General features: G+C 46.5%; 47 protein-coding genes, 3 tRNA genes and 2 other annotated features. Of the genes, 33 read left to right on the top strand and 17 right to left on the bottom strand.

The features are described from left to right. From BLV66_RS12270 to BLV66_RS12260, 3 genes are all read left to right on the top strand, one after another. Nucleotides 1-72 (top strand) — tRNA-Gln (locus BLV66_RS12270). 22 nt (nt 73-94) lie between these two features. Further along, nucleotides 95-165: transfer RNA gene (locus BLV66_RS12265), tRNA-Cys, on the top strand. A gap of 45 nt (nt 166-210) precedes the next feature. Further along, nucleotides 211-294, top strand: a tRNA-Leu gene (locus BLV66_RS12260). Between the two features lie 104 nt (nt 295-398). On the opposite strand, the gene BLV66_RS12255 is transcribed toward BLV66_RS12260, so the two are convergent. Continuing rightward, nucleotides 399-1,376 carry an aldo/keto reductase gene (locus BLV66_RS12255; RefSeq protein WP_086986973.1) on the bottom strand — a complete coding sequence of 326 codons (978 nt, stop codon included), beginning with the start codon at nt 1,374-1,376 and terminating at the stop codon, nt 399-401. 184 nt (nt 1,377-1,560) lie between these two features. Here BLV66_RS12255 and BLV66_RS12250 point away from each other — a divergent pair, with 184 nt between their 5' ends. From BLV66_RS12250 to paiA, 4 genes are all read left to right on the top strand, one after another. Continuing rightward, the gene (locus BLV66_RS12250; RefSeq protein WP_086987642.1) at nt 1,561-2,319 is read left to right on the top strand and encodes a carboxymuconolactone decarboxylase family protein; all 759 of its coding nucleotides are present in this window, start codon (nt 1,561-1,563) and stop codon (nt 2,317-2,319) included. A gap of 14 nt (nt 2,320-2,333) precedes the next feature. Further along, entirely contained in the window at nt 2,334-2,693 is a 360-nt protein-coding gene (locus BLV66_RS12245; RefSeq protein WP_245826726.1) for a MerR family transcriptional regulator, read from the top strand. Between the two features lie 108 nt (nt 2,694-2,801). Further along, the gene (locus BLV66_RS12240; RefSeq protein WP_086986975.1) at nt 2,802-3,254 is read left to right on the top strand and encodes a MarR family winged helix-turn-helix transcriptional regulator; all 453 of its coding nucleotides are present in this window, start codon (nt 2,802-2,804) and stop codon (nt 3,252-3,254) included. A 25-nt stretch (nt 3,255-3,279) separates the two neighbouring features. Next, nucleotides 3,280-3,798 carry a spermidine/spermine N(1)-acetyltransferase gene (gene paiA, locus BLV66_RS12235; RefSeq protein WP_086986976.1) on the top strand — a complete coding sequence of 173 codons (519 nt, stop codon included), beginning with the start codon at nt 3,280-3,282 and terminating at the stop codon, nt 3,796-3,798. Nucleotides 3,799-3,992: 194 nt separating this feature from the next. On the opposite strand, the gene BLV66_RS12230 is transcribed toward paiA, so the two are convergent. Then, on the bottom strand, nt 3,993-4,889 hold the full coding sequence (locus tag BLV66_RS12230) for a MurR/RpiR family transcriptional regulator (protein WP_086986977.1): 897 nt from the start codon (nt 4,887-4,889) through the stop codon (nt 3,993-3,995). A 229-nt stretch (nt 4,890-5,118) separates the two neighbouring features. Here BLV66_RS12230 and BLV66_RS12225 point away from each other — a divergent pair, with 229 nt between their 5' ends. The 4 genes from BLV66_RS12225 (at nt 5,119) to BLV66_RS12210 (ending at nt 8,456) form a co-directional block, all read left to right on the top strand. Further along, nucleotides 5,119-5,358, top strand: coding sequence for a SemiSWEET transporter (locus BLV66_RS12225; protein WP_086986978.1), 240 nt, complete (start codon nt 5,119-5,121; stop codon nt 5,356-5,358). Between the two features lie 14 nt (nt 5,359-5,372). Continuing rightward, a complete protein-coding gene (locus BLV66_RS12220) occupies nt 5,373-6,809 on the top strand; it encodes a 6-phospho-beta-glucosidase (protein ID WP_086986979.1) in 1,437 nt (478 codons plus the stop codon). Between the two features lie 519 nt (nt 6,810-7,328). After that, on the top strand, nt 7,329-7,748 hold the full coding sequence (gene mgsA, locus BLV66_RS12215) for a methylglyoxal synthase (protein WP_086986980.1): 420 nt from the start codon (nt 7,329-7,331) through the stop codon (nt 7,746-7,748). Nucleotides 7,749-8,213: 465 nt separating this feature from the next. Beyond that, nucleotides 8,214-8,456, top strand: a complete 243-nt coding sequence (locus BLV66_RS12210; protein WP_086986981.1) for a hypothetical protein — start codon at nt 8,214-8,216, stop codon at nt 8,454-8,456. A gap of 580 nt (nt 8,457-9,036) precedes the next feature. Here the strand turns inward: BLV66_RS12210 and BLV66_RS12200 are convergent. Further along, a complete protein-coding gene (locus BLV66_RS12200; protein WP_093114568.1) occupies nt 9,037-9,171 on the bottom strand; it encodes an integrase in 135 nt (44 codons plus the stop codon). A gap of 20 nt (nt 9,172-9,191) precedes the next feature. Next, nucleotides 9,192-9,338: a hypothetical protein gene (locus tag BLV66_RS15610; RefSeq protein WP_176974260.1), complete on the bottom strand. Its 147-nt coding sequence runs from the start codon at nt 9,336-9,338 to the stop codon at nt 9,192-9,194. Between the two features lie 576 nt (nt 9,339-9,914). Between BLV66_RS15610 and BLV66_RS12185 the strand changes: the two genes are divergently transcribed. Next, on the top strand, nt 9,915-10,355 hold the full coding sequence (locus tag BLV66_RS12185) for an RNase H family protein (RefSeq protein WP_176974259.1): 441 nt from the start codon (nt 9,915-9,917) through the stop codon (nt 10,353-10,355). A 487-nt stretch (nt 10,356-10,842) separates the two neighbouring features. Here BLV66_RS12185 and BLV66_RS12180 read toward each other — a convergent pair whose 3' ends face one another. The 6 genes from BLV66_RS12180 to BLV66_RS12155 form a co-directional block, all read right to left on the bottom strand. Then, nucleotides 10,843-12,030 carry an amidohydrolase gene (locus BLV66_RS12180; protein WP_086986985.1) on the bottom strand — a complete coding sequence of 396 codons (1,188 nt, stop codon included), beginning with the start codon at nt 12,028-12,030 and terminating at the stop codon, nt 10,843-10,845. 210 nt (nt 12,031-12,240) lie between these two features. Beyond that, a complete protein-coding gene (locus BLV66_RS12175) occupies nt 12,241-13,101 on the bottom strand; it encodes a MetQ/NlpA family ABC transporter substrate-binding protein (RefSeq protein WP_086986986.1) in 861 nt (286 codons plus the stop codon). 118 nt (nt 13,102-13,219) lie between these two features. After that, the gene (locus BLV66_RS12170; protein WP_086986987.1) at nt 13,220-14,083 is read right to left on the bottom strand and encodes a MetQ/NlpA family ABC transporter substrate-binding protein; all 864 of its coding nucleotides are present in this window, start codon (nt 14,081-14,083) and stop codon (nt 13,220-13,222) included. Nucleotides 14,084-14,164: 81 nt separating this feature from the next. Next, on the bottom strand, nt 14,165-15,019 hold the full coding sequence (locus tag BLV66_RS12165) for a MetQ/NlpA family ABC transporter substrate-binding protein (RefSeq protein ID WP_086986988.1): 855 nt from the start codon (nt 15,017-15,019) through the stop codon (nt 14,165-14,167). Between the two features lie 190 nt (nt 15,020-15,209). Then, complete coding sequence (locus BLV66_RS12160; protein ID WP_086986989.1) at nt 15,210-15,890, bottom strand: methionine ABC transporter permease; 681 nt, start codon at nt 15,888-15,890, stop codon at nt 15,210-15,212. Next, complete coding sequence (locus BLV66_RS12155; protein WP_086986990.1) at nt 15,890-16,963, bottom strand: methionine ABC transporter ATP-binding protein; 1,074 nt, start codon at nt 16,961-16,963, stop codon at nt 15,890-15,892. The genes BLV66_RS12160 and BLV66_RS12155 overlap by 1 nt, the downstream gene beginning before the upstream one ends. A 55-nt stretch (nt 16,964-17,018) precedes the next feature. Continuing rightward, nucleotides 17,019-17,269, bottom strand: a binding site (T-box leader). Nucleotides 17,270-17,326: 57 nt separating this feature from the next. Next, nucleotides 17,327-17,594, bottom strand: a binding site (T-box leader). A 261-nt stretch (nt 17,595-17,855) separates the two neighbouring features. On the opposite strand from BLV66_RS12155, the gene BLV66_RS12150 reads away from it, so the two are divergent. Further along, the gene (locus tag BLV66_RS12150) at nt 17,856-19,013 is read left to right on the top strand and encodes an aminotransferase class I/II-fold pyridoxal phosphate-dependent enzyme (RefSeq protein WP_176974258.1); all 1,158 of its coding nucleotides are present in this window, start codon (nt 17,856-17,858) and stop codon (nt 19,011-19,013) included. Nucleotides 19,014-19,080: 67 nt separating this feature from the next. Beyond that, nucleotides 19,081-19,275, top strand: coding sequence for a 2-hydroxymuconate tautomerase (gene thmT / locus BLV66_RS12145; RefSeq protein WP_256327908.1), 195 nt, complete (start codon nt 19,081-19,083; stop codon nt 19,273-19,275). Between the two features lie 178 nt (nt 19,276-19,453). On the opposite strand, the gene BLV66_RS12140 is transcribed toward thmT, so the two are convergent. The 5 genes from BLV66_RS12140 to BLV66_RS12120 all read right to left on the bottom strand — a co-directional run bounded on the left by BLV66_RS12140 (nt 19,454) and on the right by BLV66_RS12120 (nt 24,035). After that, the gene (locus BLV66_RS12140) at nt 19,454-19,768 is read right to left on the bottom strand and encodes a hypothetical protein (protein WP_086986992.1); all 315 of its coding nucleotides are present in this window, start codon (nt 19,766-19,768) and stop codon (nt 19,454-19,456) included. A 229-nt stretch (nt 19,769-19,997) separates the two neighbouring features. After that, entirely contained in the window at nt 19,998-20,876 is an 879-nt protein-coding gene (locus BLV66_RS12135; protein ID WP_086986993.1) for a helix-turn-helix domain-containing protein, read from the bottom strand. Nucleotides 20,877-20,969: 93 nt separating this feature from the next. Continuing rightward, a complete protein-coding gene (yidA, locus tag BLV66_RS12130) occupies nt 20,970-21,782 on the bottom strand; it encodes a sugar-phosphatase (RefSeq protein ID WP_086986994.1) in 813 nt (270 codons plus the stop codon). Next, nucleotides 21,779-23,164, bottom strand: coding sequence for an HD domain-containing protein (locus tag BLV66_RS12125; RefSeq protein WP_245826727.1), 1,386 nt, complete (start codon nt 23,162-23,164; stop codon nt 21,779-21,781). Before BLV66_RS12125 ends, yidA begins: the two co-directional genes overlap by 4 nt. Nucleotides 23,165-23,192: 28 nt before the next feature. After that, nucleotides 23,193-24,035 carry a lipoate--protein ligase family protein gene (locus tag BLV66_RS12120; RefSeq protein ID WP_086986996.1) on the bottom strand — a complete coding sequence of 281 codons (843 nt, stop codon included), beginning with the start codon at nt 24,033-24,035 and terminating at the stop codon, nt 23,193-23,195. A 213-nt stretch (nt 24,036-24,248) separates the two neighbouring features. Between BLV66_RS12120 and BLV66_RS12115 the strand changes: the two genes are divergently transcribed. From BLV66_RS12115 to BLV66_RS12075, 9 genes are all read left to right on the top strand, one after another. Then, nucleotides 24,249-24,674 (top strand): YwiB family protein, encoded by a 426-nt coding sequence (locus BLV66_RS12115; RefSeq protein WP_176974257.1) that lies wholly within the window; start codon nt 24,249-24,251, stop codon nt 24,672-24,674. A 44-nt stretch (nt 24,675-24,718) separates the two neighbouring features. Then, on the top strand, nt 24,719-25,327 hold the full coding sequence (gene rpoE / locus BLV66_RS12110; protein ID WP_086986998.1) for a DNA-directed RNA polymerase subunit delta: 609 nt from the start codon (nt 24,719-24,721) through the stop codon (nt 25,325-25,327). A gap of 215 nt (nt 25,328-25,542) precedes the next feature. Beyond that, nucleotides 25,543-27,153: a CTP synthase gene (gene pyrG, locus BLV66_RS12105; RefSeq protein WP_086986999.1), complete on the top strand. Its 1,611-nt coding sequence runs from the start codon at nt 25,543-25,545 to the stop codon at nt 27,151-27,153. Nucleotides 27,154-27,296: 143 nt separating this feature from the next. After that, on the top strand, nt 27,297-28,154 hold the full coding sequence (gene fba, locus BLV66_RS12100; protein ID WP_086987000.1) for a class II fructose-1,6-bisphosphate aldolase: 858 nt from the start codon (nt 27,297-27,299) through the stop codon (nt 28,152-28,154). A 602-nt stretch (nt 28,155-28,756) separates the two neighbouring features. Then, complete coding sequence (murA, locus tag BLV66_RS12095; RefSeq protein WP_086987001.1) at nt 28,757-30,028, top strand: UDP-N-acetylglucosamine 1-carboxyvinyltransferase; 1,272 nt, start codon at nt 28,757-28,759, stop codon at nt 30,026-30,028. Nucleotides 30,029-30,163: 135 nt separating this feature from the next. Beyond that, nucleotides 30,164-31,423 (top strand): transcription termination factor Rho, encoded by a 1,260-nt coding sequence (rho, locus tag BLV66_RS12090; RefSeq protein WP_086987002.1) that lies wholly within the window; start codon nt 30,164-30,166, stop codon nt 31,421-31,423. Nucleotides 31,424-31,516: 93 nt separating this feature from the next. Further along, nucleotides 31,517-31,882 (top strand): DUF6568 family protein, encoded by a 366-nt coding sequence (locus tag BLV66_RS12085; RefSeq protein ID WP_086987003.1) that lies wholly within the window; start codon nt 31,517-31,519, stop codon nt 31,880-31,882. 187 nt (nt 31,883-32,069) lie between these two features. Further along, on the top strand, nt 32,070-32,333 hold the full coding sequence (locus BLV66_RS12080) for a type B 50S ribosomal protein L31 (protein ID WP_086987004.1): 264 nt from the start codon (nt 32,070-32,072) through the stop codon (nt 32,331-32,333). A gap of 358 nt (nt 32,334-32,691) precedes the next feature. Beyond that, nucleotides 32,692-33,810, top strand: coding sequence for a DUF1801 domain-containing protein (locus BLV66_RS12075; RefSeq protein ID WP_093114566.1), 1,119 nt, complete (start codon nt 32,692-32,694; stop codon nt 33,808-33,810). Nucleotides 33,811-34,096: 286 nt separating this feature from the next. Here BLV66_RS12075 and BLV66_RS12070 read toward each other — a convergent pair whose 3' ends face one another. After that, the gene (locus BLV66_RS12070; protein ID WP_086987005.1) at nt 34,097-34,876 is read right to left on the bottom strand and encodes an SMI1/KNR4 family protein; all 780 of its coding nucleotides are present in this window, start codon (nt 34,874-34,876) and stop codon (nt 34,097-34,099) included. Between the two features lie 182 nt (nt 34,877-35,058). Between BLV66_RS12070 and BLV66_RS12065 the strand changes: the two genes are divergently transcribed. From BLV66_RS12065 to BLV66_RS12020, 10 genes are all read left to right on the top strand, one after another. Next, the gene (locus BLV66_RS12065) at nt 35,059-35,616 is read left to right on the top strand and encodes a LemA family protein (protein WP_086987006.1); all 558 of its coding nucleotides are present in this window, start codon (nt 35,059-35,061) and stop codon (nt 35,614-35,616) included. A 36-nt stretch (nt 35,617-35,652) separates the two neighbouring features. After that, nucleotides 35,653-36,561 carry a zinc metalloprotease HtpX gene (htpX, locus tag BLV66_RS12060; RefSeq protein ID WP_086987007.1) on the top strand — a complete coding sequence of 303 codons (909 nt, stop codon included), beginning with the start codon at nt 35,653-35,655 and terminating at the stop codon, nt 36,559-36,561. A gap of 227 nt (nt 36,562-36,788) precedes the next feature. Then, nucleotides 36,789-37,538, top strand: a complete 750-nt coding sequence (locus BLV66_RS12055; protein WP_086987008.1) for a hypothetical protein — start codon at nt 36,789-36,791, stop codon at nt 37,536-37,538. Between the two features lie 175 nt (nt 37,539-37,713). Next, nucleotides 37,714-38,799 carry a D-alanine--D-alanine ligase gene (locus BLV66_RS12050; RefSeq protein ID WP_086987009.1) on the top strand — a complete coding sequence of 362 codons (1,086 nt, stop codon included), beginning with the start codon at nt 37,714-37,716 and terminating at the stop codon, nt 38,797-38,799. Nucleotides 38,800-39,145: 346 nt separating this feature from the next. After that, nucleotides 39,146-40,522, top strand: coding sequence for a UDP-N-acetylmuramoyl-tripeptide--D-alanyl-D-alanine ligase (locus tag BLV66_RS12045; protein ID WP_086987010.1), 1,377 nt, complete (start codon nt 39,146-39,148; stop codon nt 40,520-40,522). 404 nt (nt 40,523-40,926) lie between these two features. Continuing rightward, entirely contained in the window at nt 40,927-42,501 is a 1,575-nt protein-coding gene (cshA, locus tag BLV66_RS12040) for a degradosome RNA helicase CshA (protein WP_086987011.1), read from the top strand. A 122-nt stretch (nt 42,502-42,623) separates the two neighbouring features. Beyond that, nucleotides 42,624-42,974 (top strand): holo-ACP synthase, encoded by a 351-nt coding sequence (gene acpS, locus BLV66_RS12035; protein ID WP_086987012.1) that lies wholly within the window; start codon nt 42,624-42,626, stop codon nt 42,972-42,974. A 13-nt stretch (nt 42,975-42,987) separates the two neighbouring features. Further along, nucleotides 42,988-44,109 (top strand): alanine racemase, encoded by a 1,122-nt coding sequence (gene alr, locus BLV66_RS12030; RefSeq protein ID WP_086987013.1) that lies wholly within the window; start codon nt 42,988-42,990, stop codon nt 44,107-44,109. A 189-nt stretch (nt 44,110-44,298) separates the two neighbouring features. Next, complete coding sequence (locus tag BLV66_RS12025; protein ID WP_245826728.1) at nt 44,299-44,787, top strand: QueT transporter family protein; 489 nt, start codon at nt 44,299-44,301, stop codon at nt 44,785-44,787. A 142-nt stretch (nt 44,788-44,929) separates the two neighbouring features. Continuing rightward, nucleotides 44,930-45,577 (top strand): MBL fold metallo-hydrolase, encoded by a 648-nt coding sequence (locus BLV66_RS12020; protein ID WP_086987014.1) that lies wholly within the window; start codon nt 44,930-44,932, stop codon nt 45,575-45,577. 74 nt (nt 45,578-45,651) lie between these two features. Here BLV66_RS12020 and cbpA read toward each other — a convergent pair whose 3' ends face one another. After that, nucleotides 45,652-46,293: a cyclic di-AMP binding protein CbpA gene (gene cbpA / locus BLV66_RS12015; RefSeq protein WP_086987015.1), complete on the bottom strand. Its 642-nt coding sequence runs from the start codon at nt 46,291-46,293 to the stop codon at nt 45,652-45,654. Nucleotides 46,294-46,670 lie beyond the last annotated feature (377 nt).

Genomic DNA, 46,670 nt, shown 5'->3' with positions numbered 1-46,670 from the left:
TGGGCTATCGCCAAGCGGTAAGGCAACAGACTTTGACTCTGTCATTCGTTGGTTCGAATCCAGCTAGCCCAGTTTTTTTAAATAGTAACACCTCGGCGGTATAGCCAAGTGGTAAGGCACAGGTCTGCAAAACCTCTATCACCGGTTCAAATCCGGTTACCGCCTTTCCATAAGTACAAGTAAGATGGAAAATTGCATTCTTCATATCATGCCGGCGTGGCGGAATTGGCAGACGCGCTGGACTCAAAATCCAGTGCCCGCAAGGGCGTGCCGGTTCGACCCCGGCCGCCGGTATCACATCTGAAACAAGCCCAGAGAGATGGTTTCCATCCTTCTCGGCTTGTTTTGTTGTATGGGCAATTAAGATAATACTTAACTTTATTTACTTGTCTTCGTTCCTATCTGTACCCCGTGATATTCCTTGGAACGTATGTTTCTTCCAAATACTTGATTTCTTCCGCGCTCAATGCGACTTCGAATGCACCTAAGGCATCATCCAGATATTTCACTTTCGTAGCTCCAATCAGCGAGGAAGTGACGTAATCTTTGCTCAGCATCCAGGCAGTCGCGACTTGCCCGCGGGATATGCCGCGCTCGTCGGCCAATTTATGGACCCTGGAGATGACTTCATTGTCGGAAGCCACAATGTATGCAGGCAGATTTGCCTCCGCAGCTTGGGTGGCGCGGGCAGTGACGGCACCGATATCCCTCGTTAATCTTCCTCCCGCCAACGGACTCCATGGCGTCATGGCAACTTTTTGGTCCTGCAGCAAAGGGATCATTTCGCGTTCTTCTTCCCGGTAGAGCAGATTGTAGAGGTTTTGCATGGAAACAAATTTTGCCCAACCGTTTTTCTCGGCGATGAATTGGGCTTTCGAAAATTGCCAAGCATGCATGGAGGATGCGCCGATGTAACGCACTTTCCCCATTTTAACCAAGTCGTGCAGTGCTTCCATCGTCTCTTCGATGGGCGTGCCGTAATCCCAGCGGTGGATAATGTAGAGATCGAGATAATCCGTCTGCAATCTTTTCAGAGAGTGGTCGATTTCGGCGAAGATGCTTTTGCGGGACAAGCCTTTCGCATTAGGCCCGTCGAACATCGGGAAATACAATTTGGAAGCCAGGACGATTTCATCGCGGTTGGCGAAATCCTTCAAAGCCTTTCCGACAATCTCTTCACTTGATCCTGCTGAGTACAGATTCGCAGTATCGAAGAAATTGATTCCGGAGTCCAAAGATTTTTTGATGATTTCGCGGCTTTCAGGTTCGCCTATCGACCATTTTTCCCGACCGCGTTCTTGTTCCCCGAATCCCATGCAACCCAGACACAGTTTTGAGACTTCCATGCCGGTATTGCCTAATTTCACATACTCCATGTTAGCGCCTCCATTAGTTTTGATTTTATTATAACCCTATTGTAACTGTTGGAGTTCACTCCAAGACAAGTGTTTTATGCCGATTTAAAAAATATTGTTGAATAGCTGCGGTTATGGTTGACTTGGAGTCCACTCCAGGATTTACACTGGGAGTAACAAAAAGATGAAGAAAGAGGAATATGAGATGAAAATGACTGAAACTGCAAAAAAGAACCACGATGAACTGTTTCCCGGGCACGTGTCGATACTGGCTGAGAAGGATCCGGAATTAATTGAGGTATTCGATAATTTTACGTTTGATGAAGTGCTGCAATACACTAGTTTGGATGTGAAGGAACGGCAAAAAGTGCTGTTGGCTGCTTTGATCGCCATGCAATGCGTGAACGAGTTCAAGGCGATGGCGAAGGGAGCTTTGAATGTAGGGGTCACACCGATCGAAGTGAAGGAGATCGTCTATCAGGCAGTCCCTTATGCGGGCTTAGGGAAAGTGTTCGATTTCCTGCATGCAACAAATGAAGTATTGGAAGAAAGAGGGATCACGCTGCCGTTGGAGGGTCAATCAACCACGACTGTCGAAAACCGTTTTGAAAAAGGCTTGGAAATCGTTCGCGAAGCTGCGGGAAACACTGTGGACAACATGCTGGACACGATGCCGCAGAACCAGAAGCATTTCGCCACTTTCCTGGCGGATAACTGTTTCGGCGATTTCTTTACCCGCAGCGGCTTGTCGATTCAGGAACGGGAATTGCTGATCTTCACTATGTTGGCCTCGATGGGCGGAGCTGAGCAGCAACTGAAGGGGCATATCCGCAACAACCTCCGCGTAGGCAATGACAAGCAAAAGCTGTTGGATACGATCACGGTCCTGTTGCCGTTCATCGGGTATCCGCGGACCTTGACAGCGTTGAATTGTCTGAATGAAGTCGCTCCGGAAGAAAGCTGAAAGCGTAGGGGATAATGATGAAAATCGCTCAAGTCAGCAAAGAGAAGCATGTATCGATCGATAGTTTGCGTTATTATGAACGGATTGGGCTGATTCCTCCCGTGAAACGGTTCAAAGGCGGCATCCGGGAGTATTCGGATGAGGATCTGAAGTGGCTGGATTTCGTGATGGAGGTGCGAGCGGCGGGGGTGTCGATCGAACCGTTGATCGATTATGTGCGCCTGTGTGGAGAAGGCCTCCATACCGTTCCGGCCAGGAGGGATCTGTGGGACGACGAGTGCGACCTGCTTGAAAAGAGGATTCGCGGACTGCAGGAGACCTTGGCGCAAATGAAAGGCAAAGTTGTCCATTATGACGGGATGCTGAAAGAATAGGGGTGGGACTTCTGTTCCGGCTCTTTTTTATTTCATACATTAATGTTGCAAATGCAATAAAAACCCATTATGCTTTATCTAAATTTACAGAAATGGCAGGTGAGTGGTATGGCGGAAATTCTCCGCGAAATCGGCATGATCGCCAGGGCTTTGGATTCGATCGCCAACATCGAGTTCAAGGAGTTCGACCTGACGAGGGGGCAGTACTTGTACCTCATCCGCATCTGCGAAAATCCCGGAATCATCCAGGAAAAACTGGCGGACATGATCAAAGTGGACCGCACGACGGCCTCGCGCGCCATCAAAAAGCTGGAAGCGAACGGCTTCATCGAAAAGCAAGCCGACTCCGCAAACCGAAAAATCAAACATATCTTCCCGACGGAAAAAGGAAAAGCGATCTCCCCGAACATCAGCAGAGAAAATGAGCACTCGGAAAGGGTCGCGCTGCAGGGATTATCGGAAGAGGAAACGACGGTTCTCAGCGGACTGCTCCAAAGGGTCAGGAAGAACGTCGAAGGCGACTGGGAATACGTGAAAAAAGGCAACAAAAGAAACTACTGAAGCAAGGATAAGGAGTGCACCATACATGGCAATCACACTGAAAAAATGCGGTATTGAAGACTTGGCGGATCTTCAGGCAATCGGCATCGAAACGTTCACGGACACGTTTGCGGCCCACAACACGCCGGAAGACATGCAGGCTTATCTGGACAAAGCTTATGATCCGGAAAAGCTGAAGGCAGAGCTTTCGGTTGAAGGTTCGACTTTCTATTTTCTGTACGACGGGGAGGAACTTGCGGGCTACATGAAGATCAATGTCGAGGCAGCCTTGACGGGAAAAATGGATGCTGATTCATTGGAAGTGGAGCGGATCTACATCCGGCCGGGCTTCAAGCGCAGAGGGCTCGGGAAATACCTGATCGACAAAGCGATTGAAAGCGCGCGCGCTCAAGCCAAGGAACTGATCTGGCTGGGGGTCTGGGAACACAATGTGAATGCCATCGCTTTTTATGAAAAGATGGGCTTTGTCCATACCGGCTCGCATTCGTTTTTCATGGGCGAAGATGAACAGACCGATTTCATCATGACTAAGAAGCTGGGCTGACCACCATAAAAAAACCATCGCCGGGTTGAGGACGATGGTTTTTTTATGCTCTTTACATTGGAGGAGTAAAGAAGAGAAAAAGAGTAAAAAGATTGTTTAATTGGCTTGAACATATAATAGTCCTCACCTGTGAAAAAAACATGAAGAAATTCTATCTTATTTTTGCTGTTTTCGTGGACACGACGGATATTTTATCATCTCGGACCTTGATCCTCTTCCTTGATGATAGCCAACGTGGAGAACCTGCCGGAGGACTCGATCATCTTGGAAGTGCTGATCCGCAACTGCAGGTTGGCATCGTAGTCGAGCGCGAAGATGCAGGAATAGAGCACGTCCAACAAGTAAACGATGGCGCTGTCGGTGGAGAAGGTAGCGATTTTTGAATAGAGTTTCTCCCTTGTGCAGATTTTGAGTACGCAATCAGCAAGCCGGGCTGTCGTGTTGTCTCCGATGTTGGTGATGGCGATGACAGGGATATTATTCCCCTTCAAAATCTTGATTGTCTGATTCAATATTCCCGTCTCTCCGGAATAGGAGACGATGATTGCGCAAGAAGAAGAATCCGCCAAGTGTGCCTTGAAGATCGTTTCGCCCTGCAGCAAGCAGATGTCCACGCGTTTTTTGATCCGCGACATATTGTGCTGGAATTCCTGCGTAATCAACAGGTTGTTGCTGACGGCAAAAAGACTGGTGTAGGAAGACTTCCGGATGATCTGGATGGCCTTCTGCAGGTCGTCATGGGTGATCAGCGACAAGGTATCATCGATGGATTCCTTTTCCAAGGCGGCAATTTTACTTGCAATTGACATGATGGTATCATTACGTTGAAAAGGCAGATTAGCATTTATTTCACTGAAATGCTTCTGCAAATATTCTTCTTCCTTCAAGAAGGCTTCCTTCAAATCGCTCCAGCCACTGAAGTTCATCTTATGGGCAATCCTTACCAATGTGGAAGGGGATGTGTACGTCGCCTCGGCAATCTCTTTGGTGGTCATTTCTTGGATGGCTGCTTTTTTCTCCAATATATAGGCTACTATCTTTTGTTCGCTGTTCGAGAAATCGAAATTCTCCAGCCGTTCTCTGATAAGCATCTGCACCCTCCGCTCGTGTTTCATCTGAACCTCAAGACTATCCTATCATATTTGCGAATGTTATTTGATAATCCAGAGCAAAAAAATAGGAAATTTGTAAACGTTGTTACGGAGTGTATGGAAGTTGTTGTTTCTGTTCTGTTATCCATTATAATCGAGTTGTAAAAGAATGTAGCCACCTCACTAATCATTTGAGACGCACATCCATATCGGTAGGGGGAGAATATTAATGATAGGGTTCATCGCAGCTGTTTTAACAACGTTATCCTTCGTTCCGCAGGCGTGGCAGATCATCAAAACAAAGGATACTTCTGGCATCTCTTTGGGTATGTATGCCATGTTTGTGGTCGGCGTGTTTTTGTGGTTGATCCACGGGTGGAACATCCAGGATTATGCCGTCATTTCAGCGAACGGCATCACCTTGGTACTGGCTTCAATTATCTTGGTTTATAAAATCAAATATAAATAAGAGGAGAGATCATTATGGCATTGGATAAAGATTTTTTGTGGGGAGGCGCATTGGCTGCCCATCAGTTTGAAGGAGGGGTTTTGAACACTTCCAAAGGCTTGAGTGTGGCGGATGTCATGACAGCCGGAGCACACGGTGTTCCCCGCGTCATCACAGACGGTGTGGTCGAAGGCAATTATTACCCGAACCACATCGGCATCGACTTCTACGGACGCTACAAAGAGGACATCGCTTTGTTCGCTGAGATGGGCTTCAAGTGTTTCCGCACATCGATTGCTTGGACGCGCATTTTTCCGAATGGCGATGAAGCGGAACCGAATGAAGAAGGGCTGCAGTTCTACGATGATGTCTTCGATGAATTGTTGAAATACGGGATTGAACCGGTCATCACGCTGTCCCACTTTGAGATGCCATACCACTTGGCCAAGGAATACGGTGGTTTCATGAACCGCAAGACGATCGATTTCTTCGTCAAGTTTGCGGAAGTCTGCTTCAAGCGCTACAAGGACAAAGTAAAATATTGGATGACCTTTAATGAAATAAACAACCAAATGAACTACAAAAACGATATCTTCGGCTGGACCAACTCCGGTGCGCATTTCGGCGATTACCCTAACCCGGAAGAAGCGATGTACCAATGCGGGCACTATGAGTTGGTCGCTAGCGCATTGGCCGTGAAAATCGGCAAAGAGATCAACCCGGATTTCCAGATAGGGAACATGATTGCCATGGTGCCAATCTATCCGTATTCTTCGCGTCCGGCGGACATGGTGCTGTCTAACCAAATGATGCACGACCGTTGGTTCTTCTGCGATGTGCAATGCCGCGGACACTATCCTGCTTACGCCCTGAAGATGTTCGAACGCAAAGGCTTCAACCTGGACATCACTGAAGCAGACAAAAAAGCTTTGGCTGAGGGCACAGTCGATTACATCGGCTTCTCTTACTACATGAGTAACTGCGTCGATTCGACCGTAAATAAAGATGTATCGAAAGCACTGGACGGTTCCAGTGCGCATTCCGTGAAGAACCCGTTCATCAAAGAGTCCGACTGGGGCTGGGCAATCGATCCAGAAGGCTTGCGTTACACCTTGAATCTGTTCTATGAACGCTATGAAAAACCGTTGTTCATCGTCGAAAACGGGTTCGGCGCAATCGACGTCAAGGAAGAGGACGGCAGCTGCCACGATCCTTACCGCATCGACTACCTCAAGACTCATATCGAAGAAATGAAGAAAGCTGTCGAAGAAGATGGCGTCGATCTGATGGGCTACACACCATGGGGCTGCATCGACTGCGTATCCTTCACGACAGGCGAAATGAAGAAACGTTACGGCTTCATCTATGTCGACAGGGATAATGAAGGCAACGGAACACTGGAAAGAAGCAAAAAAGATTCCTTCGATTGGTACAAGAAGGTCATTGCTTCCAACGGGGAAGAATTGTCTTAAATTGCATGTATGAAAAAGCTCAGCGGGGATCGCGATATCCCGCTGAGCTTTTTTTGTCGTTCGGTAACGTGGTTAGCTTGTGCGGACCTCGTCAAGGGGGCTCACCACCTCCGGTCAGGCGAGGCTCGCCGGAGGTGGTGGTAGATTATTCCGTCCAACTACGGCGAGGAGGGGCTCATCGGAGATCGAGTCTCAGAACGCTATGTCAGCTCCGGTGGACCAACCGCTCACCGGAGCTGGGGCGCCCTGGACAGCCCTTCATTTCCACAAAAAAACCACCGCTCATAAGAGCGGTGGCATAAAGGAGTTGTTCTTTACTTTGGAGGAGTAAAGAAGAGTAAAAAGATTGTTTGTGATTGGCCTATCTGTATAATAGTCCTCAATTGTGAAGATAATATGAAGAAATCCTACTTTATTTTGGTTATTTTAGCACTAAAAAGAAAAATATTACGACCGGTTCGACCATGAAACCCGCGAAATGATATACTGTTCTTATAAAAATTGCAGGGAGGAAATCGAATGAAAGTAGCATTAATTGCGCATGACCGTAAAAAAGATTTGATGATTCAATTATGTACCGCCTATAAAGCGATTTTGGAAGAACATGTATTGTTTGCAACTGGAACGACCGGCACCCGCATCATGGAAGCAACAGGGTTGAATGTACACCGTTTTAAGTCGGGACCGCTTGGAGGGGATCAACAGATCGGCGCTATGATTTCGGAAAATCAAATGGATTTGGTCATCTTCCTGCGGGACCCATTGGCCGCTATGCCCCATGAACCGGATGTAACCGCTTTGATCCGTTTGAGCGATGTCTATGAAATCCCGTTGGCCACCAATATCGGCACAGCCGAAGTGTTGCTCCGTGGGCTGGATGCCGGCTTCGTCGATTGGCGCGAATTCTACAATGCGGAAGGCAGTATCGATTTCGGGTAATCAATCAGCATGCTTACCCGAAATAAATGAGGTTTTTATTAAGCTGGATTATCTATTTTTTAGAGGGCCTTACTGTTAAAGTATCGATGATCCGTTGTAAGTGTTTCACTATTTGTACGTAATAACGGATAGAAGAAATAGAAAATGTTCACTGACAAAAAAATACTTGTTAAAGTAGAGATAAAAGGTTGATATGTCCCCACATACAGCGCATGTGGAGACGGTTGTATTGATGTCAAGGGTTTAGAGAAGGGTGTCTAAAAAGCCTTGAAATAAAGGCTTTTTTGGATTTGAGCGTAAAAATCGTGAAAATATCTGTTCGTGGAAACAAGTACAAAGGCATGATTTTGACTTGTAGAGAGCGATTTAGATGTTTATTGTTTTCAAAAGGTTGCGGGGTAAAATTATATTTTGGAGAAGTTTAATGGCAATAAATTTACATTATAAAAAGGGAGCGATACTAGGATGAATGTAGATAACAACAGAGGGACACCTTTTGATTATAGTGGCAGCAAAATAGCTGTATATTTTGAAGTAGCTGATATAAAAGGTGTAAAAGAAATTATTAACAATATAGGTTTTATAGATGAAATAGAATATCTAAAATATGGATTTGAAGTTAGAATTGCAATACAACAGATTCCTGAAATAATTAGGTATTTTACTCAAAGTAACATTGCTATACATGCTGCCATTCCAACAAGATAAAAAAGTAAGCAGCTTTTTTATTCGAGACCAAGTTAATCTACTCATATATACAAAAATATGATTTCATGTTAAAGCAAAGATATGTTTATTCAGAAGCATGTATAAAATTTTTTGGAAGTATACTTTAATGCCAAGTCCTTTAACACATGTTTTTGCAACTACTCCACTAATATTAGGCAAAAGAAGGCTCAATATTTTCACCTTATTTATTTCAAATTTATTTCCTGATATTTTAGGATATTTGGTAAGTCCAATCTTAATATATGTTTTTAAATTAAGAGGGCCTAATTTAAAATGGTTTTTTACTTTCTTTGATCAAACAATATTAGGCGGATTAGTTTCTTCAGTACTATTAATCTGTTTAATATTGCTTATAATAAGGTTTTTCCCCAAGATTGCCTTCCCGTTTAAATGGAAGCAGAACTTTTCAACAAAATCTATAATTGTTTCTGTTTTTTTAGGGATTGGTCTACATATTATTTTAGACAAATTCTCGTAATATATGCAGTACCGCAGTTAGAAAACAAATAAGGGGCACCCTACGTCACAATTTCGTAGGGTGTCTTGCTTGTTTTCGTTCTTATTCATAAGTATCTACCGTCACTCCGGACTTGAATTCCACCGCAAATTTGTCCTCATAGACAGTGACCTTTGCAATTAACCGCTCATGATAATCAGCAATGGCAGTGGGCTGCTCCTGCAGAAATGCGCTCATTTCGGCAATCCGTTTTTTTTTTAGTTCATCCCGATATTTTCGAGCTGAGCCTTTTGCTTTTCTTCCCATAGGCGATAGATTTCATCGTCAACTTTCTCGTAATCCGCATTGGCAGGCTTCTGGAGCTCTACATCCACATAGAAGTTATTTTCTTTGACATAGTCCATACCACCCATCAGTTTATTGAACTTCGAATCGTCAAAGCCAAGGTTTAAAATGGGAAAGTCTGCATCCTGCAAATCAGAGAGTTTACTGCCATCATTTCAGTATCCCAACCGGCATTCAGTGCGAGGTGGTTATCGGCAATTATGTATGCCATCTTCCCCAGTAGCCAGGATTCAGCCGTAGCCAGCAATGATGTTCAGATCTTTATCAACGATGATGAGGTTGGCGAAGCCAACCCCCCGCAGGGATGCCCGACTTGCTATGGGTGCAAGCATTTCTGGCGTAATGTATCATTTTTTGTATATCTACTCTTTCAAATTTTGCTGTGATTTCCACGGGAAACCCTTTTTCATATTTAATATATGAAAATTTCGTGTTATAATAATTGAAATTGAATAGGATGAATTTGTTAAGTTCATTCGGTGCGGAATGGGATAAGACTTAGTCCCCGTTCCTCAGGGTCTTAAGGGCTTAAGTTACTTTTGTCTAACCTTGGCATAATATGTGCAGCCATTAGTTGTTACGTGATTATATTAATCATGTGATAACTAATGGTTTTTTTGTTAGGAGGAGTTAGTATGGTAAAACAAAAAGCAAATATCTATGTTGATGGTAGCTACAACCCAACTACAAATATAATAGGTTGCGCGTTTGTGCTATCTGTCGATGCAAGTAAGAAACCTCATCGCGTTGCGTTTAGCAAGCAGCTAAAATCGCAACAGAAGTATGGTGCAAACATAGCTGAAATGACTGCTGTAAAAACAGCGATTAAAACTGCTCGTTCATTAGGAATTACACAAATCAACATCTACCATGATTGGAACGGCATAGAGTTGTTTTCTCATCGTGATAACGTTACACAACGCCACAACGCGTGTACAAGCTATGCTGTGTACGCAGACTATATTGAAAAAGTTAGAAATAATACGAGAATTTGTTTTATCAAAGTCAAGGCACATTCAGGTAACGAATTAAATAATCTTGTTGACAAAATGGCTAAGGCCGGAAGAACGATTTAGTTTATTTTCCTTTACAGACGGTCAGAAGCCGCTCTATTGTATAGTCCTTAACGAATTTCTCCAGTTAAGTATAGCTATCCAATGGGGAGATGTCATTCAGAACAGTACGGTGGCAGCAGCCATTCTCGACCGCTTTATCCATCATTACAGTGTATTCCAGATTTATCGGAAACTTTTTTCGTATGAAAGATTACAAACTGGAACGTGAATAGCGTTCCAAGAAAAAAACGGATGATTCACTTAGATTGAGTGGTGAAAAGACGTAATCCTGTTATTTATCGGCTGAAACAGGTGAAATCCAACAGCAGCTTACCGGTGAAAAACAACATTCTTTAATCGGTGTTGGTAGTTATGGGTTCCGTAACACAACTAAAGCGGAAAAAACGTAGTTGAATTTGAAACGCACTTGTAAAGCGGATGTACACGAAAAACTAAAAAACGCGTTGCTCAGATGGAATGACCCAGCTGGGCGACGCGTTTTTGTGCATTAAAATGGATTGTTCAAGTAGGACAGTGCGTAAGAAATATGCAGTTCTGTGGCGATGGCCAAGCCTTTCTCATCGATGTCGAATTTCTCATGATGATGGCCATAAGCTGTCTCTTCACTGCTTTGCGTGCCGATGAAGCAGTAGACTCCGGGCGCGACCGCCAGGTAATCCGCGAAGTCATCGGCGCCCATGCTTTTCGGGCTGTTGGTGATGACGTTCTCGATGCCGACGATGTCTGAAGCGACCCGGATGGCATGGTTGGCTGCCTGGATGTCGTTGATCAGCGGTGCTGCGGCATCGTAGTTGGAGAATTCGATGGTTGTGCGGTGCGCATCGGAAACATTCCGGGCGATCCTTTCAACAGCCTCCAGCACTTGCGCCCGGACTTCATGGCTGAAGGTGCGGACGGTGCCTTCGATCTCGGCTTCGTTGGCGATGATGTTGTAGTTGGTCCCGGCGCGCAGCACCCCGATGCCGACGACGACTTCATCTGTGGGTTTCACTTCCCTGGCAACGATGGTCTGGAGTTCCGTTACGATGGCGGCTGCGCTGACCAAGGCATCGCGCCCCAGATCTGGACGCGAGACGTGTCCGCTCTTTCCGAAAACTTTGATCTTGAAGATATCGCAGGACGCGTTGGAAGGACCCGGTGTCGCGACGATTTTGCCCACTTGCGTGCCGGATTGAAGATGGATGCCGAAGACATGGTCGATGCCGTCGATATAGCCGCCGCGCACGAATTGGCGCGCTCCGGCGCCGATTTCTTCCGCAGGCTGGAAGGCGAACTGGATCGTACCGGAGAATTCATCCTGATGCTCCTTCAGAATTTTCAGCGCGCCCAACAAGGAAGCGGTATGGCCGTCGTGCCCGCAGGCATGGTTGAAACCGGGATTGACGGATGCGTAGGGTTTTCCGGTCTCATCCGGTAGTGGTAATGCATCGATATCGGCACGCAGTAGGATGGTTTTGCCTGAACCTTTTCCGCCGACTAAGGTGGCCAGGATGCCGGTCTCACCGATATTTATGAAAGGCACGCCGATTTCTTCGACTTCTTCCTTGATGCGTTGGATCGTTTCGAATTCCTTCAGGCTCGGCTCCGGATGACGATGGAAATGGCGGCGCAGGGCGATGATGTAGTCGTAGATATCGCTAACTTCTTCGTGGATCTGTTGTTGGGTAATTGTCATGGATGGTTCCTCCTTGGATCTGTATAGGAAAGGGGCTATGGGCAAATGGCCCAAGCCCCTCGAAATGGTTCCGCTTTTCTGATAAAGTTGGTTAGCTTCACGGGTTAGCCCTTCGGAAATTAGATAAATCGTGCCTATTGCGCTCTACGATGCTCAGTCGGCTCGATTTCCTAAATTTCTTTCAGGGCTGAACGAACCCGTTCCGCTTTTCTATTCTGCTTCGTCCCAAACCGGGAATTGCGAGCCTTTTGAAGCTTCTTCGATGACTTTGGCCGTTCCTTCGGATTGGTAGTAGGCTACGATCGTTTGGAAGGTTTCGTTGTCGACGTCTTCGGAAAGTGCCGCGATGACGTTGTAATAGGGTTTGGAATCAGCGGTTACCGGCTCAAGGAAGACAGCATCTTGGCTCGGGGTGAAGCCAGCATCCACGGCCATGCCACTGTTGATGACGGAAGCTGTCACGTCCTGCAAAGCGCGGGCGGTCTGGTTGGATTCAAGCGTCTGGAACTGCAGGTTCAATTTGTTTTCGACGACATCTTCGGTTGTCGGAAACAAACCGGCTTCCGGATCAAGGGTGATCAATCCGGCTGTCTGCAACAGAATCAAAGCACGCCCCTCGTTGGAGACGTCGTTCGGGATGGCGATGGTGTCGCCGTCCTTCAGTTCGCTGATGTCCGTGATTTTTTCGGAATAAAGTCCTAAAGGAGCCATTACAGTATAGCCGATGGTCGTAAATTCGGTTCCATGATCTTTGTTGTAGTTGTCCATGAAGATCTCTGTCTGGAAAGAACTCAGATCGATTTCACCTTCGGCCAAAGCATTGTTAGGAGTCGTGTAGTCGGTGAATTTGACCAGTTCGACTTCGATATTCTCTTTTTCTTTCAGCTCTTCGATGACGTAATCCCAAGGCTCGTTAACTTCGCCGACGACACCCAATGTGACTTTGACGGGCTCAGTCGCTTCGGCAGAGGTCACGTCGCTGGACGAGGAATCGGAGGCTGCGCTGCCGCAAGCGGCAAGGAAAAGGCTGGCAGAAAGGGTCAAGGTTGCTAAAAATGTCTTGTTTTTCATTAGTAAAGGGCTCCTTCGTATATAAAGATAGCATCAAGAGCGGCGCGAAAGAAACGCGCCGGCTTGATGCTACTCGTAAATTTAGTATGTTTTCAGGCTGGGAAAGAAAGGGTTTCGCTTAGTCCCAAGCAGGGATATCTGTGTTTGCAGTTGTTTCTGCAATTAAAGCTTTTGTTTCTTCAGTTTGGTATGCCGCTACAACTTTTTTGTAGACTTCATTGTCAACGTCTTCTGCACGGGCAGCAACAACGTTTTTGTAGATGTCCAAGACATTTTGGATGTTGTCTGTATCCAGGTAAAGGGCATCTTCAGTCGGTACAAGTCCAGCATCGACGGCAAAGTTGGTGTTGATGACTGCAGCGCCTGCATCTTCAAGCGAACGCGGCAATTGAGCGGCATCCAATTCTTCGATGTTCAGGTTCTTAGGATTTTCGATGATGTCACTAACGGTTGGTGTTGTGCCGGTTGCGTTGTCCAAAGTGATCAAGTCGATGGCTTGCAACAGCAATAAAGCGCGTCCGCCGTTGGTTACGTCATTCGGGATAGCGATCGTGTCGCCGTCTTGAATTTCGCTGTACTCTGTATACTTGTTAGAATAGATCCCCAATGGAGAAACAAAAGTGAATCCGATCGGTGTCAAGTCTGCGTCGTTGTTTGCGTTGTAGTTCTCCAGGAAAGCTACGTGCTGGAAGGCGTTCAAGTCGAGCTCGCCGTTATCCAATGCGATGTTCGGTTGGTTGTAGTCAGTGAATTTGACGATTTCAAGATCGATGTTCTCGTCTTCCAGACGCACTGCAACGGCTTCCCAGATTTCGACAGCGGATTCGCTGACAAGGCCGATTTTGACTGTAGTTGGTTCTGCTGCAACTGAGCTGCTTGACTCCGCAGCGGATGAATCAGCGGTTGTGCCGCCGTTTCCGCATGCTGCCAGGAATAATGAAGCTGTAAGGACTAGGCCACCAAATAATTTACTCTTTTTCATAATGTATTTCCTCCGATTTTTGTTTTTTTTATTTTTACATCACGTCTGCAAACGTGATTTTTGTAAACAAGTTAATGGGTCTTACTGTTCCCAAGCGGGTACGTCGTTGCCTTCTGTGACATCATCCAGGATCGCTGCTGTTTCGGATGTTTGGTATTCCGCAACGACTTGTTTGTAGGTTTCGTTGTCTACATCTGCGGAACGTGCCGCTACAACGTTTTTGTAGACGTCCGCAACGCTTGCAATGTTGTCAGTATCAAGGAATAAGGCGTCTTCTTTAGGATTCAGGTCTGCATCAGTAGCGTAGTTCGTGTTGATAATCGCTGCGTCCACATCAGGAAGGGAGCGTGCGACTTGTGCAGCATCCAATTCTTCAAAGCTGATGTTCTTCGGGTTTTCTGTGATGTCGCTGACTGTCGGTGTTGTTCCTTTTGCTTCGTCGACTTTGATCAGGCCGATTGCTTGCAACAACAGGAGTGCGCGTCCGCCGTTTGTCACATCGTTAGGGATGGCGATTTTCGCTCCGTCGGCGATGTCTGCATAGTCGGTAACTTTTTCGGAATACAAACCAAGTGGAGAAACATAAGTGAAGCCGATAGGAGTCAGATCAGACTTGTTATTGGCGTTGAAATCTTCAAGATAAGCAACGTGCTGGAATGCGTTCAGGTCGATGTCGCCATTCTCCAACGCGACGTTAGGTTGTACATAGTCGGTGAATTGGACGATTTCCAATTCGATCCCTTTTGCGTCTAAACGGCTGGCTACATCTTCCCAGACTTCAACTTCGACTTCGCTGACTACACCGATTTTCACTGTTTCGTTATCTGAAGAAGCCGTGTCCGCTGCTGAGTCCGTGTTCGAATCGCTGCTTCCGCAAGCTGCTAAAAATAAGGTAAGTGCTGCAACACCTGAGAATAATACGTTTTTCTTTTTCATGATTTGTTTCCTCCGATTTTTTTATATTAGTTTTCAATAATAGTTTGTAACTCCAACAAAGTTGGCTAGCTTCACGGGTTAGCCCTTCGGAATTTAGATAAATCGTACCTATTGCGCTCTTCGATGCTCAGTCGGCACGATTTCCTAAAAATTCTTTCAGGGCTGAATGAACCCGTTCCGCTTTTCTTATTTAATGACTTACTTTTTTGACCAAGGCATTTCCGATGGCTTGGCTGATGAATACGATGATAAGGATGATGATGGTTGCGACTAAGGTCACGTCGTTCTGGAATCGGTTGTAGCCGCGGGTGATGGCCAGGTTACCCAAGCCGCCTCCGCCGATTGCTCCAGCCATTGCAGTCAAACCAATCAGGTTGATGATCGTTACGGATGACACGCGGATGATGCCGGCCAAGCCTTCCTTCAGGTAGACGCGGAAGATGATTTCGCCAGGGCTGGCACCCATTGATTGGGCCGCCTCGATGACGCCGGGATCGACTTCTACCAAGGCATTTTGGATCTGACGGGCATAGAAGGGAACGGTCGCTACCACTAGTGGCACGATGGATGCGGTCGTTCCGATCGAAGTTCCGACCACAAAACGCGTGAACGGTACGATCAGTGCCATCAGGATGATGAAAGGCAGCGACCGGAAGATGTTAACCAGCTTATCCAGAACGTTGTATAGGTGTTTGTTCTCCAGGATGCCGCCCTCTTGTGTGACCAGTAAGATGACACCCAGGATGACACCAAGCCCACCTGCAATTAGTCCGGCAATCAGTGTCATATATAAAGTCTCCCATGTGCTAAGGAGAACTTCATCCCAAATCTCAGAGACGTTAGGGAGAAAGGTTGTTATGAATGTGTCCATTATTCGTCTCCTCCTCTATTTTTCTTTTCGGCGATAATTTCATCGGTGATGATTTCTACCGTAACACCAGTATCCTGCAGATAGCGGACGGATTTCGCGATTGCTTCCGGTGTCCCGCTTAGGACAAGAAGCAGCGTGCCGACTGGCGTGTCCTGCAGTATCTCAACGTTCCCGAAGAGGATGTTGCCTTGGACATTGAATGTATTGGCCAGTTTGGCGATGAGCGGCTCGCCTGTGGAACCGCCGACGAATGAAAGCTTCGTCAGCACATCATGCTCGTTCAGGTTCAGGATCGTCGGGTGGGTGATGACCGTCTCTATGCCATGTTCGACATGTGTTGCAGTATCGATGAAGTCCTTCGTCAATTGATTCTGCGGCTTCGTGAAGATGTCCAGGATCGAGCCATATTCAATCACACCGCCGTCTTCCATTACAGCCACCTTGTTGCAGATTTCCTTCACGACCTGCATCTCATGAGTGATGATGACGATCGTCAAGTTCAATCTTTTGTTCAGCTCTTTCAATAGAGCAAGTATTGAAGAAGTCGTCTTCGGATCCAAAGCGCTGGTCGCTTCGTCGCAAAGCAACACTTCCGGGTCATTCGCCAAAGCGCGGGCGATGGCCACACGTTGTTTTTGCCCGCCGGATAATTGGGAAGGGTAAGCTTTGGCTTTTTCGGACAACCCTACTAATGAAAGAAGTTCTGTTACCTTGTCGTGGATTTCCTGCTTACTTAAGGAAGAATTCTTCAAGGGGAATGCGACGTTTTCGTGAATGGTGCGGGAGTGCATCAGATTGAAATGCTGGAAGATCATCCCGATTTTTTTGCGCGAGTCACGCAAGTCCTTGTCGTTCAATGCCATCATGTCTTTTCCGCTCACGATGACTTTTCCTTCGGTCGGACGCTGCAGAAGATTGATGGTCCTTACTAATGTACTTTTGCCTGCGCCGCTGTAGCCGACGATACCGTAGACGTCGCCTTTATCGACTTCCAGCGAAACATGCTGTACGGCATGGATGGCTTTGTTTTTGTCAGTTTTAAAAGTCACTGAGATATCCTGTAGACTGATCATGTATCTTTCCTCCTCTAATAAAAAAAGCATCCATCCTACATCAAAAAAATATGACGTTAAGGACGAATGCGGACGATTCGTGTTACCACCTTTGTTCGAATCCCCCTCGCGGCAGGATTCCTCCATGAGTGAAGGCTTGCTTCACTCGCGCACGATAAAGGGTGCTCCCTTGAGGAATTTGCTGACGTGTCAGCTCATTCCTCCCGCTCCGAGGCCATCTTCAAAACCGATCCGTATACCTGTTCTCATCCTACCAGGCTCGCTGTGATACGTTACGATTCTTACTTTCCTCTTCGTTGCGTTTAAATTATATCATAGAAACAAAAAAACTCCCGCCTTATCTGCTGCATATTCTATGCGCAAGATAAGGACGAGAGGTCAAAGTTCGATCTCGTGTTACCACCTTAGTTCACGAAAGCATCGCTGCATCCGCCTTAGCCAGTGCGCCTGCAAATTGCTGCAAGTCATACTGAGACACTGTAACGGGCGTTCCCGTCCTGTCTTAAGAAGTTATTCTTCGGACAAGCCACTCTGAGACCATCTTCAACCAACACTTCCTTGCTTGCTTTCACCTGACCAAGCTCTCTAATGAAGGAGTGGAATGATTTACTCTTCTCTTCGCTGTGTTTTTGATGTGATTAATATACCCAATCCCGCTTTCTTTGTCAACAGATAAGATTAAAAAGAAACGTAAAATTTTCCGATTTTCTCATTTCGAAAAAGAGAAAGCGCTCTCTTTAAACGGATGATGCTATGGTGCGCTTGACTTATGGACGGAATAGTCGTATTCTGATTAATATTAAAATTATGTGAGAAATAGAATATGGTCTATATAAAAGCATGCGCCGAGGGTTTCTGGCGGTGATGCACACTTGGATGGAGGATGTACCACATGGCTTTGACAACGAATGAACTATTTTCCCGCATCAAACCTTCGCAGATCCGCGAATTTGATGAATTATTCCGCAGTGTGGAAGACTGCATTCCGATGACGATCGGGGAACCGGATTTTGATATGCCCGAAAACGTCAAGCAAGCCGCAATCAAGGCGATCGAGGACAACGCGTCCCATTATGCGCACACTTCCGGCGAAATCGGCGTCCGGAAAGCAGTCAGTGAATTCCTGGAAAAGCAATATGATCTGCACTACAATCCCGAAACGGAGATCGTGATGACGGTTGGCGCCACTGAAGGGCTCTTCGCCGCGGCGTTCGGCTTGTTGAACCCGGGCGATCAGGTCATCATCCCGTCGCCGTTCTTTCCATTGTACAGCTATGCGGTGGAACTGAACCGCGGCGAATGCATCCTCGTCGACACTTCCGACACCAACTTTTTGATGACGCCGGAGCTGTTGCACAAGACGATGGCCGAAAACAAAAATGTCAAAGCGATCTTTTTGAACTACCCGAGCAATCCGACGGGCGCTACCTATACAAAAGAAGAACTGACGGCTTTGGCCGACGCGATCAAGCAGTACGACATTTTTGTGCTGAGTGATGAAATCTACAGCGAAATCACCTACGAGGAAAAGCATACATCGATCGCGACTTTGCTGCGCGACCGCACGATCTTGTTCCAAGGCGCTTCGAAAGCCTTTGCGATGACAGGCTGGCGCGTCGGTGTGCTTGCAGCGGATGCGAAATGGATGAAGACCTTGTTCTTGGCCCATCAGCAGTTGGTGACGACCGGCGTAACGGTTTCCAACCGTGCGGCTGAGGAGGCGTTCCGCAACAGCGCGCCTGATGTCGAAAAGATGCGTTCCGAATATGAAAAAAGAAGAAACATCCTCGTTCCCGCTTTGCAGGAAGCCGGCTTTGAGGTTCCCGCACTGAAAGGGGCTTTCTATGCTTTTGCGAAGATTCCGGCGAAGTTCGGTACGGACGATAAGGCCTTCTGCCGCGAAATCGGCATGAACGCCAAAGTGGGTATGCTGCCTGGATCCATCTTCGGACCCGGCGGAGAGGGCTATGTCCGCATGAGCTATGCGCTGAGCACCGACATGGTCGCTGAGGCAGCTGAACGCCTTAAGACTTACATCGCGTCCAAATAGGAGTGCAATCCAATCCAAACATTGATAAAATGGACCTGAGTTGAAACCATAAAGCGAAAAGAGGGAAATGAAGATGCCATATGTTCACATCGAATTGCTGGAAGGCAGAACCGACGAGCAGAAACAAGCGTTGATGCGCGATGTCGTGGATGCCGTCGTAAAAAATGCCAATGTATCGAAGGAAAGCGTGCACGTGATCCTGAATGAGATTTCGAAACAACATTTGACCAAAAATGGAGAATTCATAGGCGAAAAAGCTTAAGGATTCCATGAAATAAGCCGAAGCGGGGATAAAAACCCCAGCCTTGGCTTATTTTTTTCGTAATCCACCTGTTATAAAAACCATATATCGCCGATGATCAGACGGATCCAATGCATGGATGAGCCCCCTTTCTCACAACAGGCAAGCTTGCTATCAGAAACAATGAATACAAAAGCAGCTATTTTTCGTGAAAAGTACTTTTGACATAGAGGAGCAGCAAGACAGCCAAGAGCACAACGACATTCAAAACCACCCCCAAACTTGGCGGAAGGACCTGGATAAGCAAGGCCAGCACGATCAGATTCAATGCATCGATGCCAAGGAAGGTCCAATGCTGCGAGGATTCCATGCAGTTGCTGGAAATAAACAACAAGCCGCTGCATATGCCGATTGTGAGCCACCAAGATTTTGACACTTCCGGATACCGTACCATTCCAATTAGGCAGGCACAGCCCAGTACATAAGCGCATAGGTTACATCGTTTTGGATTCATGGACTTTCCCCTGCCTTTCTTTTAAGAAATGGTCATTTTGGGAATTGTCAGGACATTCTTCCCATAGTTGCTCTCATTTTATTACAGATTTTTTGCGTCTCTACAAAATATTCCTATAAGCATAAAAAATCATCGCATAAATAAATGTATGCCCGCAGGCGGGCGCGAAACAATGGATACATTTCAGTTATTCATGATTTTGCTCGCAATCCGACGCAAAAAGACGACCTCATTTAGAGGCCGCCTCTTCTAGGAGATTGTATTCATTTTCAAGAGCGGCCTTGAAAGCCGAGTCATCCACCGCGTCGATCAATCGGAAAGCCTGGTCGATCATCTGCTTGCCAGCGGGCTTTCCCGACTTCGCCAAGGCGAAACCTTTTCTGAGATAGCAGACGGACAAGTGTCGGTAGGAGCCAGCCTGCTTAGCAGCCGGGATAAGCGCGTCGATGCAGGCAATCGTCTCTTCATAGTGTTTATTTTTCAACAGCAATAAGCACAAATTATAGCGCAGCGAGATGGCTATCTTTGTGGCTGAAGGATGGCTTGCGTATTTCTTCGTCTGTGTGAAGGCGGTCTCGGAAATCAGGATGGCTTCGTCGATGGGGAAGAGAAACAGCATCGCATTGATCATCCCCAATTCCACCAAATACCAACCGTCAAGCTTTTCGAGCCTATCCCATACCGGAACTGCTTCTTTCCGGGCACTCAGAATATCTCCCGTTTCGGACAAAATGATCAGCGCATCGGCCAAATGGACGATGTCAGCGATGATGTAATCGGTGTGGCCCCCCAAATAGTTAAGTGCTTTCTCCCGGATTTCCTTCAATAATCGGACATCGTTGAAGGAGAGGTTCAGGAAGGCAGCCACCAATTGTTCCTTTTCGGAATAGTTGTATTCATGCATGATGTAATGGAACTCTTCGTCGGTCATGTCCAATCTGCTCAAAAGATGCCGATAGTTGCCTAGCGTTGGCTCGATCAGATCCCTTTCCATCTTGGAATAGGTGGATTGGTGGATCTTGTTTTCCGCCATGTATTGTTGGGAATAGCGTTTATTTTTTCTTATCCTTAGGAGGGTTTTGCCGAACCCCGCAGAATGATTGTCCATATCAGGCACCTGCTTCACACTTAATTAAAATAATGCCACATTTTGTCGAAGGACCCCCTTCAACAAAATGTAGCATCTCAGAAAAAATTCGGTTTATTTGTTAAGGTAGGTCCGGATTGCGTGCGCAACGCCGCTTTCAGCATTAGATTTGGTGATGAAATCCGCAGCTTCCTTCACTTTATCGACGGCGTTGCCCATCGCGACACCAACGCCTGCGTATTCGATCATGCTCAGGTCGTTCTCGTTGTCACCGATGGCCATGATGTTTTCCGCTTCGATATTTAATAATGCAGCCAATTCGACCAATGCGCTGGCTTTACCGGCATCTTTGTTCAGCACTTCCAGGAAATGCGGTTCGCTGCGGACAATCACATAGTCTTCATGGAACTGTGCTGGAATAGCTGGAATCAATACATCCAACAGCTCAGGCTGGTCGATGAACATGATTTTCGTGAACAGCTTATCTTCCGGCAGTTCAGCCAATGAGCGATAGCGGATCGGCATCGTTGTAATGAATGACTCGCGTGTCGTGAAGATGCTGATATCTTTGTTTGCGGTATAGATGGCTTCGTTGTCGATTCCGTGCGTATGCACGTTGAACTTATCGGCTAATTCATTGATTCTGACGAAGTCGTTGTAATCCAACGTATGTGAAACGAGCACTTCATTTGTTGCGGTGGACAACACTAAAGAGCCGTTGTAGGTGATGACGTAATCTTCGTCCTGATCCAATTCCAATTCTTTGATATAGCGTTTGACGCCAGGGAACGGTCTGCCGGTGCAGAGTACGATTTTGACGCCTTGTTCACGTGCTTCCGTGATGGCTGCTTTTACTTCCGGGGTGATTTTGAACTCTGGGTCTACCAATGTACCGTCGATGTCGATGGCGATTAATTTGATGCTCATAGTGTTCCTCCTGTTTGTTGGATTGGTAAAATTTCATCATTTTCGAAAAAAGTTGAAAATTCCTGCGATAGGGATTCGAATAGATTGATGCCGGCCTCTTCGTCGCTATGGGTAATTTCGCGCGGAAAGTAGAAACGTTCATCCCCGCGGACCTTACCCGTCAAAGCCGACACGATCGAACTTGCTTGCGAAAGCTCCAGGAAACTGCCGTTTTTCTGGACAAGCTCAATCTGGGTCCGGGTCGTGGCCTGGTACGGCCGGTAGAGATCATACGGCAGGTCATAACTGTTGTTTACTGCAGTATAGTAGTCCTTGTTGAAACCCATGCGCTCAATGAGTGCACTCATGCGTTCCAGTGTAGCATCATCGCGTCCTTTTGTGTAGCGGACCGATTTGAAAGGATGACGATTGACGAAGCGATAGGCCAGATCGTTCAAAATGGGATCTTTTTCATCGAGCCAATGGTTAAAGTAGGTTGTCAGGACGCCATCATCCAAACGCAGGTAATCTTTCAGCGTCCAAGTCTGCTTGAAGAACGGCGTCAGGAAAGTGGCTGTATGGCGAAATTCGGCTTGTTCATCCAAATAGACATCTTTCGCGCGCTTCAAGAGGTGACTGAGGACGACCTCCATGCCTCGGGAAACCGGATGGAAATAGATTTGCATGTACATCTGATAGCGACTGACGATATAATCCTCCACCGCATGCATGCCGGAAATGTCAAAAGCGATCCCGTTCTCGTAAGGCCTGATCACACGTAAAATCCTCGTGAGGTCGAAATTGCCGTAAGTGACGCCGGAATAATAGGCGTCGCGCAGTAGGTAATCCATCCGGTCCGCATCAATTTGGCTGGAAATCAGCTGTACCACCTGTGGATTATCGTAGGTTTTGGCGATGACAGCGGCCACTTGGTTCGGAAAATCCGGTCCGATCTGCTGTAGGATCCGATTGATTTCGGTATCAGGGGAGGTGATGATTTCGATTGTGATGGCTTCATGGTCCGTATCGAATATTTTTTCGAATGTATGCGAGAACGGACCGTGGCCGATGTCGTGCAATAAAGCGGCGCAAAGCGTCACGAGCCTTTCCCCATCGTCCCAAAGGCCGTCCCCAGACTCTTTGCTGGGGTAATTCCGGACGAATTTGTCGCAGATCCGGCGGGCGATTTCGTAGACCCCCAGAGAATGATTGAAGCGGGAGTGTTCGGCGCCATGGAAAGTATAGGAAGAAGTCCCTAATTGTTTGATCCGACGCAAACGCTGGAACTCAGGTGTATTGATCAGGTCCATGATGATCCGGTACTGAATATGGATGTAGTCATGGACAGGGTCACGGAATACTTTTTCTTTCGGCAATAATTCCGCGGTATAGTGTGTACTCAAATCGCATCGCCTCTTTCTGTCATTCCGTTTAGGACTGCAGTTCCTGATTGACTTGTTCATTGCGTTTCTTCATTCTCATATAAGCTGTTTCATACTCTGACATCAGACGATCCGTGTATTCTCCTGGCAGGAGCGTATTACCGTTGTTGGCGAAGACGGACAAAATCCGTTCCTTAACAGCGGCTACCGTCAAAGGTTTGCCCAGCAATTCCGCCAAGTTTGCCATAGAACCGGGGTCGACGGTCGGGAAATGCCAACGGGTTTCTTCACCTTGCAGGCTTTCTGCGTAGAAGCGGCGGATCATTTCCCCGCGCTGCTGCTGATTGCCGGTCACGCTCATGTAGATCATGATGGCCACGCCGTTTTTGAAACGGCGCTGCGCGATGCCTGCGAATTTTTTTCCGTTGATGCTCAGGTCGAAATCGCCTGGGCAATAGGAGTCGCTGATTTCGAAGGCTTCAATTGTTTGTTCGGAATCGGAAAAAGCCTGCTCCACCAGTTCCTTCATGAGGACATAACCGTCATTGATCGTGAGTTTGGCATTCTCGGTTTCGGGAAGCACCAAGGAGAAATTCAGGATACCTGCATCGGCAACGACGGCCAATCCGCCGGCATTGCGGACGACGATATCGGTCGGGACGCTCCTCAAGTAACGCAAGCCGTCCTCCAGATGGGGAAGGCGCGTGTCCATCATGCCGAGGATGACCAGCTTTTCCATCGGCCAAAAATGCAGAGCTGCCGGAGCTTCAGCGTTCCCGACCAATCTGATCAAAGCATCGCCCATCGCGAAGTGTGAAAGTGCGTCGGTGCCGAATGCTCCATGTGAAGTATCGTAGATATGATAAATGTTGTTTTTTAAATGGTTTGTCATAAGCGTTTCCTATCTTTGTGGCTGTTTCTGCTCCCATTATAGCAAAGTTCAGGAAAGATTTGAGGGTGAAATGCAGCGAAAGGCAGGATTTCTTCGCATTTTGGAAAATCAGCCCGCAAATGATTGACCAGCACTCATTTTTACCGCTATACTGTATTTGAAAACTCGTGCGGCCGCAAGGTTTCAGCACGATGGTTAATGAGGTGGAAAAGCTTGTCTTTAAAAGAAGGAATGCCCATCGAGTTCCAATTGGAAACGCTGGTGAAGCAAGAAGGGGAGCAGGAAAGCTTCCTATATGAAGGAATGGGCCAAATCGTGGAGATGGGCAACTGGCTCTACCTGCGTTATATAGAAGCCGAAACAGCTGTTCCGGTCACGTTCAAACTGTCCCGTGAAGGGAAAGTGACCATTATCCGTAGAATGGAACAGACGAGCCGCATGTCCTTCGATGCAGAAGGAAAAGGCATGGCTATGCTCCCGACGCCGGCCGGACTGATGGAAATCGAAACGATCACCCATGAAATGTTACTGGAGTTCAAGGAAAAACCGTTTGCCGGGAAAGTTACCTTGCAATACGAACTCCAAATGAACGAACAAAAATTGGGAGATTATCGAATTGAATTGCAATTTACCACCTGAGTATTGTATGATTAAGAGTAAACTTTTGAAAGGACGTGACACCATTGAAATTGAAGCAATTAGATGGTACTAGCAAAAACGAATTGTCAATGATAGAAGTTGCACATGCAATTTTCGAAGAAAACGGTGACGTACTGGACTTTAACCAATTATTGGTTCAGATACAGGACTATCTTGAAATGTCGGAAGAAGAATTGGAAGGCAAGATGACACGTTTCTACACTGACTTGAACATTGATGGTAGCTTTATTTCTTTAGGAGAAAATCGTTGGGGATTGCGTTCATGGTATCCAATTGATTCAATCGATGAAGAGATTCTTTCCAGTATCGATGAGGATGAAGTGAAAGTCCGCCGTAAGAAACGCAAGAAGCTGAATGCATTCGCCACTTCAGAAGATGATGATGATGTAATCGATTATAATGATGACGATCCGGAAGATATCGATGTTGCTGACGAAGATGAAGATATCGATGTGGATGAGGACGAAGTCGATGATGTTGATGCTGTGGATATCACGGATGACGATGACGACATCACGAGCGGTATCGAAGAAGATTTGACCTTGATCATTGAAGAAGAAGATCTTGAAGAGGAAGAAGAATTCGAAGAGGAAGAAGAGTTCGTTGCGGAAGAAAAGGACGAAGAGAAATAATCATTTCCTCCGGTACCCAATTCTTTCTTGACACCTTATGCAATTGGAGGTATCATCTTCATTGGGCTCCCAAAAAGCAATTCTTTTTGGAAAGCATACGTTGAATTTTTACGGCTCCCTGTTCTTAAGAACAGGGAGCTTTATTTTGTTTATTGCAGCGTTGGAGAATCCTTCGGACATAATTTTGCACATTTTAAAACAGGGGGAAGAAAAAAATGACTAAGTATATTTTTGTAACAGGCGGGGTAGTATCTTCAATCGGTAAAGGTATCGTGGCGGCGTCTTTAGGACGTTTGCTGAAAAACCGTGGATTGAAGATCACAATCCAAAAATTCGACCCTTACATCAATGTGGATCCAGGTACGATGAGTCCTTACCAACACGGGGAAGTATTCGTTACTGATGACGGCACCGAAACCGATTTGGACTTAGGCCACTATGAGCGTTTCATCGACATCAACCTGAATCAATATTCAAATGTGACGACCGGAAAGGTTTATTCCGAAGTCATCCGCAAAGAACGCAAAGGGGACTATCTAGGCGCTACTGTCCAAGTAATCCCGCACATCACGAATGAAATCAAGGAAAAGATCATGCGTGCTGGCGAAACGACAGATTCTGACATCGTCATTACTGAAGTAGGCGGAACCGTTGGTGATATCGAATCTTTGCCATTCTTGGAAGCCTTGCGTCAAATGCGTATGGAAGTTGGCGCTGAAAACGTGCTGTACATCCACACGACTTTGATTCCTTATTTGCGCGCAGCCGGCGAATTGAAGACAAAACCAACGCAACATAGCGTTAAAGAATTACGCAGTTTGGGTATCCAACCGAATATCTTGGTTGTTCGTACAGAAATGCCATTGCCGCAACATATCAAAAACAAATTGGCATCCTTCTGTGATGTGAAACCCGAAGCGGTAATCGAATCCCGTGACGTAGAGACATTGTACGAAATTCCTTTGATGCTCCAAGAACAGAATATGGACCAAATTGTCTGCGATTATCTTGGCCTGTCCGATCTGCCGCAAGCCGATATGACGGATTGGAAAGCTTTGGTCGAAAAAGTTCAAAGTCTTGAAAAAACAACTAAAATCGCTCTTGTCGGAAAATACGTGGAACTGCAGGATGCGTATTTGTCTGTAGCGGAAGCATTGAAACACGCCGGTTATGCGCACAATACCGAAATCGATATCCAATGGATCAATGCGGAAGAAGTGACTACTGCGAACGCGCAAGAGTATTTGGCTTCTGCGGATGGTATCCTTGTTCCGGGTGGATTCGGAGACCGCGGTATCGAAGGCAAGATTGTTGCTATCCAATACGCACGCGAAAATAATGTGCCGTTCTTCGGTATCTGTCTCGGCATGCAATTGGCTTGTGTAGAGTTTGCTCGCAATGTTGTTGGTTTGGAAGATGCAGATTCAGCAGAAACCAATCCGGAATGCAAAAATAACATCATCGATCTGATGCCAGACCAAGAAAACATCGATGAGATGGGCGGCACGTTGCGTTTAGGTTTGTATCCTTGCGAGTTGAAGGAAGGCACATTGGCTAAGAAACTTTACCACAACGCCGATATGGTCCAAGAGCGTCATCGCCATCGTTATGAATTCAACAATGCTTACCGTGAAATTTTGGCTGAAAAAGGCATGGTCTTCTCAGGCGTATCCCCGGATCAACGCTTGGTGGAAATTGTGGAATTGAAAAACCATCCGTTCTATATTGCTGCCCAGTTCCATCCTGAGTTCATCTCACGCCCGAACAGACCACAGCCGATCTTTGACGGCTTCATCGCGGCATCTCTGGAAAACGCAGGCAAATAAGCGGGACATTCCGCTCCCGATTTGACTGATATTGTATTTTAATGAGCAGGTTTGACTGAAAAGGTAGTAAATATTTTCATTTTCTGCTAAAATAGGTGTGTTGTAAGAAATATAGACCAATGGATTCCAAGGAGGCAACAAGAATGAGTCGTTTAGTAAGTATGACAGATATGTTAAACAAAGCGTTAGAAGGAAAGTATGCCGTAGGACAATTCAATATCAACAACCTTGAGTGGACGCAAGCTGTATTACAAGCTGCCCAAGAAGAAAAATCTCCAGTTATTTTAGGTGTTTCTGAAGGCGCAGCAAAATACATGGGTGGACATTTAGTTGTTGCAGCTATGACTAATGCTCTATTAGAAACTATGGACATCACTGTTCCTGTAGCATTGCATCTTGACCACGGTACAAGCTTTGAAAGCTGCAAATCCGCTATCGATGCTGGTTACTCGTCTGTAATGATCGACAAATCACATTACCCTATCGATGAAAACATTGCTCAAACTAAATTAGTTGTTGAGTACGCACATTCTAAAGGCGCTTCTGTTGAAGCTGAAATCGGAACTGTCGGCGGAACTGAAGATGGAATCACAGGCGGAATCCAATACGCTGATCCAGCTGAATGCTTACGTTTGACTACTGAAACAGCTATCGATGCATTGGCTGCTGCATTAGGTTCTGTACACGGACCTTACTCCGGCGAACCTGTACTTGGTTTCGACGAAATGAAAGAAATTTCTGAATTGACTCACAAACCATTAGTATTACACGGTGGTTCAGGAATTCCAGAACACCAAGTCAAAAAAGCTATCGAGTTCGGACATTCAAAAATCAACGTGAACACTGAATGCCAACAAGTCTTTACAGCTGCTGTAAGAGAAAAATTAGCTACAGACGCTAACGTTTATGATCCTCGTAAAGTTATCGGACCTGGTAAAGAAGCGATCGTTAAAGTCGTTAAAGAAAGAATGCAAGTTTTCGGTTCAAGCAACAAAGCTTAATTTAATCAAACGATCTTCGAGGAGGTCTGGGGCCAATGTTCCGGATCTCCTTTTTTGTTATTATTTTTTTCCGAACGTCCTTGGATTGGTGCCTCATTTTCCATATATTTCTGAGTTTGTGTTAACATTACATCATAAAGTAGGGCAGTTGTCTTCAATAAAGATGACTAGCGGTCCAAGCCTGCCTCTCGGAAATTAGATAAATCTGACCCATTGCGCTCTACAATGCTCATTTGCATGGGGCTCTGAGGGATTCATCCCTCAGAGCCCCAGTACAAGTTGAACGTAGGGAACGTTGCGAGGCCAGATTTCCTAAAGTTCTTTCGTGGCAGAGCGGGCTTGTAACGCTTTTCGCACGCTGTTCGGCCGTATCAAATTGAGAAATATAGCGGAAAGCAGACGATTGCATAAAAAAACTAGTAATGGACCCTGTATTTTTGTTAGAATTGTAAATGATCAACCAACAATCGAATAAAACTAAAAATAATTGTATTTCGGCATCGTTGCGCTGTTTTTCCCGTGAAAGGCAATCCGTGCGAGCGATCCCATTTATTTCCAGACGATTTTTCGTTCGGCAACTACACATGAAGTGAGGCTTTTTTATGAAAAAATTAGTTATAGAGGGGAATAAACCGTTGAACGGTGAAATCACCATCAGCGGAGCGAAAAACAGCACGGTTGCGCTGATCCCGGCTGCCATTTTGGCGGACTCCCCAGTCATCTTGGAAGGCATCCCCAACATTCAGGATGTGCACTCTCTGATAGATATCCTTGAGGACTTCAACGTCGAAGTGTCTTTTGATGAGGATGAGGGCATCATCACGATCGATCCGACCAACATGATTTCCATACCGATGCCTACCGGAAAAATCAAAAGCTTGCGTGCTTCGTATTATTTCATGGGAGCTATCCTCTCAAAATTTGGTGAAGGAGTCATTGGGCTGCCTGGAGGCTGTTTCTTGGGCCCGAGACCGATCGATCAGCACATCAAAGGTTTCGAGGCTTTGGGCGCGACGGTGCGCAATGAAATGGGCGCCATCTATCTTACTACACCAGAAGAGGGGCTGAAAGGCGAGCGCATCTATCTTGACGTGGTTTCGATCGGAGCGACGATCAACACCATATTGGCGGCGGTCAAAGCTAAAGGCAAAACAATCATCGAGAATGTGGCCAAAGAGCCGGAAATCATCGATGTCTGCATCTTGTTGAACAACATGGGAGCGAAAATCCGCGGAGCTGGGACGGACATTATCCGGATCGAAGGCGTGGAAAGCTTACATGGTTGCAGACACACCGTGATACCGGATCGCATCGAAGCAGGGACTTATCTGGCCGCTGCCGCAGCGATGGGAGAGCGTGTGCTTGTGAAAAATGTGATCGTCGAGCATATCGAAAGCCTGATCGCAAAAATGGAAGAAATGGGCGTAGAGATGGAAATCGGCGAGGACAGCATCCTGGTCAAAAAATCCGATAACCTGAAGATGGTCCACATCAAGACGTTGCCTTACCCTGGGTTTGCGACTGACTTGCAGCAACCTCTGACTCCGCTCTTGCTGAAAGCGAGCGGTGACGGCACCATCATCGACACCATCTATCCTAAGCGCGTCAACCATATCCCGGAGCTCCGCAGGATGGGTGCGAAGGCCAAGGTGGAAAGTGACATGATCTTCATGCAAGGCCCCAACAAATTGACCGGTGCGGAAGTTACAGCCAGCGATTTGCGTGCTGGCGCCTGTCTAGTCATCGCAGGATTGATGGCAGAAGGCACAACCACAATTTCAGGTATCGAGAATATCCTGCGCGGGTATGATCATATCGTCGAAAAATTGACTGCTTTAGGCGCAGATATCAAAATGATCGAAGACGAAGAATAAACTTCTTCGCGCAACACGATAATAAGGAGCACCTTCAAAGCAGTAACCAACTTTGAAGGTGTTTTGAATATCTTATATATTACATTTGCCGAAAATAAGCATCATCAGAATGATAAGAGAGGAAGGTGGAACTGTTTGGAAGATATGCTTACCTTGCATGAGTTGGAAAGTAAGACTCTTAAAGAAATATACACCTATGCCAGAGAACTGAAGATCCCCTACTACAGCCAAATGAACAAAAAAGAGTTGTCATTGGCGGTCATCCGTGCCCAAGAGGAAAAGCAAGGGTTCTTCATGACTGAGGGCATTTTGGATATCGTTGCTCAGGAAGGATTCGGATTTTTGAGGCCGATCAACTATTCGCCGAGTCAAGAAGACATTTACATATCGACGTCGCAAATCAGACGCTTCGATCTGCGTAATGGGGACAAAGTGGCGGGAAAAGCCAGACCTCCGAAAGCATCCGAACGTTATTACGGTCTGATGCAAGTCAGCACTGTGAACGGAAAACGACCTGATCAAGCCAAAGAGCGCTCGCACTTCCCAGGGTTAACGCCCATTTATCCGAACCATCAGATGAAATTGGAAAATACCCGGACAAACGTAACCGCTCGGATGGTCGATCTGTTCTCGCCAATCGGCTTCGGTCAACGTGGGATGATCGTTGCGCCTCCGAAAGCAGGAAAAACGACTTTGCTGAAAGAAATCGCGAACGGCATCACCACTAACCATCCTGATGTCGAACTGATCATGCTGCTCATCGATGAGCGTCCGGAAGAAGTGACGGATATCGAGCGCAGTGTGAAGGGTGATGTGGTTTCCTCAACTTTCGACCAACAACCGGCAAACCATGTTCGGGTGGCGGAACTCGTCCTGGAAAGAGCCATGCGCCTTGTCGAAGACAAACGCGATGTGGTCATTCTGATGGATAGCCTGACGCGTTTGGCCCGCGCCTATAACTTAGTCATACCGCCAAGCGGCAGGACCTTGAGTGGAGGGATTGATCCGGCAGCCTTTTATCGCCCGAAACGTTTCTTTGGTGCAGCCCGGAATATCGAAGATGGCGGCAGCTTGACGATCATCGCGACTGCGCTTGTCGACACCGGCAGCCGTATGGATGAAGTCATCTATGAAGAATTCAAAGGAACAGGGAACATGGAACTTGTGCTTTCCCGTGAATTGGCGGAACGCCGCATCTTCCCTGCAATCGATATCAAAAAATCGGGCACCCGCAGAGAAGACCTCCTCTTGGATGCGAAAACGATGGAGAGTATTTACAAAGTCCGACGCGGCATGCGCGGGGATGCTTTGGAATATACAGAGAGCTTCCTGAAACAGATGAGCACAACCGAAAATAATGAAGCTTTGCTGACCCGGATTGCATTGATGAAATAGAAGTGTGCCGGAGCGTGTGAGCAAATCATGAGCATTTTTTACAGCTTCCCGGTATAGTGGAACTATCAAAACCCAAAAACTGGAGGTTTTCAAATGCTTTTTAATAAAGGAAATTACGAAGAAGACATAAAAGAATTCATAGAGATCACGCCTGAAGAGTTTGAAGGGAAACTAGCTGCCGGTGAAAAAGCGGTCGTTTATCTCGGGAAAGCCGTTTGCCCGTATTGCCGGAAATTTGTCCCTAAATTGGACAAGGTCCGCAAAGAAAAGAACCTGACGATCCATTATCTAAACAGCTTGAATACACCGACAGACCCTGTGATCCAAAGTCTGCGCGACAAAATGGGCGTCCGCACGGTGCCTGCTCTTGTGAGGATTGATGGTCCGGGCCAATTCACGAACCTGAATGCCGACAGCAGTCTTTCGGAAGAAGAGATTGCAGCCATTCTAAATAAATAACGCAAACACGTTTTTCTCACTGCTGCCTGTATGGGGAAAACGTGTTTTTTAAATTTGTCGTTGCATTCTTGCTGTTTGCGTGGTATCCTTTTAACGTTAAAAAGGATTACCCTGCGGTAGACTTTTTATTACAAAAAGACAACTCTGGCTTAGTAAATAATCCAGGGCAAAAAGGAGCGAAAGAGACATGAAACAAGAAATCCATCCAAATTACCAAACAGTTGTGTTCATGGATACAACTACAGGATTCAAATTTTTATCAGGTTCAACTAAAGGTTCAAGCGAAAAAGTTGAATGGGAAGATGGCAACACTTACCCAATGATCCGTGTAGAAATTTCTTCAGATTCACACCCATTCTATACTGGACGTCAAAAATTCACGCAAGCCGATGGCCGTGTGGACCGCTTCAACAAAAAATATGGTTTCAAAAACAACGAAGAAGAAGCATAATCTTCTTGAGGGCTTTCCCGGTTTCGGGAGGGCTCTTTTTTTGTTTTCATGGGGTTGTGGGGGAGCATTCATTTGAGAGGCAGCGCCGTTCGCCGGAGAAGGGATGTCGGAATCAGTGGACAGCTCCGGGGAGGACGCGCTCCCCGGAGGACGCCGGTAATTTGATGGGTCCAGCTCCGATGAGCACCGCAACATCGGAGCTGAAATCCAGAAATGCAGGCCGAACTCCGACGAAGCCTGCGTTCGCCGGAGAAACGTTATATTTCCGGTCAATCGGCTGTCTTCAGGGCTTGGATTTTGCGGGTGGTCTGTTGGTTTGCTATGATAGATTTAAGAAGAAACGAGAGGGGAAGCGAATATGGTTTACGAACCTAAGACTAAGCCCACGGAAGTGTCTGTGCAGGAGTTCATCGAGGAAATCCAACAGCCGCAAAAGAAAGAGGATGCTTATGCGCTGTTGTCGTTGTTTTCGGAAGTGACTGGAGAGGAAGCTAAAATGTGGGGGCCGAGCATCATCGGATTCGGGAAATATCATTACCGGTACGCGAGCGGCCATGAAGGCGATGCTCCGCTGGCTGCTTTTTCTCCGCGCAAGACGGCATTGACGTTTTATTTTATGTTGCCGGATGGAAAACGGGAAGAATTGCTTGGGAAACTCGGCAAACATAAAATCGGAAAGGGTTGCGTGTACGTCAATAAACTTTCCGACATCGATACAGCTGTGCTGAAGGAGATGATCCGGGAAGACATCGCTCACGCGAACCAACTTTATGGAGAGAAGGACATTGCCAAACCACTGCCAGGTTCGGCCTCCCTCACGAAGCGGTTAGGGTTGGATAAATTCAAAAAGCGTGCCGTTCTGGGAAAATACCGCGCCACAGTTGACGATTTCGCGGACTTGGACTCCTATGATACGGATTTGGATTCCGGGAAATACGACCTGATTTTTTCCTATGTCCTGACTTTGCAGGAACTGAATGAACGTGTTTTGAATACGATCAAAGCGGAGCGCCTGAATCCGGAAGGCTATCTTTACATCGCTTATCCGAAAATTGGGAACAAGACCTATGATACATCCGTTCATCGCGATGCCATCTTTCCGAGCCTGGGCGTGGACGCCGGAAATGGCTATGTCGGCGACAGCAGCCTGAAATTTGCGCGGATGATCAAGCTGGATGATACGTTCACGCTTGTCGGGATGAAAAATGATGTCAAAGGGAAAGGTAAGCCCAACAAAGCGAGCAGCGGCAATGGGGCTGACTATGAGAAATTTATCCCGGATGTGAAGGCATATCTGGAGGCAGAGCATCCAGACGCCGCAAAGCTGTATGCGGAACTGACGCCGGGCTATCAGCGGGATTGGGCCCGCTACATCTACAGCGCGAAACAAGCCGCTACGCAAGCAAAACGCAAAACGAGATGCTGGACATCCTCGGCAAAGGCCACAAGACGAAGAACCTTTATCAACAGTGGTTGAAGGAACAAGGGTAATGACAAAAGCAGGGAAGTGCCGCGTTGCGGCAACCCCCTGCTTTTAGCTGTTGTTATGATGACCGTATTACGAGGCCCTTATCTCCGGTGAACGGAGGCTTCGCCGGAGTTCCGACTGCTATTGTGGTCCCACCTCCTACGAGTTCTTCCCCATCGGAGATGACGATGTTTTCGCGGCACCAACTCCGGCGAGCCTTTCCACATCGGAGGTGGTGCTGATTCTCCGATCCCTTCTCCGGCGAGCGGAACGAGTGCACACTGCCCTCATGCATTCAGTCATCCGCAAGCTCTTTTTCCAGCTCTCTGGCTAGCCTTTGGATCGCAGGATCCGGATCAGCAAGAAAATTCGCCAGCACATCTTTGACAGATGCCGGTAACACATTCCTGAAGTAGAGGATCTGCGTTTCCAGCGCTTCGCAGGCGATTTTTCGACAGGCCGCATCGGGATGGTCGGAAAAATGCTCTATCCATTGGAGATACCAGTGTTTGTCCGGGTCATCCTCGAAGTGCAAAAATAGCTCCGGCAGTTCCGCGGCGTCGGCCAGCAAAAAGGCGTGCTCTCCTTCCGTGTGTGTGAGCCGGATCTCTTCCGGAACATTCATGGACGCCACAATCAGACTACGCAGGAATTGACCAAAATCAGCAGCGACAGTCTGCCAATTGTCCGTTTCGATATCGATGTACCGGATGCTGGGTTCGCCGGACGGGGACAATTTTGAATAGTCGAAGGCAAAGAGTTGGCTGCCGTTGACGCTGAAAAGCACGAAATAATCCGGCAGCCCCGCCGAACGGGCAATTTCTTGTTGGGCATACAGGCTGTTCTGGGGATCGTCGTGAAGTCCCAGGATCGCATGCACGGCTGCGTAATCGATGCCATCGGATGTGGGCTCTTTGGTCGCGATGCGTGAGCATAACAGATAGCCGCCGTTCTGTTCCGCCAGCAGGTCAAGATAGTCCTGAGGCAGATCGGCTGCAGTAACGTCTTTGTATAAAAGAGTAGTTTTGAAGAGGATGGGCAGATTTTTAAAAGTGTGTTGCGGGATGAAATACATAATTACACCTCATCTGATTTTCTTTCCTTCATGATATCACAGATGCCAGCACTTTTCGGCGAAGAGAGAGTTAGTCTATTTTTTTACAAAACGAATAGACTCTTCTATAATGAAAGGTGTAGACGGAAAAATGTCTAGGTCAGCCGTTAGGTCGGCAAGAGAGAAAAGGAGCTGTGAGCAAAATGGAATGGTTAATAGGATTCATTGTAGTGGCAGCGATCATCGGGGCAGTATGGGTTTCGTTGTATAACAGTCTTGTGAAAAATAAATTGTGGGTAACGGAAGCTTGGAGCCAAATTGATGTCCAGTTGAAACGCAGGAATGATCTGATCCCGAACATCGTTGAGACGGTCAAGGGCTATGCGAAGCATGAGCAGGAAACGTTGACCAAAGTCATCAATTTGCGGAACATGATTTCGGATATGGGAACCGAAGATCCGGCCAAAAAGATGGAACTGTCCAATCAACTGTCGAGCCAATTGCGGACCGTTTTTGCTTTGGCGGAGGCGTATCCGGATCTAAAGGCGAACCAGAATTTCTTGGCATTACAGGAAGAATTGTCCGCAACAGAAAATAAGATTGCTTATGCGCGCCAATTGTACAATTCGAGCGTTACACAATACAACATCAAATTAGGGACATTCCCGAGCAATGTTGTGGCAGGTGTCCATGGTTTCCGTCCGGAAGTCGTTTTGGCAACTCCGGAAGAAGAAAAAAATGTACCGAAAGTATCGTTCTGAAAAAATATGATTTTGATGGAAAGTTGGTGAGTACCTTTGCTCCATCAACAAATTGAGCAGAATAAACGGCGCACCGTACTGATTGTATTCTTATTCTTTCTCCTGTTTGCAGCCTTAGGGGCGGCCATCGGTTACATGAATTGGGACAACGCCTTGTCCGGGGTCGCGCTCGCGATGATCATCGGAGTTGTCTACGTCGCCATCATGGTTGCGCAATCCACACAAGTGGTCATGAGCCTGAACAAGGCCCGGGAAATCACGGATAAGGCGCAATACCCGATGCTCTGGAATATCGTCGAGGAAATGACGATCGTGACGCGGTTGCCTTTTCCTAGAATCTTCATCATCGAAGATGAAAGCCCGAATGCCTTTGCTGCCGGAAATTCGCCGGAAAAGGCCTCTGTCGCCGTGACAACAGGCTTGTTGAAGAAATTGAACCGGGAAGAATTGACGGGGGTGCTGGCGCATGAGTTCGCGCATATCCGCAACTATGACATCCGCTTATCCACTGTCGCTTTGGCGATAGCGGGGCTGATCGCATTTTTGGCCCAATTCAGCACCCGGATGATGTTCTGGGGTGGTGGCGGACGTCGACGCAAAAGTGATAACAGCGGAGGATTGGGCATCGTATTGCTGATCCTTTCCTTGCTTATACTGGTTCTTTCGCCTTTTGTGGCGACAATAATCCGCTTGGCACTCTCCCGTAACAGGGAGTATCTGGCTGATGCGAGTGCGATTGAGTTCACACGTAATCCGGAAGGGTTGAAATCCGCTTTGAATAAAATAGCGAATAGCGACCCGATGGAGGCAGCAAATGCTGCCAGCGCTTCGCTATATATTGTGAATCCTTTCAAACGGATGAAGGAGGGAGAAGTAGAAAGCGATGGCTTGTTTTCGACCCACCCTTCAACGGCAAACCGAATCAAACGATTAGAAGCTATGTAAATAGCTTCTTTTTTCGGACATTTTATCCAAATTGCACAAATAAAGTTCGGCTTTTGGTATGAAAACCCTTTCAATTTGTTGCTGTGAAAAAAAATAGGATAAAAAGGCAAATTATCTTTGTAAAAGATACGGATTTGTAATAATATTAACATGGTACTGATACCTTAATCGGTTTTGCGCGTAGTAGAATGATAATAAGGGATATTTCGGAAAGGGGGGGATCATTCATGAGTGAAGATATGTTATATGTTCATTATGAAACAGTCAGCAATTTTGTTTTGAGCAAAGGGATAGCGGTGAAGGATTACACAAAGTTAGCCCGGAAGCTTCCAGAAAACTTATTGTTGGTGGACGGAAGAAAAAGCATCGGAACATATGATAATCATACCGGGTTTCAGGTTATCAAAGGCCAAGAAAACGTAAAAGCGTTCTTCCAAAAAGGGACGGACAATCAAACCGCTATGGGAAAATGGATTGATTTTGTGAATGTGGATATGTTGCATCTCCTCACCCCAATCGAAATATCCGAGATCTTGTATATCGCCCATGCGCATACACACTTGCACTCACCGTTCTATTACAAATTACAAAACAGTTACATCTACCTCACGTTGCCGAATGGTTTCATAAAAATGTACTATCGCTATTTGGAGCAATTCCATGAGCTGTTCGCTGAAGCCATCACCGTCAAGTTAAAGGAAAAAGTGAATGAGAAGAAGCGTTTTTATCAGAAAGACAAAGAAATTGCGCCATTCCCGATCGAACGCGTGAAGGAATTCATTCCGATCTTCAAAGAAGGAGCCGTCATCTCCTTCAGACAGATGAGCATCGAAGAAAATACATACTGCATCCCATTGTTCATCGCGGAAGACCGATATGCCACCATCGGCGGCCGTTTCAACGAAAAAGATTCGGTGGGCACCATCTGTTATGACATGGAACGCAATGAGTGGAAAATAGACATAGACTTTGAATGAAAGCCTAAGCCGGAACTTAGGCTTTTTCTGTATCCATTGAGCCGGGATCAGCTGTTTTGGCCTCGGCAGGAGCTATGCCAAGCCACTTTTCACAAAAATCGTTTTAGGCAAAAAATAAATATGGTACAATATGTTTTGATTAAGGTAGTTATCAAAAAATTCGGAGGATTTCTCGATGAAAATTTATTTGATTTACGGCGGAAAGAGCGCTGAGCACGATATTTCGATCCTGACAGCACATTCGATCATAAAGGCGATCTATTTCAACTATTATGAAGTTGTGCCAGTCTATATCACCAAGGCAGGCGCATGGATTCAAGGGCAATCCCTTTCTGAACCCGTTGCATTCTCTGAAAACTTATATTTGGAGCCGGGTTCCGAGAAACGCTTCGCCGATTCACAGGATGGCAAATCCTACGGCGAACTAATTTCACCAGCAGACATCCAGTCTGAGGATGCTGTCATCTTCCCGGTATTGCATGGTCCTAACGGAGAAGACGGAACGGTACAAGGGCTATTTGAAGTCCTGAATATGCCGTATGTCGGCTGTGGTGTCCTTGCCAGCGCCAGCGGAATGGACAAAATCATCAGCAAGCATCTTTTCCAACAAGCAGGATTGCCACAAGTGCCTTATGTGGCCGTAACCCGAAATGATTGGAAAAATGATCGCGAGAAGATCTTCATCCAATGCGAAGGCAGCCTGATTTATCCGATGTACATAAAGCCAGCTAATATGGGCTCAAGTGTCGGCATCTCCAAAGCTACGAATCTTGAAGAGTTGACTGCAGCGATTGAAACGGCTTTCCGCTATGACCGTCGCGTGGTCGTTGAACAAGGCATCGAAGCCCGTGAAATCGAAATTGCGGTATTGGGAAATGACGATGTTCATACCTCCGTACCCGGTGAAATCGTTAAAACCAAAGATTTCTATGACTACGAAGAAAAGTATGGCAATGAAGAAGTATTGCTGCAGATTCCGTCTGAATTACCGGAAGAAATTACTGCCAAATTGCAGAATTATGCAACAATCGCTTTTCGAGCGCTGGATGGAAGCGGTTTGAGTCGATGCGATTTCTTTGTTACCAAAAACAATGAAATCTACATCAATGAAGTCAATACTTTGCCTGGCTTCACTTCCCGCAGCATGTATCCGTTGCTATGGGAACACACAGGATTGAAATACAGTGATCTGGTGGAAGAATTGATCCAGTTGGCATTGAAGCGCCATGAAGAAAAACTGTCCTATCAATTTGTAGAATAATGAATGGAAGGCCGTGATTTCCCGGATTGTCAGCAGCACTGAAAGCATGGAGTGCTTGCTGCGAACCTAGGGAAAGGACGGCTTTTTTAATACAGTAGAAATGTATAGAATATTTTGAATCCAAAAGTGCATCACCATAGGTGTTATAAGGAGTTGCACAACCAAAATATTGGCTAGCTTCACGGGTTAGCCCCTCGGAAATTAGATAAATCTGCCCCATTGCCCTCTTCGATGCTCATTCAGGGCCAGATTTCCTAAATTTCTGTCAGGGTTGAACGAACCCGTTCAGCTTTTCTAAGATCAGGGGCAAAACTTCTGAGAACTAATAGGAAATGAGGAATCAACTATGAAACCACTACGCATTATCGATGTTGTGAAAGCAGTAGGGGCGATCGACTACACTTCGGCTAATCGCTTTGCTGAAATAAATGCTGTCGTCTTCGACTCCCGCAAAGCAACGCCTGGCAGTTTGTTTGTGCCTTTGCAGGGGGAAACGGATGGTCATGATTATGTCCAGTCTGCAATCAAAAACGGAGCAACGGCAACTTTATGGAGCCGTGCGGCGGGAGAAGCTCCTGAAAATATTGCCGTCATTCTGGTGGACGATACGCTGGAAGCTTTGCAAAAGCTAGCGGAAGCCTATCTGAATATGATCCAACCGAAAGTCGTCGCGATCACCGGTAGCAACGGAAAGACCACCACTAAGGACATGACGGCTGCCGTTCTGTCCGCTCGATTCCGTGTCCATAAGACAGAGGGCAATTACAATAATGAAATCGGCATGCCCATGACCATTCTGGAGATGCCGGAAGACACAGAGGTGCTGGTGCTTGAAATGGGCATGAGTAACTTCGGCGAAATCAGCTTGTTGAGCCGATTGGCAAAACCGGATGTCGCCATCATCACGTTGATTGGGGACAGCCATCTGGAGTTCCTCGGGAGCCGTCGTGGCATCGCCAAAGCTAAATTGGAAATTTTGGAGGGGCTAAAGCCGGAAGGGACGTTCATTTATCCGGGTGACGAGCCGTTGATTGCCGAAGAGCTGCCTCAGGAAAGTAACTTCCGTCAGCTGACTTTCGGCACGGACGAAACGAATACGGTCTATGCCTATGCCATCGTTCCTGGTAAAACCAGAACAACTTTCCATGTGAATCTGGATCCGAATGTCAATCTGGAAATCCCTGTATTGGGTGTTTACAATGTCCGGAATGCTTTGGCTGCGTTAACCGCTGCACAGGTATTGGGCATGACGATCGCTGAAGTGAAAGAAGCGCTGGCGACTTTTCAGCTGACCGCCAATCGCACGCAGTGGCTAGCTGGCGTAAATGGCTCGCAATTGTTGAATGATGCGTACAATGCCAGCCCGACTTCCATGACAGCCGTGCTGCGCTCCTTCGCACAGCTACCGCGTGAGGGCAAGAAAATTGCGGTGCTCGGGGATATCCGTGAATTGGGTGAACGTTCTGCTGAAATGCATGCTGCCTTGGCGGCTGAAATTTCTCCTGTGGAGTTCGATCAGGTCTATCTGTACGGCACGGAAATGGCCGCTCTTTATGAAAAATTAAAGACTGTCTTTCCGAAAGGGCAACTTTATCATTATGTTGGGGAAAAGGCGCCATTGATCGATAAGCTCAAGGCAGAGCTCCAACAAGCCGATCAAGTACTGATCAAATCCAGTTTCGGAACTGATTTATTGGCGGTTGTGGCAGCTTTGCGTGTATAATAGGAAATATAAAGGATTTGGATGGGTCACGTCGTCGCGAAAGCAAGGAGATCCCTTTTACAGCCAATGTGGAGCGCATATGTCAAATGTCGGTAAATTGTAGATTTACTTGTCATTTTCATTGGAAATATCCTTACAACAAGGTTTTTTTGTAAGAAATTTCATTATTTTAAGAGAAAATGATTTGTAAAACTCTGCGGAACGTGTTATTATTGCTGATGGTAAGAATAGAGAAATAAGAGGGTTTTTTCTGCGAAGTGCAGAATGTTTGATTTATCAAGCTTTCTATTCAAGGGATTAAGTAAAAAAGGTTTATCTTTTATTTATAAGATTATGAACCGTATTTAGATACGGGTAAAAGAAAAGACTCTCTAAATTTTAGTTTCTCAAAATTAGGAGGAAACATGAAATTTTCAGAATTAGGTTTAGATGCAGTATTATTACAGTCAATTGAGACAATGGGCTTCGAGGAAGCAACACCCATCCAAACGGAAACTATTCCTTTGGCGCTCAAAGGATTGGACGTTATCGGCCAAGCACAAACAGGTACTGGTAAAACAGCCGCTTTTGGATTGCCGATGTTGCAAAAAATCAACACAGAAAACAAAGCTATCCAAGGGATTGTTATCGCGCCAACACGTGAATTAGCGATTCAAACACAAGAAGAACTTTATCGCTTAGGCAAAGACAAACATGTATCAGTACAAGTTGTTTATGGTGGAGCAGATATCAGCCGTCAAATTCGCGCTTTAAAAAACAAACCGCAAATTATCGTTGGGACACCAGGCCGTTTATTGGATCATATCAAACGCAAAACAATTCGTTTGGATCATATTGAAACGCTAGTTTTGGATGAAGCAGATGAAATGTTGAACATGGGCTTCTTGGAAGACATCGAAAGCATCCTTAGTGAAACACCGTCTGAGCGTCAAACATTGTTGTTCTCAGCAACGATGCCTGACCAGATCAAAAAAATCGGTGTTAAATTCATGCATGCTCCAGAACACGTGAAAATTAAAGCATCCCACGCTTCAGCTAACTTAATTGATCAATATTTCGTCAAATGTAAAGATTTTGAAAAATTCGATACAATGACTCGTTTGTTCGATGTTCAAAATCCGGAATTGGCTATTGTATTCGGCCGTACAAAACGTCGTGTTGATGAATTGTCCAAAGGATTGGAACTACGCGGTTACCGCGCAGAAGGAATCCATGGCGATTTGACACAACAAAAACGTATGAGTGTTCTGAATGCATTCAAGACTGGCGATTTGGATTTCTTGGTAGCGACTGACGTTGCTGCTCGTGGATTGGATGTTACAGGTGTTACACACGTGTACAACTACGATATCCCTCAAGATCCAGAAAGCTATGTTCACCGTATCGGCCGTACAGGTCGTGCAGGTAAAGAAGGTATGTCCGTTACTTTCGTTACACCAAACGAAATGGATTACTTGCGTACAATCGAAAACTTAACCAAAAAACCGATCACTCCATTACAACCACCAAGTGATGAAGAAGCTTTCCGTGGCCAAGTAAAATCAGCTATGGATGAAGTGGAGTCGTTGGTAAAAGAAACAGAAACAGACAAATATCAACGTGCAGCTGTTCGTTTGCTTGAAGAGCACACTGCTGAAGATTTGGTAGCAGCATTCTTGAAGAGTCTTTCTAAAGATGCTACTGATGTTCCTGTTAAGATCACGCCAGAACGCCCATTGCCTTCAAGAAAAGGTAAAGGCGGCGGTGGTTACAAAGGTAAGAGCACGGGCGGCGGCTACAAAGGTAACCGTAGTTCATCAGAAAGACGCGGCAGCGGCGGTGGCGAACGCAGCGGAGAACGCAGTGGCAACAAAAATCGCTCAAGCGACAGCAAACCACGCTCCGGCGGCAAACGCTATGATGACAAACGTGGCGGCGGCAGTGCCGGCGCACCTAAAAAAAGCAGCCATAGCTTTACTATCCGCAGCAACAACGACTAATTCGTGATCAAAAACCTCTTCTCCAATTGGCCTATGCCAGGAGAAGAGGTTTTTCTTATGCTGGAAATTTTTTTGTTTTTGGTAAAATGAGAACAATGCATGCAGAAGAGGCGGTGATTGGAATGATTTATGGAATAGGATTGGACGTAACCGAGTTGGACCGCATCACGAAAGCCTATGATCGGCGTTCGGGTTTTGCGGAACGGGTTTTGACCGTAGCGGAAATGAAACTGTTCTCGTCTCTGAGCGGAGCACGCCAAATGGAATTTCTGGCTGGACGCTATGCCGCAAAAGAAGCTTTCTCAAAGGCTTATGGCACAGGTATCGGTAAGCTGTCTTTCCAAGATATCGAAATTTTGCCCGGAGAGAACCGGAAGCCTGAAATAACCAAATCTCCGTTTGATGGGGCAGGATTCGTTTCCATCACCCATTCGGGAAACATCATTGCCGCGCAAGTGGTATTAGAAAAGTAAAGGGGTTTTAACCATGGTAGTAGGAAAGCACCGTCCCACGATAGAAACCATCGATTTGGAAGCTATTTCGTGGAATATCCAACAAATCAGGAAGGGTCTGTCTCCTGGAAAGAAATTTTTTGCGGTTGTCAAAGCCGATGCCTATGGATTGGGAGCTGTTCCGGTCGCGAAAAAGGCGAAGGAAGCGGGTGTGGACGGATTCTGTGTCGCGCTGTTGGATGAGGCGATGGAGCTGCGGGAAAATGGGCTGTCCGATGACTTCATCATGGTTGTGGGCCCAACGGAGGCAGAAGACGCTGCGCTCATAGCTGACAACGGAATCAGCGTAGCTGTAACAGCAGCGGAATGGCTAGAAGCGGCCTTGCCGTATCTGAAGAACCGAGAAACGGAGCTGCCGGTCCGGGTGCATTTGGCCATTGATACCGGGATGGGCCGGATTGGCTTGCGTACGGTCGAGGAGGTCAAAGGCTTCGAAGCGCGCATTGCCGAACTGAATGGCTTTGTTTTCGAAGGTATCTTTACGCACTTCGCGACGGCCGACGGTGAAGATCCGACATTGGTGGATCGCCAACTGGCTTTATTTGAAGAAATTTTGCAGGCAATGGAGCAACGGCCACCGATAGTGCATCTGGCGAATTCCGCGATTTCGCTTTGGCATGAAGCGTTTAAGACGGATGCGGTCCGCGTCGGTATCGCAATGTACGGATACAATCCTTCTGACACCGTATTGGAGCTTCCGTACGAATTGAAGCCATCGGTACAGTTGGATACGCATATCAGCTATGTCAAGCAGATGCATGAAGGCGACACAATCGCATATGGTGCCCGTTACCGTGCTTTCGAGGGAGAATGGATCGCTACGCTTCCAATCGGCTATGCCGACGGATGGAGACGGGATCTTCGCCATCAGACAGTCATCGTCGATGGCCAGCGTTGTCCAATCCGGGGAGTCATCTGCATGGATCAATGCATGATCAGTTTGCCGAAAGAATATCCGGTCGGGACGAAAGTGACGCTCTTGGGGAAAAACGGTGGACTCGTCAATAATCCGTCCGAAATGGCGGTAAGGATCGATACGATCGGCTATGAAATTTTGACGGGAATCAACGCGCGCGTCCCACGCGTTTACAAATAGAAAAAAGAAAAATCGGGAAAGCTGTCGGGTACCTGTTAAGGGTAGACAGCTTTTTTTGGTAATGAAAATCAGATGAAAATGCGCCGTTAGCCGTTTTCAAAAGAGAACATATATGGTAAACTGTTTGAGCTCTCGAAGGAGTGCGTGGTTCGTCTACCATCCCACGAAAAAAACTAGGAGGTTTTTAGGTTGAGTACAAGAAAAATGGTTATCAATACAATTATCGCAGCACTTTATGTTGCTTTGACAGGGGTTTTTGCTTTTATGTCGTTCGGTGCCATCCAATTCCGTGTTTCAGAAATGCTGAATCATTTGGTAGGCTACCACAAAGATTATAAATACGGTGTTTTGGCGGGTGTTTTCATTGCCAACCTGATTTTTTCGACATTAGGGGCTTGGGACTTGGTGTTCGGATTTGGTCAGACATTAATCTCTTTCCTTATTCTGGAAAAATTGTTCAAACCCAACGATTCCGAAATGAAACGCATGATGATGACCGCGCTCGTTTTCACGTTGACGATGGTTCTTGTCGCGATTGAGCTTTATATCGTTCTTGATTTGCCTTTTTGGTTCAGCTTTGTGACAGCGGCATTCGGTGAAGCTGTCGTGTTGGTTGTCTCAGCACCGCTTATGAAGTACATGAACAAGATCATCGGTTTTGCTGAAAAAATGGCCTGATTCATTAATAATCCATATGAAAAAAACTGGAGAACGGGGGCTTTTGCTGAATAGACAGCAGAAATTCCCGTTTTTCGCTAGGATATTTCTCATCGTTCTCTTATAATAGAGAGGTAATCGAAAAAGAGGGAGGAAACAATATATGGAAATGTACGCAATTACAGTCGGTCCTATCCAGGAAAACTGTTATTTTTTGATCGGCGACCATGAGAATGATACGATCATCTTTGATCCAGGTGAGCAAGCGGAAGACATCATTGCAGCAATCGAAGAGAATGAATTGCATCCGATAGCGATCGTGTTGACCCATGCGCACTACGATCACATCGGAGCCCTCGAAACAATCCGGGAAAAATACGACGTTCCCGTCTACCAAAATCCTATCGAACGGGAATGGTTGTTGAATCCGGAACTGAACGGATCAGCACGCAATCCGAACGTTCCGGATGTCCGGTTGTCGAAAGAAGCGGATGTCTTCTTCGAAGAGATGGGGCCTTACGAAATCGGAGAATTCCGTTTTGAGATGCAACATATTCCCGGGCATTCACCAGGAAGCACCATCTTCATTTTCCGCGAGAACGGGTTTGCCATCGTAGGAGATGTTATCTTCAAAGGGAGCGTCGGCCGCAGTGATTTGCCGGGCGGCAGCCATACAACTCTTATCGAAGGAATCCAGAAATATATCGTACCTTTGCCAGGAGAAACCGTCCTGTTCCCGGGACATGGCGATCCTACGACAGTAAGGGAAGAAATCTATTCAAACCCCTATCTGAATGGCGCTACTCGCTGATCCGGGGACACGCTGAAAAAGTCGGACAAGCACAAGGCTTCGTCCGACTTTTTTAATGTGTAAAAGGAGCTTTTTCAGAAATCAACTTGCAGATTTTCGATTTCCGTCACTCGGAAATCTTTGCGTTCCAATGCCTTTACGATGGAATCCAGCACCTGCTTGGGCGTTCCGGCGGGTAAAGTGACCAATACCCTGCGCAGAGCGTCTTCCCGGTTGATGTCCAAGGAAATACAGCTAGCGATAGAGGAGTAACGGTTGATGATTTTGGTGATGTGGTACAGATCGCCTTTCTGACCAGGCGCGATGACCGTCAGCACATAACTACCGACATCGATGCTCCATGATTGGGCCAACATGTTCAACAAGGCGTTATGGGTCAGGATGCCGTAAAAGGTCATATCCTTATTCAAAACGGAAATGTAGGGTAATTCTTTGATGGTAAAAAATACCTTAAAGAATGAACTGTCTATCGAAATGAATTTTGTGGCATTCTTCAGCAGATGCGTGACAGGCAGGTTCATGTCCCCGCCGTTCGCTTTGTGCCGATAGATATGCATTTTGTAGATATTTCCACGAAAAATGGTTTCTGTTTCGTCCAGAATCGGAACACAACGGAATCCTGAATCTTCGAGGATATCCAGTGCATCCCGAAGCGTGGCGGACTCCTTGACGATGGTGAGCTCTCGTTTTGGAATGGCAAGTGAGCGGATAAGCATATAATTAAAATCCTCCTAAAAACACGGGTGTCTAATGTGATAATAACATTAAAATAAAAAAAAGCAACGGTTATAAACGCATAGTTGGAAATTCTTAAACATTTGATAAATCAAGCGGTAAAGCCCTTCCAAGACATTGTCAGCCTCTTTCAAACATTAGATTGGAATGAGAACACTTGTCGTTCCCGGAAGGCGTGAGGAAAAAGCGCGGAATCGCTCCATCAGTCCGTAAATGAAAAATCTCTTGATTTTTCGAGCGGAGTTCACTATATTAAGTAGTATATAATTGAACAGAATCTATATTTTTTTATGCAACTTCCCAGCGCCTTGTTTCAGGACAGGCCCTAGTTGCGTGAGTCACCATAAAAAAGGAGAAA

This window comes from Trichococcus collinsii, from assembly GCF_900107505.1.
Classification (GTDB): domain Bacteria; phylum Bacillota; class Bacilli; order Lactobacillales; family Aerococcaceae; genus Trichococcus; species Trichococcus collinsii.
The sequence above is the reverse complement of the archived record's forward strand: the minus strand, read 5'-3'. Positions and strand labels throughout refer to the sequence as shown.

Excerpts from the sequence above, each read along its gene's own strand:
- thmT (WP_256327908.1), top strand. The coding sequence starts at position 19,081 with ATGAAGATGCCATATGTTCACATCGAATTGCTGGAAGGCAGAACCGAC.
- BLV66_RS12185 (WP_176974259.1), top strand. The coding sequence starts at position 9,915 with ATGGTAAAACAAAAAGCAAATATCTATGTTGATGGTAGCTACAACCCA.
- BLV66_RS12180 (WP_086986985.1), bottom strand. The coding sequence starts at position 12,030 with ATGACAATTACCCAACAACAGATCCACGAAGAAGTTAGCGATATCTAC.
- cshA (WP_086987011.1), top strand. The coding sequence starts at position 40,927 with ATGAAATTTTCAGAATTAGGTTTAGATGCAGTATTATTACAGTCAATT.
- BLV66_RS12155 (WP_086986990.1), bottom strand. The coding sequence starts at position 16,963 with ATGATCAGTCTACAGGATATCTCAGTGACTTTTAAAACTGACAAAAAC.
- BLV66_RS12170 (WP_086986987.1), bottom strand. The coding sequence starts at position 14,083 with ATGAAAAAGAGTAAATTATTTGGTGGCCTAGTCCTTACAGCTTCATTA.
- murA (WP_086987001.1), top strand. The coding sequence starts at position 28,757 with ATGAAAAAATTAGTTATAGAGGGGAATAAACCGTTGAACGGTGAAATC.
- BLV66_RS12065 (WP_086987006.1), top strand. The coding sequence starts at position 35,059 with ATGGAATGGTTAATAGGATTCATTGTAGTGGCAGCGATCATCGGGGCA.
- BLV66_RS12140 (WP_086986992.1), bottom strand. The coding sequence starts at position 19,768 with ATGAATCCAAAACGATGTAACCTATGCGCTTATGTACTGGGCTGTGCC.
- alr (WP_086987013.1), top strand. The coding sequence starts at position 42,988 with ATGGTAGTAGGAAAGCACCGTCCCACGATAGAAACCATCGATTTGGAA.
- BLV66_RS12080 (WP_086987004.1), top strand. The coding sequence starts at position 32,070 with ATGAAACAAGAAATCCATCCAAATTACCAAACAGTTGTGTTCATGGAT.
- BLV66_RS12150 (WP_176974258.1), top strand. The coding sequence starts at position 17,856 with ATGGCTTTGACAACGAATGAACTATTTTCCCGCATCAAACCTTCGCAG.
- cbpA (WP_086987015.1), bottom strand. The coding sequence starts at position 46,293 with ATGCTTATCCGCTCACTTGCCATTCCAAAACGAGAGCTCACCATCGTC.
- BLV66_RS12250 (WP_086987642.1), top strand. The coding sequence starts at position 1,561 with ATGAAAATGACTGAAACTGCAAAAAAGAACCACGATGAACTGTTTCCC.
- BLV66_RS12020 (WP_086987014.1), top strand. The coding sequence starts at position 44,930 with ATGGAAATGTACGCAATTACAGTCGGTCCTATCCAGGAAAACTGTTAT.
- fba (WP_086987000.1), top strand. The coding sequence starts at position 27,297 with ATGAGTCGTTTAGTAAGTATGACAGATATGTTAAACAAAGCGTTAGAA.
- BLV66_RS12055 (WP_086987008.1), top strand. The coding sequence starts at position 36,789 with ATGAGTGAAGATATGTTATATGTTCATTATGAAACAGTCAGCAATTTT.
- BLV66_RS12200 (WP_093114568.1), bottom strand. The coding sequence starts at position 9,171 with ATGAGCGCATTTCTGCAGGAGCAGCCCACTGCCATTGCTGATTATCAT.
- BLV66_RS12120 (WP_086986996.1), bottom strand. The coding sequence starts at position 24,035 with ATGACAAACCATTTAAAAAACAACATTTATCATATCTACGATACTTCA.
- BLV66_RS12230 (WP_086986977.1), bottom strand. The coding sequence starts at position 4,889 with ATGCTTATCAGAGAACGGCTGGAGAATTTCGATTTCTCGAACAGCGAA.
- BLV66_RS12070 (WP_086987005.1), bottom strand. The coding sequence starts at position 34,876 with ATGTATTTCATCCCGCAACACACTTTTAAAAATCTGCCCATCCTCTTC.
- BLV66_RS12245 (WP_245826726.1), top strand. The coding sequence starts at position 2,334 with ATGATGAAAATCGCTCAAGTCAGCAAAGAGAAGCATGTATCGATCGAT.
- BLV66_RS12085 (WP_086987003.1), top strand. The coding sequence starts at position 31,517 with ATGCTTTTTAATAAAGGAAATTACGAAGAAGACATAAAAGAATTCATA.
- BLV66_RS12175 (WP_086986986.1), bottom strand. The coding sequence starts at position 13,101 with ATGAAAAACAAGACATTTTTAGCAACCTTGACCCTTTCTGCCAGCCTT.
- BLV66_RS15610 (WP_176974260.1), bottom strand. The coding sequence starts at position 9,338 with ATGGACTATGTCAAAGAAAATAACTTCTATGTGGATGTAGAGCTCCAG.
- paiA (WP_086986976.1), top strand. The coding sequence starts at position 3,280 with ATGGCAATCACACTGAAAAAATGCGGTATTGAAGACTTGGCGGATCTT.
- BLV66_RS12255 (WP_086986973.1), bottom strand. The coding sequence starts at position 1,376 with ATGGAGTATGTGAAATTAGGCAATACCGGCATGGAAGTCTCAAAACTG.
- acpS (WP_086987012.1), top strand. The coding sequence starts at position 42,624 with ATGATTTATGGAATAGGATTGGACGTAACCGAGTTGGACCGCATCACG.
- BLV66_RS12075 (WP_093114566.1), top strand. The coding sequence starts at position 32,692 with ATGGTTTACGAACCTAAGACTAAGCCCACGGAAGTGTCTGTGCAGGAG.
- BLV66_RS12050 (WP_086987009.1), top strand. The coding sequence starts at position 37,714 with ATGAAAATTTATTTGATTTACGGCGGAAAGAGCGCTGAGCACGATATT.
- BLV66_RS12135 (WP_086986993.1), bottom strand. The coding sequence starts at position 20,876 with ATGGACAATCATTCTGCGGGGTTCGGCAAAACCCTCCTAAGGATAAGA.
- BLV66_RS12210 (WP_086986981.1), top strand. The coding sequence starts at position 8,214 with ATGAATGTAGATAACAACAGAGGGACACCTTTTGATTATAGTGGCAGC.
- BLV66_RS12165 (WP_086986988.1), bottom strand. The coding sequence starts at position 15,019 with ATGAAAAAGAAAAACGTATTATTCTCAGGTGTTGCAGCACTTACCTTA.
- BLV66_RS12220 (WP_086986979.1), top strand. The coding sequence starts at position 5,373 with ATGGCATTGGATAAAGATTTTTTGTGGGGAGGCGCATTGGCTGCCCAT.
- pyrG (WP_086986999.1), top strand. The coding sequence starts at position 25,543 with ATGACTAAGTATATTTTTGTAACAGGCGGGGTAGTATCTTCAATCGGT.
- mgsA (WP_086986980.1), top strand. The coding sequence starts at position 7,329 with ATGAAAGTAGCATTAATTGCGCATGACCGTAAAAAAGATTTGATGATT.
- BLV66_RS12045 (WP_086987010.1), top strand. The coding sequence starts at position 39,146 with ATGAAACCACTACGCATTATCGATGTTGTGAAAGCAGTAGGGGCGATC.
- BLV66_RS12240 (WP_086986975.1), top strand. The coding sequence starts at position 2,802 with ATGGCGGAAATTCTCCGCGAAATCGGCATGATCGCCAGGGCTTTGGAT.
- BLV66_RS12225 (WP_086986978.1), top strand. The coding sequence starts at position 5,119 with ATGATAGGGTTCATCGCAGCTGTTTTAACAACGTTATCCTTCGTTCCG.
- BLV66_RS12160 (WP_086986989.1), bottom strand. The coding sequence starts at position 15,890 with ATGGACACATTCATAACAACCTTTCTCCCTAACGTCTCTGAGATTTGG.
- yidA (WP_086986994.1), bottom strand. The coding sequence starts at position 21,782 with ATGAGCATCAAATTAATCGCCATCGACATCGACGGTACATTGGTAGAC.